This window comes from Microbacterium sp. AG1240 (assembly GCF_003635115.1).
Classification (GTDB): domain Bacteria; phylum Actinomycetota; class Actinomycetes; order Actinomycetales; family Microbacteriaceae; genus Microbacterium.
Genome location: NZ_RBXJ01000002.1, coordinates 227378 through 285048, shown reverse-complemented (window position 1 = coordinate 285048; position 57671 = coordinate 227378). Strand labels below are relative to the sequence as shown.

The window sequence follows — 57671 nt, the reverse complement described above, 5'->3', positions numbered from 1 at the left end:
GATGACCGCGGTGCTCCCGATCATCGACGACGCGCTCGGAGTGCGCATCCTCGATCTCGCGATCCGCATCGGCGAGTCGATGCTGGTGTCCGGGGCCACGGCGAGCGACACCACCCTCACGATCGTGCGGGTCAGTGCCGTCTACGGTCTCGACCCGGTGCACGTCGACGTCACGTACAACTCGATCACCGTCGCCCACCACCGCAGTGACGCCGCGCAGCCGCTCACCCTGATGAGGGTGGTGCGCGGATCGGCGCCCGACCACGAGCGACTCCTGCGCCTGCAGGCGCTCGTGGCCGAGATCGACGGGGGTCTCGACCTCGACGGGGCGGTCTCGCGGTATCGCGAGATCCGCCGCACGCCGTTCCGCTACCGCCCGCCCGTGGTGATTCTCGCGCAGGCCCTGCTCGCCGTCGGCGTCGCCGTGATGTTCGGGGCGAACTGGCTGCTCATCCTGCTCGCCTTCATCGCCGCCGGCCTGGCCGCCCTCACGCAGTTCGGCCTCGCGCGGGCGAAGGTGCCGTTCTTCTTCAGCCAGATCGCCGGGGCGTTCGTGCTGACGCTGTTCGCCGCGCTGTCGCCGCTGCTCGCCGAGACCGGGTGGGAGATGGCGCAATCGATCCGCCCCTCGGTCATCGTGGCCTCGGGGATCGTGCTGATGCTCGCGGGCCTCACCGTCGTCGGGGCCGCCCAGGATGCCATCGACGGCTTCGCCCTCACGGCGACCGGCCGCATCCTCGAACTCATCACGCAGACCCTGGGCGTCGTCATCGGCATCCTCGCCGGTCTCGAGACCGCCCGCGTCATCGGCTTCGGCATGGCACCGCCGAGCATGGCACTCCCCCTCGGGCCGGTGGGCCTGCAGTTCGCCGGAGCTGCCCTCATCGCGATCGCCGTGGCCGTGTTCAACGGAGCCCGCAGCCGCATCATCATCGTCAGCGCTCTACTGAGCCTGCTGGCGTGGTTCGGTTACGTCGCCGCATCCGCCATCGGATTCGACACGGCCGCCGCCAGCGGCGTCGGCGCGTTCGTCGGGAGCTTCGTGGGGGTGGTCGTCGCCTATCGCCTGCACGTGCCGTCGGTCGCCATCACGACCGCCGCGATCCTGCCGATGGTGCCCGGAGCCGCGGTCTTCCGCGGGCTCCTGGGCGTCGTGGAGTCGGGCGATAACACGGCGGAGCTCTTCACGGGCCTCACCACCCTCGTGGGCGCGGGCATCATCGGCGTGAGCCTCGCCGTGGGCGCTTCGCTCGGCCTCTACATCGGCGCGCCGGTGCGCGCGACGCTGCGCAGCGTCACCCGCACGCGCGCCCGCATCCGGCCGTAGGGACCGGATGCGGCGCTGTCGCACCCGCGTGCACGTCTACCCGAAGCGGCCGTTGACGTAGTCGTAGGTGCGCGGGTCGATCGGGGCGCCGAACATCGCCTCGGTGTCACCGTGCTCGACGATGTGACCCGGTTGCCCCTGCGACGCCAGGAAGAACGCGCACTGCTGCGACACGCGCTGCGCCTGCTGCATGTTGTGCGTGACGATCACGATCGTCACCTCCTTCTGCAGCTCGCCCATCGTCTCTTCGATGACGCGCGTCGAGGTGGGATCGAGAGCGGAGCACGGCTCGTCCATCAGCAGCACCTTTGGTTTGATGGCGAGCGACCGAGCGATGCACAGACGCTGCTGCTGGCCGCCCGAGAGGCCGCCGCCCGGCGCGCGCAGGCGGTCTTTGACCTCTTTCCACAGTCCCGCGCTGGTGAGGGACCGTTCGACGAGGTAGTCCTTCTCGTCGCGAGAGGCCCGCACACCGGTGAGTTTCAGGCCCGCGATGACGTTGTCGTAGATCGACATCGCCGGGAACGGGTTCGGCTTCTGGAACACCATCCCGATGTCGCGCCGCGCCTCGGTGAGCTTGCGGCTCGCGTCGTAGATGTCGACGCCGTCGAGCAGCACCTCCCCCGCGAGCGAGGCCGAGGGCACGAGCTCGTGCATGCGGTTCAGGATGCGCAAGAAGGTCGACTTGCCGCATCCGGACGGCCCGATGAGGGCCGTGACCTGCCCGGCGGGCATCGTCAGCGAGACGCGGTCGAGAACCTGGTGATCGCCGAACCACGCCGTGATCGCGTTCGCCTGGAGGGAGGCGAGGGGCTCGGCCGGCAAGGCGGGCACCGCCGGCAGGGACGCCGCGGGATAGTCCGACGTCGAGGGGGCGGGGACGTAGCCCGCCTGGTCGCGGCGGAGCCGCGTGGAGTCGCTCCGGCGCGACTCGGGCACCGGATCGATCACGGTCGTGATGTCGTCGGACATGGTGACGGCTTCCTTCGGGGTGGTCAGAGGAGATTGGGCAGCAGGCGCATCACCTGGTCGGCGATGAGGAATCCAGACAGCGCGAGCACGGGAACGAAGACGATCCACGTCTTCTGGGAACCGAACCGCCGGAACGACCACACCGCGGCGATCTCGACGGCGATGAGGAACTGCAGGGCGAACACGAGCGCCCACACCGTCGTCGTGTCGGTGGCCATCGCCCTGTCTTCGGGTGGGAGCAGTCCCGGCGTCGTCATGCGTGCACCGGCCGGCTGCGCGTCCGAGACGAGGCGGGCATCGACGTAGACGATCCCCGACGGGACGTAGGGGGCTCCCCGCGAGGTCTGCAGGATGAGCCTGCTCTCGCCCGGGACGAGGTTGGGCGGCGTCGGGTCGCCGGCGTACCTCACTCCGATCACCTCGAACGTCTGCAGCCCCTGCCCGGTACGGACGAGGATCGTCTCGCCGGGATCGAGCGACGGGATCACCGAGAACGGACCCCCGAACGCTGCCGCGCGTGCCATGAGGTAGCTCACTCCCGCCTGACCCGGCAGCACCGTGTCGCGGCGATGGGCGACACCCAGGGCCGTCTCGGCGGAGGACGAGCCCTCCACGACGACGTCGTAGAACCCGATGCTGGGGATCTCCATGATCGCGACCGGCGCGCCGTCCGCCAGCATCATGTCGTCGAAGGTGCCCTCGCTGACCGGGGCGGTGCCCGCCTGCAGCTGCAGACGGAACTCGTCGGACAACCGCTGCTGGGAGACGTGGTGCTGGAGGTGGCTGAACACCGTGAGATTCAGCACGAACATGAGGAGCATCAGCGCGACCGTGGCCGCGATGCTCCGCGCGAGAGCCTCGCCGCGGGTGAGGGGCGGGCGCACCCGCGGTGGGACGGGCGGCCTGCGGGGCGGCCGCGGGGTGCGCGGCGGCTTCGGCGGAGCGGGGGGCCGGACCCGACCCTTCTTCGCGGGGGGCGCGGCGTCCGGCTCGGCGACCTCCGGCTCGACCGGCGACTCGGCGATCGTCATGCCCACGCCCCGACCGGCTCGGTGCCCTCGCGACGGCGCAGCACCGCGGCGACGACCCACGCAGCGAGCCCGAGCGCCACGAGAAGGACGACGAACCACGGGAGGGCGAAGACGGTGGCGTCCCGCGTGAGCGGAGTCAGTTGCGCGTCGTCGACCGTCTCGGGCGGCGTGAAGGTCGTGTGGGCGGTCAGGACCGTCCACTGGCCGACGCCCGGGAGCGAGGCGCTCACGGTGCGGGTCTCCCCCGGCTTGAGGGCAGCGACGGCGACACCGTCGGCCGACGAGATGCGGAGCCCGAACGGGCCCTCCATCCAGAAGTCCGCCGTCGCGTCGACCGTCGACTGCGAGGTGTTGCGCACCGTGAACGACAGCTCGAGATCTCCGCCGAAGGGGTTGAACGACGGACGGTACGACGTCGAGAGCCCGCCGATGCTCAGCATCCCGCCCAGGTCGACCTCGTCGAGCGAGAGGGTCGGCAGTTCACTGTCGGTGACGACGCCCGCCGGATCGATGCCCGCCCCGGTGCCGGGGCTGTACTGGCGCGTCGATGTGCCGCGGGGGGCGGTTCCGGAACCGCCCGACACGGTGCCGCTCGGCTTCGCGTCGCACGGTGACGTGGCAGGACCGACGATCGTGGCCGACATGTCGACCCCGCCCTCGCTCGGTGCCGGGCTGGACGTTGTCGAGCACGTGACCGCGCTCGGCGACGCGACGGCCGAGCCCACGGGAAGAGCCAGCAGGGCGATGGCGGATGCTGCGAGGACCGCGACGATGCGGCCCAGGCGCACCGCGCGAGCCTCGTGGCGCCTCACGGGGATTCCGATCGCGTCGGGCCGGCAGCGGCGACCACGGCGGGCTCGCGCTCGGATTCCGCCTTGCGGCGAGCTTCGGCCTCGGTGTACTCGATCCACGCCTGCGCCCGACGGGCGTCGCGGCGGCGGCTGAAGACGACCCAGCCCCAGATTCCGAGGCCGAGCACGATCAGCCCGAGCAGCACCCAGGGCACCGCGAACAGGATCGTGTCGCGGGTGACGCTGGTCAACGGGCCGGGGTTGAGCGCTTCGGCGTCGACCGACGGGTAGAGGGTGACGACGGGGTTGAGGAAGACCCACTGCCCGACACCCGACACGGTCGTCGTGACCGTCCGCGTGCTCCCCGGCAGCATCTCGTCCACCTCGGTCTCGAGCGCAGAGGTCAGGCCGATACCGAACAGACCCTTGATCTCGGTCTTGAGGCCTCCGGAGAGCGCGACGTTCCCGGCATTGCGGACGGTGAACGTGACGGTCGCCTCGCCGGCGAGAGGATTGATGCTGGGGGTGTACGACGCACTCACGCCGTCGACGGTGAGGTTCGGCTGGAGATCTCCCGGAACGCGGACGTAGAGCCGGGTGCCCACGCGACGGTCGACGAGCACCTGCCCGTCGTCGGCCAGCGCCGAGACGACCATGCCGGCAGCGTGGTCTCCCGGTGAGGCGTCGGCGGGGACGACCAGCGAGAACGGGACCTCACGCGACTCGCCGGGCTGCAGGGCGGCCGTCACGGAGGTCTCGCCGCCGAACCGCACCCAGGCGCCGGCATCGGCGGGCTGAACGCCCGTATCGAGGAGTCCGTAGCCGCCCTCGGCGGTGTTGAAGGCGTCGGTGGCGAAGACGGTGAAGGTCTGTGCGGTCGTGCCGGAGTTGGTGACGACATAGACGTCGTCGAGGGTCTGGCCGGGGCTCATCTGATAGCTGAAGCGCGTGCGACCCACCGAGTCGTCACCGGCAGCCTGCGGCTTCGCCGAGATGCCGATCGTGTCTTCGGGGGCAGCCGCATCGGCGGCGGGGGCGAGAGCGGCGAACGACAGTGCGATCCCGGCGATCAGAGCGATCGCTAGGGAGCGGGGGCCCCGCGCGTTCGGGCGCGCGGAGAAGGTGATCTTGAGCACGTTCTATCTCCACAGAAGTTGCTTGCCGCGATCGGTCCCACGAATGAACGAGGGTTGAACTCGGAACGGACGAGAAACGCACGACGGGGGCGGCGCCGAAGCGCCGCCCCCGCGTGGGGAGGCCTACTTCGAGACGAGCGTGAGCGTCATCTTCGAGGTGTAGGTGCCCGCCGGAGCGTCCGACGGCGCGACCAGCGTGAGGTCGGCGCCGAGCTTCGTGACGCCGACGCCCGCACCCGCGGCCGCCTGAGCGAACGGGGCGGGGTAGGTCGCCGCGCCGGCGGCCTGCGCCGCAGCGGGCGAGACACCGGTCGAGGTGGTGCCGGTGGCGTTCACCTTGGGGGCGACACCGAGGTTGGTCGCACCGATGGTCGCGGTGCCGTTGGTGAAGTCGGCGACGGACTGCGTCAGGGTCCAGCCCTTGCGCGAGACGACGCGCTCGTCGTTCACCGTGACCTCGGGGAGCGACGCCATCGAGGTCGACTTGCCGTTGACGAGGGTGGCCTCGCCGAACGTCGCCTTCGCGCCGGCGGGGACGACGAGCGACAGGCTGCCGTCGGTCGGGGCGATGGTTGTCGCCTCGAGATCGATCTCGCCCGTCGTGCTGGGATCGGTCGGGTCGACGGGGCCGGTCGCGTCGTCCTCGGTAGCGACGTAGCTCCAGCTGCCGCCGGGCTGCACTGTGATGTGCACGAACGAGACGTCCTCGACGGTCACACCGTAGCTCGACGTGAAGGCGATACCCGCCGAGAAGGTGCCGCCGTTCGCCTTGACCGACGCGTAGTTCGAGCCCGCCAGGTTGTTGAGCAGCATCGCCGGCGTGAGGACCGTCTTGGCGGAGGGGTCGTTGAAGCCGTTCATCTGGCGACCGAGCCACTTGGAGGTGTCGCGCTCGTCGCCGCGCGGCGAGACGAAGACGTACACCTCGCTGGCCGCAGCCGGGCCGGTGAACATCTGGTCGTAGTTCGAGAAGCCGGAGTCGCTGGGGTACCCCGCGACGAGCTGGTCGAACGCGATCGGCGCGCCGTCGGCGACGAGCGCCTCGGTGGCCGCGTCGAAGACGTAGTAGGCGGAGGTGGAGCCGGAAGGCGTGATCGCGGCGGACGCGGAGGAGACTCCGCCTCCGATCAGCGCGACCGCGACGGCGCCGACGACGGCGGCCTTGACGGTGGTGAGCTTGAACATGAGTGTGTGTGTCCTAGTCGTTTCAGTGCCGATCAGCCCTGCGCGTACGCGGCGACAGGGGTGGTCGAGCTGGGGGCGAGGAAGCCGAACTTGCGCTTGACCGAACCTGCCGCCAGCGGCGACAGGCTGAAGGAGGTCAGGCTCGTGATGGAGGCCGAGTTGACGAGGTTCGCGAGAACCGGGTCGTAGGAGGGGGCGCCGCTGTAGGTGAAGCTCGACTGCACGCGGGCGCGCTGGACGATCAGGTAGGTGTCGCGACCGAAGGTCGTGTTGGAGTAGAAGGCGGCGTTCGGCACGAGCGACGGGGCCGTCCCGGTGAAGGGAGTCGCGCCGCTGACGGGCGAGCCCAGCGAGACGCCCGTCGAGGCGGCGATGGTGTTGACGCTCGCGACGTTGTTGGCCTGCGCGACCCAGTTGGCGGCCGAGAACGGGATGATCTCGCCGTCGCCGAGGATGGTCGCGTCGTTCTCGGGGACCGTCGTGTTCGAGGCGTCGGCCACACCGGACGGGTTGGTGACGCCGATCGCGCCGAGGAAGAACGAGCGGGTGCCCGACGACGTCTGGGGCAGGCGCGGCTTGATGGTCGCGCCGCCGACCGACGTGATCGTGCCCTCGTAGATGCCCTTGAGCTGGGCAGCGGTGAGGTTGGCCCACTCGGCGTTGCCGCCCTTGTAGGCGTAGGCCACCGCGTCGCGGCCGAACGGCACGTAGAGGAGGCGACCCTCGGCGTTCGCGTTCGTGCCCGCACCGCTGGAGGAACGCGCGATGTCGACCTGGCCCGTGATCGAACGAGCGGGCGTGGTGTTGCCCGACGCCGACCAGTTGGCGCCGTCGATCGAACGACGCAGAGCGTCGCGACCGGCGCTCGAGCCGTTCGGGCGTGCGAAGAACGGGCCGCCCGACTTCGTCTGGATGGCGGGCGAGCCGAACGCGTCGAAGTTTCCGATGGTCTGTCCGTCCGCGAGGATGCGGACGTAGGAGCCGGAGGCGTTGGTGCCGTTGGTCAGCGCGTTCATCGCGTCCTGCAGAGTGTCGGAGCCGACAGCCACATAGCTGTTCGACACCGGCTCGGCCGAGGCGGTGGAGGCAAGGCCGATGCCCGAAAGGACGAGGCCGACAGCCGCGCCGAGCGCGGCGATCTTCTTGAGCTTCACTGGATACCTAACTGTGTGTGATGAGTAATGCATACGGGTAATGCGGAGAGGAGAGTCGGGTGTCCACGTCAGGTGCGACGCGGGAGTCGGGGGATGATCAGAACGGCGGCCGCGCTCATGAGCCCGGCGAGGAGGCTCACAGGAAGCACGGTTCCGAGACCGCCGCTGCTCGGGTCGGCGGGGGTCTGCGCCCCCGCGAGCGCCCCCGCCACGGCCCCCGACGCGGTCGGCCCGGTGTCGGTGGTCGCGGAGGCCGACGACGCCGCGGCGCCCGAGACGGAGGGCGCGGCATTGGTGGCCGCACTCGGCATACTTCCGCTCGCGGGACCGGCACCCCCGCTGCCGTTGCTGCCGTTCGGCCGCGGGGCGGTGGACCGCGTCAGTCCGCCCTGGATGACGTTCGCCGCGATGATCGACTGGGACCGCCATGATTCGGGGATGGGCGCGTACCCGACCGGAAGCTGCCCCACCTGCACTCCGGGCACTTGGCCGTACCCGACGGCGTAGCGGATGAAGTCGGCATAGCTCGACCGGGCGTCGGCGTCGCTCATGTAGGGGTTCACCGCCGCGTAGACGGGCATCGTCAGCGGGTAGGCGCCCGTCGCGGCGCGTGCCGCGTCGGAGGACACATCGAACCCGCGCACCTGGGTCTGGGCGGTCGAGGAGGTCATGGCCCCCGCGGCGGCCGTCATGGCCCCCGTGGAGGCGGTGACGAACTCGCCGGCCGGATTCTCGAGCGCGGCCGTGACGATCTGATACTTCTCCGAGGCTGCGCTGTCGGTCAGGGCGATGACGGATTGGCTCCCCTGGAGGCTGCGCGGAACCCGCAGGTACCTCGGCGGCGCGGCGAGCGCATCCCACCGGTCCACGAGCTGGGCGTCGCCGCGCAGGGCCAGATACCCGGACGTGTCGAGATCGTTCGTGTAGGGCCGCCAGGTGATGAGGTTGAGCTCGCCCGCACCGCCGGCGATCGCCTCGCGCTTGGTCGGATCGGCCTTCGGGAAGTTGTCCGCCGGCAGCATGAGCGCGCCGCTCGGGTTCACCTCGGCGTTCGTGGAGCTGTACTTGTTGACCTTCGTCCCCCACGCATCGGGCTCGCCGTTCACGAAGGCGCGGGCATCAGCATCCGCGAGCACGTAGTTCCACAGAGCGAGGGCGACGTCTGAGCGCCCCTGCGGGAGGAGCATGTCGGACACCCCGATCCCCGCGATGGCCTGGCTCCTCCACTCGGGGTCGTTGATCTCGAGGAATTCCTCGTCGAACAACAGATTGCGGGGGTTGCCCGCGAGGTGATCCTTGGCCGTCTCGGACGGAAGCGAATCGACGTACGAGTACGTCAGCAGCTTCGCGATGAGACGCGGGGTCAGCTTCATCGAGGTGAACGGCAGACCCGCGCGCGCCTGCTCCTCGTCCGACGCCTTCGACCCGTCGGGGAATCGATCGATCGAGAAGGCGACCGTCACGGCGGACAGCGCGACCGGTGCGTAGATCAAGTCATCGGCGTCCTCGCCGGAGTACGGACGGGAGGTGAGCGCGAGCGGTGCCGAGCCGGTCGCGGCGTTCGCCGCCGTCACGGCGTCGGACTCGGTGCCGGTGATCATGTTGTAGATGTCGCCCCCGCCCGTGCACAGGCTGGGCTGCCAGGAGGAGACCGCGCTGGCGAGCAGCTCGCTTCCGACGACCTGGCGCTCGGGAGCCCCGATCTCGCAGCTGCTCCCGATCGGCCGGAAATCCATCTTGACCGCGATGTGATGCCGCCAGCTGTCCCAGAAGACTCCTGGCTGGGTGATGGCGTTCTCACCATTGTCGGCCGCACCGCGAGGGATGATCACGAGCCAGCACGACTGCGCCGCCGCTGTTCCGTCGGACGCCTGCGTGCTGCGTCCGCAGCCGAGCCCGCGAGACTGCACGGCCGTCTGCACCTCGAACTTCGCGCTGCCTTCTCCATTGGCGCCGGAGCCCGCCCACGAGACCTCGTTGGAGGTGTACTGGGAGATGAACTGGTTCTGATTCAGGTCGGCGCGCTTCGACCGATCCGGTTCGACGTACGCGCCATTGGCGATGCGCTCGACTCTGTCGTTCACGCCGTCGCGCGAGGTGGAGGAGACGAAGGGGATCGCGGTCTCGGCCGGATTGTTCGGGTCGGTTCCGGCGACGGTGTAGTAGCGATCCTGCGCGGGGATCTCCTGGTCGAACGGGCGGCTTCCGACGCGCCCGGTCCCGGGTGTTCCCGTGCCGCCGTACTGGCACGTCGTGCGATCGGGCGTACCCGGGTTCAGGGGGTCGTCGCCCCAGCACTGCGCGAACTGGAGGAAGTTCTCTCCGCCGACCTGAGTGCTCGGCTGGCTGGACTGCTTGCCGCCCTTCCACGCGATCTCGATGCCTTGTGCGGTCAGACCGGCCGTCTGCGACACCGTGATCTCGAGATCGGGGAGGGGGGCGCCTTCGGCGGCAGAGCCGCCGTATGGACTCTTCGCGTAGTACTCGGCCGCGGAGACCGTGACCGGGCGCAGATCCACCTCGGCGTCGGCCGCGGCGGTCGCCGGCGATGTCGCCAGACCGCCGGCGGTCATCGCCGTGAAGACGAGACCGCCGATGAGCACGCCGGTGAGGCCGGAGACGAGGCCTCGCCGCGCGCGACGTTCGGGTGCAGCCGTACGCAAGGGTTCTCCTACGAATTCGCGGCAGCGGGTGACTGCCGACAGCGATGAAATTATGGGCGGGTCATGACGTTCAGATGAACGATCCGTCAACGACGTACCGCGTGATCATGGCGTGCTGACGCGGCGCGTCGAGCGACTTATTTCTGGCCTGCGACCGGGCTTTTTACACGCCGATCGACGGTGACGTCGTCACCGTGTGCGGCAGGGGGTCAGCCCGTCTTGCGCCCGCCCCCGCGGAGCCGTCGAGAGAGCACCGGGGGCAGGATGATCGACCCGAGCAGAAGCATCGCGGCCGCGAGCATCAGCAGCTGTGGGCCGCCCCAGACGGGATCGGGGATCGTGAACGGTGACGACACCGCCGTGCGACCGCCCGCGACCGAGCCGGAGACGAGCGCCCCGTTGGCGTCGTACACGGCGTCTCCGCCGACCGCGGCGGCGTCCACCGCAGCCGGATCGGCGGCGGCCGCACCTCCCGACGCTGCCGCGGCCGTTCCGGCTGCGGCCGCCCCGGCCGCGGAGCCGCCGCTGCCGGACCCGGTGACGTCGGTGTCGGTATCGGAGGCTCCGGCCGTGCCGGTGGTGCACTGGTTCGGTCCCTGCCGATCGCACTCGGCGGGTTGCTTCGCCGTCTGTGCGAGTCGGTTGTTGTCGAGGGAGTCGCCCGGTTGGAACGTCGGGTTGTTGCACTTGTTGATGTCCACGACCGAGCCCTGCGCACCCGGGATGCGCTTGATCTGCTCCGCTCCGGCCTGCACGAGGTTCATCGGCAGCGGCGAGTAGCCGAGCTGCTCCGCCTGCTGCTGCCCCTCGCACAACACGTACCGGGCGAACTCTCCGAGGGTGCGTCCCTTGTCGGCGGTGAACGTGCCACCTTCGACGGTCGGCACGATCATGTAGGAGTAGCTCGACAGCGGGTAGGTGCGCGGGTCGGTGTTGCCGTAGACGCCGTCGAGGATCTGCGTCAGGTAGTCCGGCGAGCTGCTGTTGGTGTTGATCTGCGCCTTCAACATCGCAACCGCGACCGACGACGCGGTCGGTTCGATGTAGTAGCCGGCCGCGTTGAGCACTTTCGCGACGGGGAAGCCCGACTTCACCGCGTACGAGTACTCGACATAGGTGATCGCTCCCTCTCCGTAGCCCTGGCTGACGTAGCCCGACACACCCAGCGATCCAGACTGCAGCGTCGCCCCCACGTTGCCGGGGAACTGCGACGTCATGCCGGTCGTCCAGATGTCTCCGTGCTGCTTGGACATCCACATGGTGAACTGCGCCGTGGAACCGGAGCCGTCGGAGCGCGCGACGCGTTGGATCGCCCGGTCGGGCATCGCGAGGCCGGGATTGTCGGCCTGGATCTCGGGGTTGTTCCAGTTCGTGATCTGACCGGCGAAGATCTTCGAGACGGTCGCGCCCGACAGGCGGAGGTTGGTGACGCGCTTGCCACCGATCTTGAGGTTGTACATGAATGCGGTACCACCGGCCACGATCGGCATGTAGGCGTAGCTACCGGCGGTCGGCTTCTCGGGCTGCGCCCCGGACTCGGTGGGCTGCAGCTGGAAGGGGATCTCGCTGATCGCGAAATCGACCGTGCGGTTGATGAAGTCACCGCGACCCGCGGTGGAGCCGAGCCCGCGATAGTCGACGGTCATGCCGTAGTTCGACTGCACGTTGCGCCGCCATTGGTCCAGCGCGTTCTGCGACCAGGTCGATCCCGAACCCGAGATGTTGGCGTACGGGTCTGCGGCCTGCGCCGATGCCGTGGCGCCGGTGACGGCGGCGGTCGAGACGAGCAGCGCGACGAGCGCCGTCGCGAGAGGACGGAAACGTCGGCGGATCACGAGCGCTCCTTCGGGGTGTCGGGGGTGTCGGTGGATTCAGGTCGGATCACGTCGGTGATGTCGTGCGAGGTCACCGTCGGATCGGAGGGCGTATCGGGCACGTCGTGCTCGTCGGACGCCTCCAGCGGCTGCGGTTCGGACGAGACCGGTGCGCCTGTGGCGACAGGGGCGAACACGGCGGTCTCGATGGGCGACCTCACAGCAGCCCCGCTCTCGATCCGCTCGAGGTCGGCGAGCGACGCGGCCGCGCGCGCCCGGCGTCGACGCGGGCTCAGTTGGCCCGGCCCCTTCCCGCCGACGATGCGAGCGATCACGAAGAGCACGAGGACGAGGGCGATGAGGGTCGCGGCAGCGCCGAACCCCCGCGCGATCATCGTCGGCTCGGGCGACTTCACCATGTCGAAGACCTGGAGCGGAAGCGAGATCATCGCCCCCGAGAACGGGTTCACGTTCATCACCGCGGTCACGCCCGACGTGAGGAGCACGGGTGAGGTCTCCCCCACCCCACGCGCCGTCCCGAGGATCACCGCGGTCGCGAGGCCGGAACGGGACGTGGGGAGCACGACGGTCCAGACTGTGCGCCACCGCGAGGCGCCGAGCGCGTACGACGCCTCGCGCAGGTTGCCGGGGACGAGCCGGAGGACGACGTCGGAGGCGCGGATGATGATCGGGAGCATCATGACCGTGATCGCGAGGGATGCGGCGAAGCCGGAGCGCTCCTGGGTGATGAGCGTGATGATGGCGGCGTAGATGAACAGGCCGGCCACGATCGAGGGCAGCGCCGTCATCGCGTCCGAGATCGTCCGGACGAAACGGGCGAAGCGGCCGCCGATCTCGTTCATGAACACGGCGGTGGCGATGCCGAGGGGCACGGAGATGAGCAGCGCGATCGAGATCTGGATCAGGGTTCCGACGATCGCGTGCGCGATCCCGCCGACCTCGAGCGGGTCCAGCGGACCCGCATACTGCATCGTCTCGAAGAAGAAGGTGAAACGGATGAACGGCCACGACGTCGAGAACAGGGCCGGCATGCCCCGGACGACCGTGAAGACGACGACGAACACGAGCGCGGCGAGGAGGATCGCCCCGGCGCTGTACAGCAGGGCGGTCATCACCCGGTCGGCCACCTCGAGCCGATCGGCCCGCAGGATGATCAGGAGCGCGTAGATCGCGATGAAGGACAGGTAGGCGACCACAGCCCAACCGACCGCGCCCGTCATCGGTGTGAGCCAGCCGAACAGCAGGGTCGCCACCGCCAGTGCTGCGGCGAGCGCCCCCAAAAGGTTGAAACGCTCCTCGGCGGGGGTCCCGCGCATCTGGCGGCGGGGGCCGATCGGAGCGTCCCCCGGATCGGGGCGGAAGGTTCCGCCCGGTGACGACAGCGGCGCCGAAGCGATCCGGTCGGTCGCGACACCGTCGTCACGCGTGCTCCATCGGGCTTCGAGCGGATCGATGACGGTGGTGGTGGTGGTGTCGATGGTCACGGTCATCCGTCGCTCTCCGCACCGGAACGCGATCGGGCGACGATCGACGAAGCGGTGAAGTTGATGATGAGGGTGATGACGAAGAGGGTGAGACCGGCGGCCATCAGCGCCGAGAGCCCGAACTGACTCGCCTCGCCGTAACGGAGGGCGATCAGCGCGGAGATCGAGTTGGTGCCTTTGCTGAGCAGCTCCCAGTTGATCGTGAAGATCGGGGAGATGATCATGTAGACGGCGATCGTCTCGCCGAGAGCTCGTCCGAGGCCCAGCATGGTGCCGCCGATGACGCCGCCTCGCCCGAAGGGGAGCACGACCGTGCGGATCATCCCCCATCGCGTCGAGCCGAGAGCGAGGGCCCCCTCGCGCTCTCCCACCGGGGCCTGCGAGAAGGCCTCGCGCATGACCGAGGTCTGCGTCGGAGACACCATGAGTGCGACGACGATTCCCGCGATGAACGCCGAGGAGGTGAAGGCGCCCGCTTCGGTGAGCCGCGCGCCGTCCGGATCGGTGACCGCGAAGACCGGGATCCAGCCGAAGTAGGTGGAGATCCACTGGGCGACCGGGATGACCGCCTCCTGCAGGAAGAAGACCCCCCAGAGGCCGTACACGACGCTGGGCACGGCGGCCATCAGGTCGACCAGGGTGATGAGCATCGATTTCAGGCGAGGCGGGGCGATCTCCGAGATCAACAGCGCCGTTCCGAGGGCGAGCGGAACGGAGAACGCCATCGCGACCAGCGCGATCGAGACGGTGCCGAACAGTACGGCGACGATGCCGAACTGGCCGGTCTCAGGCGACCACTCCTGCGTCCAGAAGAACGACAGCCCCGCGACTCCCAGCGCCTCACCGCTGCGGAGGGTCAGGAACAATCCGACCGCGAGCATGATCGCCACCGTGATCCCGCCGGCGAGGAACGACCCCGAGCGGAAGATGGAGTCCGAGACCGAGGGCGCGGCCTTCAGCGAGCGCGCCGCGATCTTGGGCTTCTGATCCGCAGCATCCGCGTCGGACGATCGTTCGGGCTCGGTCGGCGTCAGCAGCCGCGTGAGGTCGTCGGAGCCGACATTCGTCATGCGCATACCTCGGACGTGCGCGAGGGCAGGGGGAAAGCGCGTCTCATGGGGCTTCCTGAGCAGAACGACCGGCGGCGGGTTCCGGCCGGATCCTCGCCATCGTGGGCATCGAAGGTGAACAACCCCCGACGAGTCGGAGAAGGACGGCTGTCGCGGTCGTGAGCGCGGGGCGTCATGGCGTGGCCCCCGGTGTCGGCGTGCGGGTCGGGGTCGGCGTCGGCGTGACCGGAGGGGCGGTCGGCGACGGTGCGGGGAGGGGCGCGGCCACCACGAGCGATACGGTCGCCCCGAGAGGAAGACTCGTGGAACCGGCCGGCTGAACCGCGGTCACCGTGCCGGTGGGTGCGCCGCTGCCCTGCCGGGTGACGACGGGCACGAAGCCCGCGGCGACGACGGCGTCGATCGCCGACTGCTCGGGAGCACCGACCACGTCGGGAACGGCGTTCGCCCCGCTCGCCACGGTCAGCGCCACGAAACCGCCGGCCGCCAGGGTCGTACCGACGGCGGGCCGGCTCGCCAGAACCGTGCCGATCGGTCTCACCGAGTCGACGCTCGCGATCTCGCCCACCGCGAGGCCGGCCGCCGCGAGCGCGCGGCCCGCCGCATCCGCGTCCATCCCCTCGAGCGAGGGGACCACTGCCATCACGGGCGGAGGCGGCGTCTCGACGATCGGCGTCGGAGCAGCGGGCGATGGGGTCAAGACCGGACTCGATACGACGGCGGCCGGCGTCTCCCGCGCCGTGGTCGGCTGGGTCCCCGACGACAGCGCGACGACGACGGCGACCACGAGTCCGACCGCGACGAGCCCGAGGCCCCACAACCACGGCGATCCTCCCCGGCCCTCGGGGTCGCCGGACGCGTACTGGGCGGCATCGACGGCCGGGCTCACGGCGGGAGAGAACACCCGCGTGCGCGTCGTACGCTCCATCGGCACCGCGACCGCGTTGCTGCGCGAGGCCACGGCCGACGAAAGCGCGTCGCGCATCTCGTGGGCCGAACCGAATCGCGCAGCGGGGTCTTTCAGCATGGCCCGGACGATCAGGCGATCGAACGCGACCGGCACCCCGGCGACCCGCACCGATACGGTCGGCGGGGCCGCGCTCTGGTGCGCGCGGATGGTCGCCTCCGCCGACTCCCGCGCGAAGGGCGGCGAACCGACGAGGGCGAAGTAGAGCACCCCGGCGAGCTGGTACAGATCGGCGGATGGCCCCACGCCCTCGCCGCGCAGGAGTTCGGGAGCCGCGTAGTGCAGGTTGCCGACGACGCCGTCGCCGTCCTCGCTGCGCAGCACGTCGCCTCCGCGCGTGGTCGTGCCCGCTTCGTCCACCAGCCCGAAATCGATGATGCGCGCATCGCGGAGATGCCCCGCCGCGTCCACATCGACCACGATGTTCGACGGCGAGATGTCGCGGTGGACGAGCCCCGCGGCGTGCAGCACCGCCAGCCCGTCGAGCACCCTCGCGCCGACGTCCGCGGCGGTGCGCGCCGCGAGCGTCCCCCGCTCGCGCACCTGCTCGCCGAGGGTGAGCCCGGGTGCGAGCTGCCACGCCGTCCAGGTCTCGCCCTCAGCGCCGATGTCGTCCGACCCCGACCCGACGACGCCGCACAGAGCCGGATGCGACAGCGCCGCCACACGCTCGGCCTCCCGCAGGAACGCCGACCGCATCTCCGGCCGCGCGGCGAGGTGCGGATGCAGCACCTTCACCGCGACGCGCCCGCCGTCGCGGGTGTCGAGCGCGTCGTACACCGATGCCGTCGCCCCCGACCCGAGGAGCCCGAGCACTCGGAAGCGCCCGGCGACGAGCCCGTCGGTCATCGCGCCGTCGCCCGCGTCAGACAATCTGGTTCACGGGAGCGATGGCACGCCGCAGGCGCCGCCCGGACTGCGTGCCGATGTTGACGCCCGTCGCGATCGACGCCGTCGCCAGCACCGCGCGCGCGGCCCGCGCTGCCGCGGCAGCCTCGGACGCCGACTCGTACCACCGCGACGACGTCATGACGGCCTCGCCCCCGCGGCGCAGCACCCACCCGTGCGTCATGGGCGTCGAGCCGCGCACGACGGAGGCCACGAGCGACACGGCCTCGCGCTGGAGCACCTCGACGGTGGCGAGTGCCTCGGACGGCGTCGGGAACAGCCCCGAGCCTCGGCCGAGTTCGCGGTTGTTGGTGGCGAGGATGCGCCACACGCCGAAGCGGCCCGCCCGAGCGCGTTCGCGCCCGTCGGTGTCGGCCGCCGTCACATCGGCCGGCACGGTCAACACCTCCCGAAGGATCTGCGCGCGGAAGACGAGCCAGGAGTTGAGCATCGGGTCGTACGCCGACCGGAACGTGTCGAAGACGATGCGGCCGGCATGGGCCGTTCGTCGTGGGAGCGCGTCGCTCACTGTGGTCCTATCGCGCGGCCTTCTGAGAACTCCCCTTGAGATCCTCGAGAACCGTCGATGCTCGAAGCTGGCCGCACGTCATGTACGGCGACACATCGAAAGATGGCCGACCGGTATACGAAGGGTGATCGTCTCGTGCGTCGCGGTCGATCGGGGGTCGGCGCTAGCATCCGAGCATGGACGCGCTCGAGGGGTGGACCGATTTCCACGTCGCCATGGTCGGGGCCACCGCCGCGCTCGCGGGTCTCGTGATCGTCGCCTCGAGTGTGAACATCGCTCAGATCGTGAAGGCCGCCACGATCACGTCCCGTCTCGCCGCCGCGATCGCCGGACTCGTCCTCGCGATCGTCGTCGCGGGCGCGGCGCTGATCCCCGGCATCCCCGCCGGTGCGTACGGGGCCGTCGTGCTCGTCTCCACCTTCGGCGCGGGCGCCTTCCAGGCACACGCGGCGGCGGTCATCGCGCGTGATCCGGATCCGGACGACCATGCCCGGGTGCTGAAGTCGGCTCTGGGTTTCGTGCCGATCGCGGCGTACGCGGCCTCCGGCGTGACGGTCTTCTTCGACCCGTCGACCGCACTGGTCATCGCGGCCGTCGGTTGCATCGTCGCGATCGTCTCGGCGATCGTCGTGTCGTGGGTGGCACTGGTCGAGGTGCTCCGCTGACGAGCGGATGCTGCGCGCTCAGCCGGGTGCGACGGGCGGGATCTCGCCGCTGCGACGCCGCACGCGGCGCGACCCTCCGGTCGCGGCGAGCCAGCATCCGACGATGATCAACGGGAGGCCCGCGAGCAGCCCGACGCTGAGCGCCTCGCCGAGGACGACCACCCCCAGCAGGATGGCCACGATCGGGTTGACGTAGGTGAAGAGCGGGGCACGAGCGGGCCCGACCTCTCGGATGAGCGCGAAGAAGGCCAGGAAGGCGACCGCCGTGCACAGCACCGTGAGAGCGGCGACCGCCGCGACGCTCCGCGTCGTCGGCATGCTGTGGGTGGTGAGGAGCGCGATCGGGAGGTAGCCGACGCCGACCATGAGAAGCGAGAGCGTGATCGACCCGAGCGCGGGCACGTCGCGGAGATGCTTCGCGACGACGAAGGGCGCGATGGCGTAGCAGACGGCGACCAGGAGCACCTCGCCGATCGCGACGATGCCGAGCGGGCCGTCGCCGAGAGTCAGTCCCGGGCCGGCGACGACCACCGCGACGCCCGCGAAGCCGAGGCCGAGTCCGATCAGCCGCGCTGGGCGTACGGCGGTGCGATCGCCTCGCGTGAAGGCGACGAGAGCCCCGAACAGCGGCACGGTCGCCACGAGCAGCCCGGTGATCCCCGAGGGGAGCGTCTGTTCGGCATGCGCGAGCAGCATGAACGGGCCCGCCATCTCGAGGAGGGCGAACACCAGCACCCACCTCCACGCGCGCAGGGCGGCCCCCAGCACGCCGCCGCGCAGTGCGAACGGCAGGAGCAGCAGCGCCGCCCCGAGCGTGCGGATGCACACCACCGCCGGCGGCGACAGCGAGTCGACGGCCTCTTTGATGAAGAGGTAGGGCATGCCCCACAGCACCGCCATGGCGGTGAACAGCAACCAGGCACGCGCGGTGAATCGGGTCGGGAACCCGGCCACCGGCGCCGGGGTCACAGCGTGCGTCGTCCTTCGAACGCCCGACCGAGGGTGACCTCGTCGGCGTACTCGAGGTCTCCGCCGACCGGGAGTCCCGACGCCAGACGCGTCACCTGGATCTCGAGCGTGTGCAGCAGACGGCTGAGGTAGGTGGCCGTCGCCTCGCCCTCGAGGTTGGGGTTCGTCGCGAGGATCACCTCTTGCACGGTTCCGTCGGCGAGGCGCTGCATCAGGGAGGTGATGCGCAGGTCGTCGGGTCCGATGCCGGCGATCGGGCTGATCGCCCCGCCGAGCACGTGGTACAGACCGCGGAACTCTCGGGTGCGCTCGATGGCCGCGACGTCTTTCGCGTCTTCGACGACGCAGATGAGCGTCGGATTGCGGCGAGGGTCGCGGCAGATCCCGCAGCGATCCTGTTCCGAGACGTTGCCGCAGATCTCGCAGAAGCGCACTTTGTCGCGCACCTCTCCGAGCAGGATCGACAGGCGCGAGACGTCGAAGGACGGCGACTGCAGGATGTGGAACGTGATCCGCTGCGCCGACTTGGGCCCGATGCCGGGCAGGCGCCCGAATTCGTCGATGAGGTCTTGAACGATTCCGTCGTACATGATCAGACGAACCTCGTGGGCGACTCGAACGGCTCTTCACGCACGAACGTCGCGCCCAGCACCTGGCGCACGACGGCCTCCCCCACTCGCTGCACGCCGCCGCGCGAGGTCACGACCGGGGCCATACGCGGCGCGACGACCGGCGGCACCGGAGCGTCGACCGCGTCGTCGGGCGGCGGGAACTCGTCTTCGGGGTCGTCGTCGATGACGGCGGATGCCTCGACGTCGCGATCGGGGAGCACCGACCCGTCGCGCACCGGCTCGAGCGTGGCCACCCGCACCGACGATGCCTCTTCGGGCTCGTCGTCGACCGGGAACTGACCGACCGCACGTACGCCGGGTGCGGCGGACGTGCGCGGGCCCGATGACGCGGACGGCGACGACGTGCGGGGATCGGCCTCGGGCGTGGTGGGGATCGGCGCGACCGCCCAGTCGGTCACGGGCGCGGCCGCCGACGGCGCGGACGCCGGGCTCGATCGCGGAGCGGGGGGCGCTGCAGGCGATTCGCGCACCTGACGGTCGGGCGCGGGCGGCGGCGAGGCGGGAGGACCGGCGTCGCCGGGGCCGCCGGCATCGCCCTCGTGCTTCGCGATGTACTTCACGCGGATGCCGAGCACCCCCATGATCGCCTGACGGAGGTCTTCACTCGGACCGGCTCCGGCGGTGCGCTTCTTGAACGCGGCGATGTCGTTCGCGCTGGCGAATGCGAGGGTGAGCACGTCATCGTCGAGAGCCGCGACCCGCGCACCGGACGCGATCAACCACGAGGTGCGGCTGATCGATTCGAGTCGGGCGAGCACCTCGGGCCAGGCGTCACGTAGGCGCTGCACCGTGAGCGGCCCCGCCGCGGCGGGAGGGGCGAACTCGCCCTCGGGCTCGGGCGGCGCGTCGGAATCGGTCGGGGGCTCCTGATCGGCGGGCGGCTCGGCTTCGCTGAACGACTCGGGCGGCGCCACCGGTTCGGGTGCGGTGGCGGCGGGACGACCGACGTCGGCCGGCGCGGGTGCCGGCGCGTGCGCCCTGGGGGCCTGCGGCGCCGATGCGGGAGCAGCCGGTGCGGCCACCGCCGGTGCCGCGACGGGAGAGGGGGCAGACGCGGGCGCGGCACCCGCGTCGGCGAGCACGCGGGCGACGAGCAGTTCGAGGTGCAGACGCGGCGATGTCGCGCCGGTCATCTCGTCGAGCGCCGTGACCACGAGATCGGCCGTGCGCGAGAGACGCTGCGTGCCGAAAAGACCCGACTGACGGGTCATGCGCTCGAGCTCTTCGGTCGAGATGCCGCGCAGCACCGACCCGGCGCCCTGCCCCGTGGCCGCGACGACGATGAGGTCGCGAAGACGCTCGAGCAGATCGTCGACGAAGCGTCGCGGGTCTTGTCCGGTCTGGATGACGCGATCGACGGCGGCGAACGCGGCGGCTGCGTCGCGAACGCCGAACGCGTCGACGACCTCGTCGAGGAGTTCGGCGTGGGTGTAGCCCAGCAGTGCCACGGCGCGCTCGTAGGCGACCTCGACCGCGCCGTCGGCGCCGACATCGGAACCGGCCATGAGCTGGTCGAGCAGCGAGAGGGTGTCGCGGGGTGAACCTCCACCGGCGCGCACGACGAGCGGGAGGACACCGGCCTGCACGGAGACGCCCTCGGTCTCGCACAGCTCCTGGACGTACTCGAGCATCGCCGCCGGCGGTACGAGCCGGAACGGGTAGTGGTGCGTGCGGGAGCGGATGGTGCCGAGCACCTTCTCGGGCTCGGTGGTCGCGAAGATGAACTTCACGTGGTCGGGCGGCTCTTCGACCAGCTTCAGCAGGGCGTTGAAACCCTGCTGCGTGACCATGTGGGCCTCGTCGAGGATGAAGATCTTGAACCGGTCGCGCGCCGGGGCGAAGATGGCCCGCTCGCGCAGGTCTCGCGCGTCATCGACGCCGTTGTGGCTGGCCGCGTCGATCTCGACCACGTCGAGAGAACCGCCACCGCCCCGCCCGAGCTCGACGCAGCTGTCGCAGGTACCGCACGGAGTGTCGGTGGGGCCTGCTGCGCAGTTGAGGCACCGGGCGAGGATGCGGGCGGACGTCGTCTTGCCGCACCCGCGCGGGCCGGAGAACAGGTAGGCGTGGCCGACCCTGTCACCCCGCAGCGCCGTCATGAGCGGATCGGTGACCTGCGACTGCCCGATCATCTCGCCGAACGCCTCCGGGCGGTAGCGGCGGTAGAGGGCTGTGGTCACGTACCCAGCCTACGACCTGCCGCCGACATACCGTCCGGAGGGGGTTGCCTCAGCCTCGGCGGGAGGTGGAGCGACGCGACGTGAAGAGGATCGAACCGCCGAGCAGGAACGCGGCCGCGGCGCCCATCAGCATCCACGCTCTACTGCCGTCGCTACCGGTGGCGGGGAGCATGCCGCCGCCGTCGACCACCGGACCGGTGGGTGCACCGGTGGTCGGGCCGGACGTGGGCAGCAGCGGTATCCCTGCAGTGGGCGTGGCGTTCGACGTGGCCGTCGGAGTCGCGGTCGGCGTCACCGTCGGGGTCACCGTCGCAGTCGCGGTCGGCGTCACCGTGGGCGTGACCGTCGGAGTCGCGGTCGGGGTCACGGTCGGCGTCACCGTCGGAGTGGCCGTCGGGGTCACCGTCGGGGTCACTGTCGGGGTGGCCGTCGGGGTCACTGTCGGGGTGGCCGTCGGCGTGACCGTCGGGGTGGCGGTCGGCGTGACCGTCGGGGTCACGGTCGGCGTGACCGTGGGCGTCACGGTCGGGGTCACCGTGGGCGTGACCGTCGGCGTCACCGTGGGCGTAACCGTCGGGGTCACCGTGGGCGTGACCGTCGGGGTCACCGTCGGGGTCACCGTGGGCGTGACCGTCGGGGTCACGGTCGGCGTCACCGTGGGCGTGACCGTGGGCGTAACCGTCGGGGTCACGGTCGGCGTAACCGTCGGCGTCACCGTGGGCGACGGGCTCGCGCCGGCGTCGCAGCCCGGATCGACGAACGTGTTGTCGTCGAGTGCCACGGTGCCGTTGCGGGCGAGCGCCCTGCCATCGACGGTGGTGCCGGTGTTCAGCGTGATGGACGTCAGCGCGAGGATGGTGCCCACGAACGTCGAGTCGGTGCCGAGGGTGGCCGAGGAGCCCACCTGCCAGAACACGTTGCACGCCTGGGCTCCGTTGATGAGCTCCACCACGCTGCTCGTGGCCGTGGTCAGGGCGGAACCGACCTGGAACACCCACACCGATCCGGAGTCGCCCTGTCCGTCCAGGCGCAGCGTGCCGGTGAGTCCGACCGTCGAGGCCGAGAAGTAGACGCCGTCGACCAGGGTCTGGCCGCCGAGGTCGGCCGTGATGGTGGCGTCGGGGGCTTGGGATGCTGCGGCGTTGTACGCCGTGACGAGGTCGATCTGGGCCTGCTCGGCGTTCTCGTCGGTCTGGTGGATCGTGCCACCGCCGGTGACCTGCCCGGGCGGGAAGCCGGTGATCGACGTGCCGGGGTAGACGCCGAGGTCTCCGTCGAGGGTGCTGTTGCCGGTGTTCGTCACCGACTGACCGCCGAGGACGACGTAAGGCTCGGCCGTGCCGAGTCCGACGCTCGTCGCGGCCGCGGCGCTCGATCCGCCGACCGTGAGACCCACGAGCACCAGGCCGCTCACGATGAGCGCGACGGCTGCCGATTGCGCGACGCGCAGGGAACCCACGGATTGACGGCGTGCGAATGTATGGGTCCCCATGGGAACCGCCTTATCAGCCCCCGTGAAATGCGAGGGAACAATGACCCGAGCTGGGTCATCTATCACGTTAGCGGGGGCCTCGTCAAATACTCAGGGAATTCATAGATCGCAGGCGATCTCACAGGCTGGCGTGATCCCGCGGCGACGATGCCGACCCGATCAGGCGTCGACGCCCATCGACGGCTCCCCCACGGTCTCGGCATCGTCGGTGACGATCGGGATGGACGCGGTGACGGTGGGCACGGACGCCGACAGGAGCGAGCCGTCCTCGCGCCGTGCGTCCGCGAACTGCCGGATCGAGGGCTTCCCGGGGATGATCGGCCCCTGCCCGTCGAGCGGCGCCACGACGGTCGAGCCGCCGTGCACCGAATACCCGACACCGCGCACCGAGAAGTCCACCGGATCTCCCTCGCCCGCCTCCACCGTCATCGCGTCGGCCGTCAACGTGATGTTCAGGCGGGTGCCGTGCCAGTGCAGCACGTACGACAGCGACGGCCACGCGGCCGGCAGACGAGGGTCGAAGGTGAGGTCGCCGAAGTGATCGCGCATACCGCCGAAGCCCGAGACCAGTGCGGTCCACACCCCTCCGGCCGACGCCACGTGCACGCCGTCCGCCGCATTGTTGTGAAGGTCTGCCAGGTCGACGAAGATCGACTCCCGGAAGTACTCCAGCGCGAGGTCCTGGTAACCGACCTCGGCCGCCAGAATCGCCTGCACGACCGCGGACAGCGTCGAGTCGCCGGTCGTCAGCGGGTCGTAGTACTCGAAATCGGCGAGCTTCTCCCCCGCCGTGAAGTGGTTGCCCTGCAGGAACAGCGCCAGCACCACGTCGGCCTGCTTGAGCACCTGGTAGCGGTAGATCACGAGCGGGTGGAAGTGGAGGAGCAGAGGCCGCTGGTCGGCGGGGGTGTGCTCCAGGTCCCAGATCTCGCGCTCGAGGAACACCGAGTCCTGGGGGTGGATGCCGAGGGCATCGCTGTGCGGGATGTGCATCGCGTCCGCGGCGCGGTCCCACAGCTCGGGCTCGGACGGATCGAGGTTGAGGCGCTCGACCATCCGCGTGTACGCGTCGAAGTCGGCCTCCTCCATCTCGCGGACGGTGCGGGCGGCGAAGCGCAGGTTGAAGCGCGCCATGACGTTCGTGAAGAGGTTGTCGTTGACGACCGTCGTGTACTCGTCGGGGCCGGTGACCCCGTGGATGTGGAACGAGTCGCCGTCGCCGTCGTGGACGCCGTCGCTCGACCGCCAGAAGCCCAGGGTCGCCCACAGTCGAGCGGTGTCGACCGCGATGTCCACGCCCTCGGAATCGAGGAAGTCGACGTCGCCCGTCGCGCGCACGTACTTCGCCAGCGCGAAGGCCACGTCGGCGTTGATGTGGTACTGAGCGGTGCCGGCGGCGTAGTACGCGGAGGCCTCTTCGCCGTTGATCGTGCGCCAGGGGAAGAGCGCGCCCGCCTCGTTCAGCTGGTGGGCGCGCTTCCTGGCCGCCGGCAGCATCAGATAGCGCATCCGCAGCGCGTTGCGCGCCCAGAGCGGGGTCGTGTACGCGAGGAAGGGGAGCACGTAGATCTCGGTGTCCCAGAAGTAGTGACCGCTGTACCCCGACCCCGTGACGCCCTTCGCGGGCACACCCTGACCGTCGGCCCGGGCGGCGGCCTGCGCGAGCTGGAACAGGCACCAACGGGTGGCCTGCTGCAGATCGGGGTGGCCGCCGATGACGACGTCGGAGCGCTCCCAGAACGCGTCGAGCCACGAGCGCTGGCGCGCGAACACCGCACCCACGCCCTGCGACTGGGCACGGTCGAGGGTGCGGCGGCAGCGGTCGATGATCTCGCCCGCGGGAACGCCCCGCGACGTGTGATAGCTCACGAGCTTGGTGACCGTCGTGGGCACGCCCGCCTTGGCCTGCACGCGGAAGACGTTCTTGGCGATGTCGGGTTCGATCAGCCGGCGCGCGGTGTAGTCGTTCTCGGTGTCGATGAGGTGGTCGGCGACGACCGCGAGGGTCATGCCCGACTCGGCGACGCGATAGCTCAGGGCCGTGCGGTCGCCGTCCTGCCAGTACTCCAGGGGCTGCAGCACTCGGTCTTCGAGCTTGTCCTGCTTGCGGGGATCGAAGCCGGCCTTGGCCTTGCCGGGCGGTCGCCCGCCGTAGATGCCCTCGCCGTCCTGACGGTTGATGAGCTGGCAGCTGATCGTGACGGGGGCGTCGGAGTTGAGCACCGTCACCGTCATGCGCAGCACGGCGAGGTGCTTCTCGTCGAACGACACCAGGCGCTCGTCCTCAAGCTCGACGAGCTTGCCCGACGGCGTGCACCACTGCAGGCGCCGACGGAGCACACCCTCGCGCATATCGAGCACCCGCTCGTACTCGCGGACGTCGGCCACGTCGAACGACAACGGCTCGTCGTCGACGTACACCCGCATCACCTTCGCGTCCGGCGCGTTGACGATCGTCTGGCCGACCTCGGCGAAGCCGTAGGCCTGCTCGGCGTGGCGGATGGGGAAGGTCTCGTGGAACCCGTTGATGAAGGTTCCCGACTCGTGCGCGAACCGCCCCTCGGGATGATTCCCGCGCAACCCGAGGTAACCGTTGCCGACCGAGAACAGGGTCTCGGTGACCCCGGCGTCGTCGAGCGACCCCTCGGTCTCGACGAGACGCCACTCGTCGACGGGGAAGCGACCGCGATCGATCATGGAATGCCTTCCGGTGAGGGAGATTCGGGTTTCCTCGGTGGGTCAGTCTACGAAGGCGGCGAGGTCGTCGACGACGACGGTCGCCCCGGCCTCGCGCAGCGCCTCGGCGCCGGTGCCGCGGTCGACGCCGACCACGAGGGCGAAGCCCCCGGATGCTGCGGACTGCACGCCGCTGATGGCATCCTCGACGGCGGCGGAGCGGGCGGGGTCGACCCCCAGCATCCGTGCCGCCTCGAGGAAGACGTCGGGCGCGGGCTTGGAGGCGAGGTCGTCACGCTCGGCGATCAGACCGTCCATCACGACGGGGAAGAGGTCGCGGATGCCGGCGGCGGTCAGCACGTCTTCGGCGTTCTTCGAACTCGACACCACCGCGACGGGGACTCCGGCGGCGCGCAACTGCTCGACGAGAGCGAGCGAGCCCGGATAGGGGGCGATGCCGTCGTTCTCGAGCACCTCGCGGAAGACGTCGTTCTTGCGATTGCCGATGCCGCTCACGGTGTCGGCCGAGGACGGGTCGCTCGGCTCGCCCCACGGCACCTCGACGTCACGACTGCGCAGCAGACTCGCGACGCCGTCGTAGCGGCGCTTGCCGTCGAGGTGCTCGAAGTAGTCGGCGTCGGTGTAGGGCCGTGAGATGTTCCAGTCGGCGAAGAGCTTCTCAAACATCACCCGCCACGCGTGCATGTGCACCTCGGCGGTCGGCGTCAGCACGCCGTCGAGGTCGAACAGCACCGCCTCGTAGGCGGCGAGGTCGGGCAGCGCGGAACGGTCGTCGGGCACGGGACCTCCTGGGGAACGGATGCGGCGGCTCTCCGTCGTGCCGTGCGTACAGCGTAGCGGCCCGCGGCGACCGCTTAGGCGCGGGCCACGTCCAGGGTCTGACGGGCGATCTCGAGCTCCTCGTTGGTGGGGACGACCAGCACGGTCACGCGCGACGCATCGGTGGAGATGACGCGGATGCCGCGGCCGCGGGCCGCGTTGCGTTCGTGGTCGATCTCGATTCCGGCGAACCCCAGGGTCGCCAGGGCCCCGGCGCGCACGTCGGGCGCGTTCTCGCCGACCCCGGCGGTGAAGGAGATGACGTCGACACCCCCGAGCTGGGCGAGGTAGGCACCGGCGTAGGCGCGGATGCGGTGGATGTACACGTTCCAGGCCAGGGTGGCGGCGCCCTCGCCCCGCGCGACCCCCGCCTGGATGTCGCGCATGTCGCTGACCCCGGCGAGGCCCAGCAAGCCTGACCTCTTGTTCAGGAGGTCGTCGAGGTCGCCGGTAGACATATCGGCGCGGCGGGCGAGGTGGAAGAGAACGGCGGGATCGAGGTCGCCCGACCGCGTGCCCATCACGAGACCCTCGAGCGGGGTGAGGCCCATCGACGTGTCGACCGAGCGGCCCCCGTCGATCGCGGTCGCGGAGGCGCCGTTGCCGAGGTGGAACACGATCTGCCTCAGCTCGTCGAGCGGGCGATCGAGGTAGGCGGCGGCGGCTTCGCTGACGAACTTGTGCGAGGTGCCGTGGAAGCCGTAGCGCCGGATGCGGTGCGCCTCGGCCAGCGCGGCGTCGATGGCGTAGGTAAAGGCGGCCGGGGCGAGGGTCTGGTGGAAGGCGGTGTCGAAGACGGCGACGTGCGGCACGTCGGGGAAGGCCTTGCGCGCGGCACGGATTCCCGCGAGATTCGCGGGGTTGTGCAGCGGTGCGAGCACGGAGAGCTCGTCGATGTTGATCTCGACGAGGGGTGTGATGAGGGTGGGCTCGAAGAAGCGTGCTCCGCCGTGCACGACCCGGTGCCCCACCGCGACCGGCGGGTGCTCGTCGAGGGTGGGCCCGTACTCGGCGAAGGCGTCGAGCATGACCTCGAACGCGGCCGAGTGGTCGGGGATCGCGCGTTCGATCGTCGACGTGGCGTCGAGCACCGTCGGCGCCGCAGCCGGGCCGTCGGCGAGCGCCGACTCGGCACGCCGGAACGCGGCGGAGGTCACCGTATGCGTGGCGATGCCCTGATCGCCGCCGGCGCCCGTCGACGAGCCGATGCGTTCGATCAGACCGGAGGCGAGCACCTCCTCGGTGTCGGCATCGAGCAGCTGGTACTTCAGCGAGGAGGAACCGCTGTTGACGACGAGGACCGCGCTCACGCAGCATCCCCCTTCTCGCTCTGGGCCTGGATGGCGGTGATCGCGATCGTGTTGACGATGTCGTCGACGAGGGCGCCGCGCGAGAGGTCGTTGATCGGCTTGTTCAGCCCCTGGAGGATCGGGCCGATCGCGACGGCACCGGCCGAGCGCTGGACCGCCTTGTAGGTGTTGTTGCCGGTGTTGAGGTCGGGGAAGACGAACACCGTCGCGCGTCCTGCGACGTCGGAATCGGGCATCTTGGCCTTCGCCACGGCGGCGTCGGCGGCCGCGTCGTACTGGATCGGGCCCTCCACGAGCAGCTCGGGGGCGCGGTCGCGGACGAGGGAGGTCGCCGCGCGCACCTTCTCGACGTCGGCGCCGGTGCCCGACTCCCCCGTAGAGTACGACAGCATGGCCACGCGAGGCTCGATGCCGAACTGCTCGGCGGTCGCGGCCGACGAGATCGCGATGTCGGCGAGCTGCTCGCTCGTCGGATCGGGGATCACCGCGCAGTCGCCGTACACCAGCACGCGGTCGGCGAGCGCCATGAGGAACACGCTCGAGACGACCGAGACGCCGGGTCGGGTCTTGATGATCTCGAACGCGGGCCGGATGGTGTGCGCCGTGGTGTGCGCCGCGCCCGAGACCATTCCGTCGGCCATGCCCAGATGCACCATCAATGTGCCGAAGTACGACGCATCGGTGACGGTGTCGGCCGCCTGCGAGTACGTCACGCCCTTGTGGGCGCGCAGGCGCTCGTACTCGGTGGCGAACTTCGCGACGTGCACCGCGTCGAAGGGGCTCAGCACCTCCGCGTCGCGGATGTCGATCCCGAGCTCGATCGCGCGGTTTCGCACCTCGATCTCCTCGCCCAGGATCGTGAGATCGGCGATGCCGCGCGCGAGCACCGTCGCCGCCGCGCGCAGCACCCGGTCGTCGTCGCCCTCCGGCAGCACGATGCGCCGTCTGTCGGAACGCGCGCGCTCGACCAGGGCGTACTCGAACATCAGCGGGGTGACCACCGACGGCCGCGCGACCCCGAGCGTGCGGGTCAGCTCCGAGATGTCGACGTGCTTCTCGAAGATCGCGAGCGCGGTGTCGTAGCGGCGCTGCGAGTCGGCCGCCAGCCGGCCCCGCGTGTTCATGATGCGCACCGCGGTCTCGTACGTGCCGAGGTCGGTGGCGATGATCGGCAGAGACGAGCCCAGCCCGTCGATCAGCGTGTCGATCGTCTCGGGGAGCGCGAATCCGCCGTTCAACACGATCCCGGCGAGCGAGGGGAACGTGCCCGACGCGTTCGCGAGCAGGGTGGCGAGCACGACCTCGGTGCGATCGGCGGGGATGACCACGATCGCCGACTCGGTCAGGCGCGGCAGTACGTTCACCATCGACATCCCGGCGACGACGACGCCGAGCACCTCGCGGGTGAGCAGTTCGGGGTCGCCCTTGAGCAGCTCGCCGTCGACGGAGCGCAGCACGCCGCGCACCGAGGGGGCGATCAGGAAGCGGTCTTCGGGGAGCGCCCACACGGGGATCCCGGTCGCGGGAGCGGCGGTGCGCAACGGCTGAGCGTCGGCCACGGCCTTCACGGCGGCCACGGTCTCATCCAGCGCCTCCGGGTCGACGCGGTTGGCGATCACCGCGAAGATCTCGGCCCGCTCGTGCACCACCTCGACGAGCGCGAGCGAGGCGATCTGCCCCATCTCGTCGGGCGTGCGGGGGAGGCTCGCACCGAGGTGCTCGCTGAGCCCCTGCTGCGCGCGCCCGCCGACGACCAGCAGCACGGGCGCCCCGAGGTTCGCGGCGATCCGGGCGTTGTACGCGAGCTCGGCCGGGCTGCCGACATCGGTGAAGTCCGAGCCGATGATCACGACCGCGTCGCACTGCGCCTCGACGGCCTTGTAGCGCTCGACGATGCGGGCGAGAGCGGCATCGGCGTCCGCGCGCACGTCGTCGTAGGTGACCCCGACGCACTCGTCGTAATCGAGATCGACGCCGTCGTGGGCCAGAAGCATCTCGAGCACGTAGTCGCGCTCCACGGTCGATCTCGCGATCGGCCGGAACACCCCCACCCGCGGGGTCGCGCGGCTGAGCGCGTCGAGCACGCCCAGCGCGACGCTGGATTTGCCGGAGTGTCCTTCGGCCGAGGTGATGTAGATGCTCTGCGCCACGACTCCAGCGTAGGCGGCGACAGGCCGCGCGAACCTGGGGATCTCTCGACCTCGTGAGAACACTCGGTAGCGTGAGACGGCGCACGCACGATCGCAACGGCGGGCCGGACGGGAGCACCTCGTGAGCACGGATTCCTCAGCACGCCCCGGTGCCGACGTTCCCGACGCGCGCGGACGCACGGGCCTGCACCGCACGGGGCTCGACCTCGACCGCAACCCCCGGGTGCGCGTGCGCGACGTGGAGCTGCTGGCGTCGGGCTGGCACGTGCTGCGCAAGACGACGCTGGACTACCAGGACTCCGACGGCGAATGGATGACCCAGCAGCGCGAGACCTACGACCGCGGCAACGGCGCGACCGTGCTGCTGTACGACGCCGGGCGGCGCACGGTTCTGCTGACCCGGCAGTTCCGCTATCCCGTCTACGTCAACGACCACCCCGACGGGATGCTGGTGGAGACCGCCGCCGGGCTCCTCGACGACGACGATCCTGAGACCGCGATCCGGCGCGAGGCGGAGGAGGAGACGGGGGTCGCGATCGGCGAGATCGCGCACGTCTTCGACGTGTACATGAGCCCGGGCTCGGTGACCGAGCGGCTGCACTTCTACGCGGCGGCCTACGACGGCGGATCGCGCGACGGCGACCGCGGGGGCCTCGCCGAGGAGGGCGAGGACATCGAGCTGATCGAGCTCGACATCGACGACGCACTCGCCCGCATCCGCGACGGCCGCATCCAGGACGCGAAGACGATCATGCTGCTGCAGTGGGCGGTACTCGACGGACCGTTCCGGACGCACGCAGCGACCGACTCGACGACCGGCTGACGGGCAAAGAAAAGACTCTCCGCGCACCCGGTAGAGCCTGGTTACCCTTGCTACGTTTCCGTCCTGGGGGAGTTGGCCTGGATGCCGCCACGCGGAGAGCCGAGGACGAGTCTAACCGACATCGCACTCAGGCACCTCCCGGCCCCCGCCCGCGGCCAGAGGTTACGCTTGCGTAACGGTGGGAACGGCCCCGCCGTCCGCACCCGGGGGAAGACGCATGGACCAGACCGTCTCGGCCACTCGACGCCGAACCACGCGTGAGGAATCGGACGGCCAGCCCATCTCGGCCGACTCGTTCGAAGCCCTCACCCGCGGGATCACGCGGTCCGTCGAGCGGGTGATCGACGGCAAGCCCGACGCCGTCCGCACCGCGCTGATCACCCTGCTCGCCGAGGGGCACCTTCTCATCGAAGACGTTCCCGGCGTCGGCAAGACCGTGCTCGCCCGCGCCCTCGCGGCCTCCGTCGACGCGAGTGTGCACCGCATCCAGTTCACCCCCGACCTCCTCCCGGGCGACATCACCGGGGTCTCGGTGTTCAATCCCGTCGCACGCGAGTTCGAGTTCAAGCGCGGCGCCGTGTTCGCCAACATCGTCATCGCCGACGAGATCAACCGCTCCTCGCCCAAGACGCAGTCGGCCCTCCTCGAGGCGATGGAAGAGCACCAGGTCACCGTCGACGGCAGCACCCACGTGCTGCCCGATCCGTTCCTCGTCGTCGCGACGCAGAACCCGCTCGAGATGGAGGGCACGTACGCCCTTCCCGAGGCGCAGCGGGACCGCTTCATGATGCGCATCTCGATGGGGTATCCGGATGCGGCGGCCGAAGCGCTCATGCTGCGTCAGCGCGACACGATCAACCCCCTCGAGAGCGTCGAGCCGGTGGTCACCGCGTCGCGCGTGCGCGACCTCATCGCCTGGGCGCGCGCCGTGCACGTCGCCCCCTCGCTCGAGGAGTACACGGTGGCCCTCGCCCATGCCACCCGCACCCACCCCGACCTGCGCCTGGGCGCGAGCCCCCGGGCCACGCTGCAGCTGATCCGCGCCGCCAAGGTGCGAGCCGCCCTCGACGGGCGCGGGTTCGTCATCCCCGACGACCTCACCGCGCTCCTGGCCCCCGTCTTCGCCCACCGTCTCATCCCCACCCGCGCGGCGGCCGGCGGACGATCCGGCGCGGAAGCGGTCGCCGCCGCCCTCGCCCAGATCGCCGCGAGCGTCCGGGTGCCCCTCGCCGTCCGGACATGAGGGGCTTCGTGCGGCGCGTCTGGCCGCTCACTCTGCGAGGGACCGGCGCGCTCGCGCTCGCCGTCGCGGGTTTCGTCGTCGCGCACGAGGCCGGGCTCATCGAACTCGTCTACTTCTCCGCTCTCCTGGTCGCTGTGCTGCTTCTCAGCGTGATCTCGCTCTGGTTCGCACGCCGCATCGATGCGGTCTCGCGTTCGCTCTCCCCCGAGGTCGCCACCGTCGGGCGCGAGAGCACGGTGACCGTGCGCATCGGCGTGCGCAACGCCCTGCCGACCTCACCCGGCACCTGGGACGACACGGTGCCTGCGGGCCTCGTCGCCCGCGCGCGCGGCGTCTTCCCCGCGGTCGGGTCGGCGATGCGCGGCGGCGAGCGCGCCGTGGAGCTGCGCTACACCGTCGAGGGGCGTGTGCGCGGCATCCATCCCCTCGGCCCGTTCGGACTCACCGTCACCGACCCGTTCGGTCTCGCGCGCCGACGCATGCGGCTGGGCGGGAAGACGCAGGTCACCGTCGCCCCGCGCGTCATCGATCTGCCGGCGTTCCGGGGGTCGCCGGGCGAGACGGGCGGCACCCGTGAGACCGCCAGCACCCAGCTGGGGCAGGGCGCCGACAACCTCGTCGCCCGGCCGTACGCACCCGGCGACTCGATGCGACGCATCCACTGGCGTGCCACCGCTCACCGCGACACCCTCATGGTGCGTCAGGAGGAGGAGGAGACGAGCCCCGAGGCCACCGTGATCCTCGACCGCGGCGCCGCCCAGTGGAGCCCCGAGGCCCTCCGGGCCCCGGGCGCCGACGACGCGTTCGAGACCGCGGTGTGCGCCGCCGTCTCGATCATCGCCCGGCTGGTGCGCGACGGGTACACGGTCGAGGTGCTCGACACAGACGGAACCGCCCTCGCCGAACCCGTGCCCGGCGGGGATCTGCACGAGATCGACGCTCTGGCGACCCAGTTCGCCACCCTCACCGCCCGGCGCGGCGACGGCATCGCCCGCACCGCGGGCATGTTCGCGGGCCATCAGACGGGCCCGGTCATCATCGTCACCGGTCGCCTCCGCGTCGAGGACGCCCTCGCCCTCGCGCCTCTCGCGCACCACTCGTCCATGCCCGTGGCGATCGCCGCCTCCCCGTCGTCGGATGCGCTGGCGCGCCTGCACGACCGCGGCTGGCACACGGGGGCGGCGTTCTCGGAGGCCGAGCTCGGCGACGCCTGGGAGACGGCGATGGAGCGGGGGGCGGCGCATGTCGGCGCCTGAGCGACGCCGGCCCGCCGCACCGCGGCCGGCGTCGGTCGACCTCGCCCTCGCGCTCGGGCTGTGGCTCGCGCTCGCGGCCGCCATGATGCCGCTCCTGCGCGTCGTCGACCCGGGGGCGTGGGTCGCCGGGGGCGTCGGCCTCATCGGCGTCGTCCTGGGCGTCGGCTTCGCGCTGCGACGCCTGCGCCTGCCTGCGGTCGTGGTCAGCATCGTCGAGCTCGTGGTGTGGGTCGCCGTCGTCACGGCGGTCTTCGGCCGGGGCACGGGCTTCCTCGGCGTGGTGCCGACACCCGAGACGTTCTCGCTCGTGAACGTGCTGGTGCGCACCGCCGTCGACGATGTGACCCTCGGAGCCGCTCCCCTCGAGGCAGGAGCTGGGCTGTCATTCCTCATCGTCGCCTCGATCGGCCTGCTCGCGATCGCCCTCGATCACGTCGTGGTGACCGCCCGCATGCCGCTCCTGGCCGCCGTGGGCGTCATCGCCGTCTCGATCATCCCGTCGATCGCCGTGCCCGGCGACGTCGACATCATCGCGTTCGTGTTCCTCGCCGGCAGCATCCTCTTCCTCCTCGCCGTCGACACCCGCGCGCGCCAACGCGCAGCCGCGGCGGCCGCCTCGCCCGCACCCGCCGGCGCGACCCGCCGATCGCCGGTTGCGCCGGGCGCTGCCCTCGGCATCGGCGCGGTCGCCGTGATCGTCGCGATGGTCGCGGCGCCCCTCCTCCCCTCGCCCGTCGCCCGCGCGGGCGGGTCGGGCGGCACCATCGGCGGCGCCACGATCGACCCCACGCTCGAGCTCGGCGACGACCTGCGTCAGCCGGGTGCGGTCGAGGTGCTGCGGTTGCGGACGACCGAGGCGCGAGCGCCCTACCTCAGGGTGGCGACGCTGTCGGAGTTCGACGGCGCCGTGTGGCAGCCCGACGGGGGCGACGCCGTGGGGCTCGACGACGCCGCATCCGATCTCGCGCCCGTCACCGTCGACGAGGGCATCGAGATGGTCGATTCGTCGACGTCGGTCGACATCGTGAACCTCAACAGCCGGTGGGCGCCGGTGTCGTATCCGGCGACGGACGTCTCAGGGCTCGACGGCGAATGGTCGATCCAGACCGACAACCGCACGGTGGACACGCCGTCGGGGTCGGTGCAGGAACAGTCCTACGACGTCTCGGCCTCGCTCCCACGGCCGACCCTCGAGCAGATCCGCGCGCGGTCGGCCGGCGGCACCGACGACCTCGCGCTCTACGACCTCCCCGACGAGATCCCCTCGGTGATCGCCGAGACCGCCCAGGAGGTCACCGCCGACACCCGCAGCGACTACGACGCCCTCGTCGCCCTGCAGTCGTGGTTCCGCGGTCCGCTGTTCGGGTACTCGCTCGACGCCCCCGTCTCCGACGGCTTCGACGGCACCGGGGTCGACGCCATCGCCGACTTCCTCGATGCCCGCAGGGGCTACTGCGTGCACTTCGCCTCGGCGTTCGCCGTGATGGCGCGCACCCTGGGCATGCCCTCGCGCATCGTCGTCGGCTACCTCCCGGGCACGAGTGCGGGAACCCAGGACGACGGCGAGACCGTCTACTCGGTCGAGAGCACCCAGCTGCACGCCTGGCCGGAGGTGCACTTCGAGGGGGTCGGCTGGATCGCGTTCGAGCCGACCAACAGCCTCGGAAGCCCGACGAACTTCGCCTCAGGCACGACCGGGGCACCCGGTTCGGTCCCGACGACGGCGCCGAGCGCTCCGGTGCCGACGGCTACTCCGACGCCGACCTCCTCCGCCGGTCTCGACCCCCTCGACGACCAGGACGGCACGTCGGCGGGGCGGGGCGGCTCCGCCGCATCCGTCGCCCTCTGGCCTCTCGCGGCGTCGCTCGCCCTGCTGCTCGTGCTCGCGGCGCCCGGCGTGACGCGCGAGGTGCGACGCCGGCGGCTGCTGTCGGCCGCGGGCCGCGGTGAGGCGACGGCTGCGTGGGTATCGGTGCAGGAGCTGGCGATCGATCTGGGCATCCCGGCGCCCGCGTCGGAGTCGCCGCGCGTGTTCGGCGCCCGCCTCGTCGACGACGGCGCGGATGCGGCGGCGGTGGCGACGCTGGTCGGCGCCATCGAACGCGTGAGCTACGCCGACGACCACCGCACGGCTGACGGTGCGCGATGGGCGGATGCCGTCGAGTCGACCCGCGCGAGCCTGCTCGGCGCCGCCTCCCCCCTCCGCCGTTTCTTCGCGCGAGTGCTGCCGCGCTCGCTCGTGATCCGGCCCGGCAGCGCGTTCGCGAGCGGGAGGACGCGGCCTCCACGGGAGACGACGGCCTGACCATCCGCCGGGCCGGGCACGGGTCGGTGCCGCACCCGGGGTAGGATGTTCGTCGGCCCTTCCGGGCCATGGAGGATTCGCCTAGTGGCCTATGGCGCACGCTTGGAAAGCGTGTTGAGTGAAAGCTCTCAGGGGTTCGAATCCCCTATCCTCCGCCGCAGTGAAGAAGACGTCGTCCCGAAGGGGCCGGCGTCTTCTTCTTTCCCGCTGAGACACCACTTCCGGCCGGAACATCACGCCAGGCGCGGTGTCTCGGCCGATCCGCGTGTGTCAGCGATCGGCGGGGAGCGCGGGCGCAGCCGGGCGACGGTACTGTCGCTGGAGACATGAGCGACGTCGTCAGCATCGAGCTTCTCCTCGACCCCGATACCGAGGCGCGGGTGCGCGCCGACTGGCAGAGCCTCGCTGCGGCGGGCATGTCGAGCCTCGGGGCGTACCACTCCCCCACGAACCGCCCGCACGTCACGCTGCTCGTGCGGCCCGAGCTCGCGACCTCCGCCTTCCGCGACGCCATCTCCCGGCTGCCCGTCCCCGTGATCCTCGCCGAACCGGTCGTGTTCGGCCACGGCGACCGCGGAGTCCTCGCCTGGCGGGTCGAGCCGGGCGACGAACTCGTCGCCCTCCATGCCGCCGTCCACGCCGAAGCCGGACCGGGAGCGGATGCGGCGCACACCGCGCCCGGCGACTGGACCCCGCACGTCACCCTCGCGCGCCGACTGCGGCTCGAGACCCTCCCCGACGCGCTCGCCCTGCTCGGCGGCCCCCACAACGGATCCGGGCTGTCGCTCCGGCGGTGGGACGCCGCATCCGCCACCGTCACCGACCTGGAGTGAGGCGGCCACGGCACTTCGCGCGGCGTCTTCCGTCCAGAATCCAGGAGGAAGGCCGCGAGGGAGCCGGCCGCGGCCAGACCGACGACGTTTCTCCTGTGTTCTGAACCGACAGAGCCCACGCCCGGGCGGACAGCCGCTCAGGCGCGATGCTCGTGGCGACGGGGCTTGAGCCGTTCGGGCGCGTCGGAGGCGGCCACCCACTCGCAGGTGAAGGAACCGCGGTATCCGAAGAGGAACCCGAGGCGGTCGTTGTGCACCTCGAGGTCGACGCGGAACACCCCGGCGGCCTCGTCGTAGGTCTCGCGCAGGCGCGCGCGTCCGCTGAACAGCATCGGGAAGCGGAAGGCGATCGGACCCTCGTAGAACCTCTGGGCCTCGGAGCGGAGCACGAGCGAGCCGTCGTCGTCGACCGACAGGTCGAGGTCGACCGCGAGGTGCTGGTGGGTGCCCAGATAGTCGACGATGCGACCGTCGTCGAGGATCATGGTCGCGTCGAAGCGGCTCGCGCGCTCACCGACCGCGTACTCGCGCACGAAGGTGACCGTCTCGCGGCCGAAGGGGTCGAGGTAGGGGTAGTTCTCGATGACGAACGGCACCGCGGCACCGGTATCGGGGATGAGGATGTTGCGCAGCCGCCCGATCTGCAAGAAGGGCACGGTCCACCACGGGCCGCGTCGGATGTGATCCATCACCCCTCGCCCGATGCACGCCTCACCGCTCTCGAGGCCGACGCGGAACCGTCGCTGCAGCATGGGGTGAAGCCGCTGGAAGTCGGCGCCCAGGGCGGTCTCGAAGATCGAGGTCATCGTCGCCTCCTCGGCGCGGGCAGGTCGGCGAGCGTGGCGGGCGCGTCGGTCAGCTGGTCACCGCAACGGCGTCCGCCCGCCGGCGCGCGGCGGCAGCGGGCCGCCCGCGGACGGTCGGGGCGCCAGAACCACAGGATGCTGCGCAGCGGCCACCGCTCGGGCGGCTCGTCGCGTTCTGCCCAGATGCGGAGGCGGTCGAAGCTCCACGCCGTGGCCCAGCCGAGTGCCGGGCGCACGAGGGCGTCCAGCACCCGCCCCCACCCCGGGTCGTAGTCGTATCCGGTCACGAAGCGCACCCCGTCGGCGGTGGGGACGTACCGCCAGTACCCGCGCCCCTCACGGATGGGCGAGAGCCGATCCTCGGTCGAGAACCGCAGGGCCGAGGTGCGCGAACCGTCGGGGCGCTCGGTCTCGCCGATGCTCACGCCGGTCCCGCGCACGGTGTGCACCACCGCGCCCCGTTCGTAGGTGAAGTGGGTCGGTCCGTCGCCACCGGGGACGGGCACGATCCGCGAGAACCGTACGTCCCAGCGGGGGTGCGCCGCGGCGTCCTGCGACAGCGACCACACGGTCTCCATCGGCGCCCGGATGGTCGTCTCGACGTAGATCCCGGAGCGCCCCACGTCTCGAGCGTAGACCGCGACCGCGCGTCAGACGCGGCGCCAGCCCTCCCCGTCGCGGGTGATCGCGCCGGCCCGCTCGAACTTCTCCAGCCAGCCGCTCATCGGCCAGCGGCCCCACCGGTGGGCGAAGGCGGCGCCGTTGCGGAGGATGTCGTCGAGGTGCTGCCAGGGCGGATCGGAGGTGGGATGCCACTGGTGGTAGGCGTGCGCGCCACCCACCCAGAACAACGGCACGGCCATCTCTCGCGCGCGCCAGGCGAAATCGGTGTCTTCGGCGCCGTAGCCCTGGAACGCCTCGGAGAAGCCGCCCAGCTCGTGCCAGGTCGACGCCGACACGGCGAACGAGAGCGACCAGAACAGGTCGTAGGCCGCCGGGTCGGCGCCCAGTACCTCACCGTCGGCCGGCCACGGTCGCGCCGCGTGCGGTCGCGTCAGTCCCTCCAGCGCACGGAGGTTTTCGGGCACGCTGCCCTCGGGGAGGTACGTCACGGGCCCGGCATAGAGGCCGGGCTCGTGCGCCACCGCCTCGTAGCGCTCGATCAGGGCGGGGCCCGGCAGGCAGTCGGCGTCGAGGAAGATGAGGAGGTCGGCACCGGCGGCGATCGCCGCGGCGGCAGCGGCGTTCCGCCCCTCGCCCACGCGCAACCCGAACTCGCCCGGCGGCACGTGCACGACGATGCCGTCGCCGGTGGGCGGTTCGGGGTCGAGCCAGGCCTCCACTCGCAGCACGTCGGGATGCCCGAGCTGCGCGAGGAACGCGCGCTGACGCTCGACGTGCGCCGCCCTGGCCCGCGAGGCGACGGTCAGCACCGCCGTCGTCATCGCAGCACCGACCCGATCACGGCCGCGGCGCGCTCGGGCGCACCGGCGGTCTGCCACTGCTCCCACCTCGGGTCGAGCGCGCGGGCCCGGTCGAGCAGGCCGACGAACGCGCCGGGCTCCGGCGGGTGCGACACCACGGCGAGCCCCGCCCGGTCGAGCTCCGCGGCGGTCGCCGCCTGCTCGTCGAACGGACGCTCCTGCGCGATCACGACGGCGCGGGCTCCGGCTGCGGCCAGATCGGCGACGCTGTTCTGGCCGGCCGCACTGACGACGACCTCGGCCGCGCACAGGGCGTCCCACGGGTCGGCGCTCCAGTGCGCCGCATCCGCTCCGACCGTGCGGAACGCCCACCCGGCACTCGCGGCCTCGGCGCGGGCGCGCTCGAGCGCGCCGCCCGCGAGCGCGGCGCCGAGCACCAGCACCGATCGCGGCTCGCGCGCGGCGGTGCGCGGGCGCCCGGCGAACCGAGAGATGCCGCCCACCCACACGACGCGGTCGCGCGCCTCGTCGAGCGCCGCCGATGGCGCCGCCCCCTCCGGCCACGGCGCGAGGATGCGGTCGGCTGCACGATAGGCGAGGGAGTGCACGCCGTCGGTGCGGTCTCCGGGCTGCGTCACGACGACGGTCGGAAGACCCAGCAGCCGCACCCACAGCGCCACCTCGACCGAGACGTCGACGACGAACGCGTCGAGATCGGCGGATGCTGCGGCGATCGCCGCGAGGCGTCGACGATGCCCCGGGTGACCGAGCGGCGCCCAGTGCAGCAGGCCCCCCGCCGTCGGGTCGGCCGAGCGCGGATCGACGCTCTCGCCATGGCGGACGTAGGGAGCGTCGTCGCGCGGCAGCTCGACCCATCGCGTGCCGGGCGGGAGATCGGACGGCGCCTCGAGCGACGAGAACGCGACGACCGTGCCGGGCAGGTGCGGACGCACGGCCTCGAACCTCGTGAGGTGACCGCGCCCGTGATGGTGCACGTACCAGCCGACCCCGCTCACGCGACCTCGAGACGCTGGGCGCCGACGGCCACCGAGGCGAGCAGACCCTCGAGCTGCGTGTGGCGCCGTTCGAGAGAGAACTGAGCGACGGCAGCCGCCCTGATCTGCACCCGCAGGCCGGGTTCGAGGGCCGAGCGCTCGGCGAGCTCGGCGGCGGCCAGCGCGAGCGAGTCGATGTCTCCGCGCGAGACGACCATCGCCCCGGGCGCCGCGGCGACCACCTCGCGCACGCCACCGGCGTCGAACGCGGCCAGCGGCGTGCCGGTGGCGAGGGTCTCGGCGAGCACCAGCCCGAACGGTTCGTCCCACATCGGGGTGACGAGGGCCACGGCGCTGCGGCCGACGAGTCGGGCCAGGGCGCTCTGCCGGAGGGGACCGACGTAGCGGGCCTGCGAGCCCAGACGCGGCCGCACCTCGGTCTCGAAGTACTCCGCGTCGCCGACGCGGCCGGCCAGCACGATGCGTTTTCCGGCGAGGAGGGCGGCGTCGATCGCGAGGTGCGGCGCCTTCTCGGGCACGATGCGTCCGAACCACACCCAGCGGTCGCCGCCGGGTCCTGCCGTCCACCGGTCGGTGTCGACGCCGTTGGGGAACACCGTGGATTCGACCCCGGCGGCGTCCCACTCCCGGGCGGTGTGCCGGCTGACGGAGAGGAACCGGTGCTCGGTGCCCGCCGTCGACCGCGCTGCGGCGATCATGTCCGGAAGCGGCGGGGTGTGGAGGGTCGTGAGCATGGGGATGCCGACCCGGTCGCGCCACGCGATGGGCGTGCCGTGGAGACTGTGATTGTCGATCACGTCGAACCGGTCGCGGTGGCGCGAGAGATGGCCCATGGCCCGTTCCATCGCGTCGTCGATCCGCTCGAGGTAGCCGCGGGGGTAGGCCGTGTCCGACGGTTCCTCGTCGCTCGCCCAGTGCGGACGCGGCAGCACGAACTCGGGCGGTCCGTCGAGGAAGTCCGATCCGTCGGGCCCGCAGAGCGTGACCTCGTGACCCCGCGCGCGCAGACCCCGCACGCGCTCCCACACGCACGCCTCGAGGCCCCCGGGGTGCGGTTGGCGGATGGGGTGCCGCGACGGCGCGATGACCGCGACGCGGAGTGCCCGCCCCGTCACGCGGCAGACCTGTGCGTCGTGAGGTCGCGATACAGATCGGTGTGCGCCGCTCGCACCTCGACGCGTTGCGCCGCCCGCTCGACGGCGCGCGCCGCGACCTCGGCCGCGCGGGCCCCGGAGCCGGGGGCCGACCACGCCGGAAGCGTGGCGTGCTCGATCGCGGCGGCGAGTGAGAGCGGGTCGCCGATGTCGTAGCGGGTGTAATCGGAAGGATGCTGACCGCGGAAATGCCCGCCGCGCGGCCCGATCACGGGTACGGCGAGGTCGTAGCAGAGCTCGAGCCACCCCGAGTGTGTGCCGTGGGCGTAGGGAAGCACGCACGCGTCGAGATCGGCGAGAGCCTCGGCGAGGTCGTCGTCGGAGAGCCGCGCGGTGCGGATGATCTCCACGCCGTCCCCGGCCAGATGCTCGAGCATGCGGGCCGTCTCCTCGTCGCGCACCCGCTCGTTCAGCCGCACGATGCCCACGACGTCGCCCTCGGCGGCGCGCAGCTCGGCCACCGCACGGACCAGGGTCGTGACCACCCCGACGGCATCGATGTTCGGGCGCAGGTCTCGCAGGTGCACGCCGATCCGGCGACCGTGGTGCGGGTGCCCCGTCGTGGCACGCGTCTCGAGCAGCGTGGGGTGGGCGATGACCACGGCCTCGCGCCCCCATCGCTCGGCGATCTCGTCGCGCGCCGAGGTCGTGAGGGTCACCAGCACGTCGACGGCCGGAATGATCGCGTCGAGCATGCGCACGTGCGCCGTCTGGTCGGTCAGCTGCGGGTTCTCCAGGTCGTGCACCGTGTAGACCACGGGCTTGCCGGCCTGCTGGGATGCCCGCACGGCGGCGAGCACGTGCTCGGTCGTGTACGACTCCGCGCCGAAGTGCAGGTGCAGCACGTCGAAGTCGTCGCTGTGCCGGCGGATCCACTCGGCGTCGAGGATCTGCGGGGGCCACCACTGCCCGGGAGCCGCGCCCGGCGGGGGCGGGTCGGTGAGCACGACGACACGGTCGGTATCGATGATCGCCCGGGAGTAGGGATGCTGCGCGGGAACCGCGGCGACGCGGACGAACGGCTGAGCCTGGGAACCGATGGTCGTCCTCCTCGCTGTGAAGCTTTCGCGTGCGGCTTACCGCACGGGCGGAGTCCTCGCAACGCGATCCCTCGGCGAGGGAGGCGACGACTCCGACGATATACGTTTCTCACTATGAGTCCGGTGTCACTTCCCCATCCGGCGGTTGCGGTATCGGCGACCCCGGTGGTACAAGCCTCCGACGACGAGGGGCGACGACTCCACTACGGCGAGTTCTACGGTCTGCGCGACGCCCCCGCCGGCGCGGGGGTCGTGGTCGGCAACTGCCAGGCGGAGTCGCTGCGGATCGTGATCGACGCGCCCGGCACCCCCACGGTGCGGGTGCCCCCCGTGCACGAGATCGCCCCGAGCGAGGTGCCGCTCCTGCACCGACTGATCTCGCGGGCGTCCTTCCTCGTCGCTCAGCCGGTGCGCGACGATTACCACGACCTGCCCCTCGGCACCCGGCAGCTCCGCGCACTCCTGCCGGCCGGCGCACGCGCGGTGACGGTGCCCATCGTCCGTTACACCGGACTACAGCCCTTCCAGTGGGTGCTCCGCGTGCCGGAGGTGCCCGAGCTCCCGCCCTACGTCGACTACCTCGACGTGCGTGAACTGGCGCTCGCCGCCGGTCTTCCGTTGGCGCAGCGGCTCGATCGCGTTACAGTGCGCGCGGTCGCCGACGACGCGCTGGCCGAACTGCGCCGTCGCGAGAGCGACCTCGACGTCGTCGCCTCCGACCTGTTCGCACGACCGACCTTCGATCACATGCGTACGGTCAACCACCCCGGCAACCCGATCTGGCTCGGACTCGGGGCACGCGTGCTCGAGGCTCTCGGTTCCCGCGATTCGCCGACCGACCCCGGTCGGCCGCTGCTGGCCGGCGTGCAGGCGCCGACGGAGCCGTGGGTCGCCGACGCCTGGGACCTCGCCGACGAGGCCACCGACTTCTGGCTGATCGCGGGAGAGCGGGTCGCGGCCGCGAAGGTGCGCGAGGCGCAGGGTGCCTGGTATCGCGACAACCCGATCTACGTCGAGCGCGCCGTCGGACGCCTGGCCCCGTTGCTGCGGAGGTGGCGAGGATGACGGCACCGCTCCCCCGCGTGGTCGTGCACGACGTCGATCAGCACGGCGTTGCGACCTACGCGCGCGACGTGGCCGACGCGATCGCCGACGCCGGGTTCGCCGACCTGTCGGTGCTCCGCGGCGAACTGGCGTCCCTCGCCGCCGGCACTCCGCTCCACCTGCAGTTCACCGATCGGCTGTGGGCCGGCTCCCCCGAAGACGCGGCGACGATCGTGACGAACCTTTCCGCGCGGCATCCGCTCTCCGTCACGTTCCACGACGTGCCGCAGCCGTCCGACGGCGAGCGGAACCTGCCGCGCCGGCTCGCGTGCTACCGCGCCGTCGCGCAGAGCGCCGCGGGGGTCGTGGTCAACAGCCGGCACGAGGCCGAGCTGCTCCGCGAGCACGACGTGCGCGCGGCGCGCGTGGGCGTGATCCCGCTGCCGGTCGATCTGGCTGCCGGCGGAGTGACCCACGCGACCGACGCGAGCGTCGGAGTGCTCGGGTTCTTCTACCCCGGCAAGGGGCACGACGAGGCGCTGCGAGCGGCCGCGGGTGCCGGGATCGGATCGCTGTCGATCCTCGGCCGCGCCTCCGACGGCCACGCCGCCGATCTCGAGGCCTTCGTGCGGGAAGCAGCGTCGCAGGGCGTCGCGGTCGAGGTCACGGGGTACCTCGACGACGGCGAGATGCTGCGGCGCTGCCGCACGACCGGGGTGCCCGTCGTCGCCCACCGTCACGTCTCGGCCTCGGGCTCGCTCGGCTCGTGGATCGCGGCCGGGCGCCGGCCCGTGGCGAGCGCGAACCGCTACATCGCGGAGATGGCCGCGCTCCGACCCGGCACGGTGACCGTCGCCGACCCCGAAGCGCTGACCTCCGCGGTGGGCCGGGCGGCGCAGCATCCGGAATCCACCTGGTTGTCGACCGCGACGGTGCCGCACGGGCGCCGCGATGTCGCGGTGGCCTATCTCGACTGGTGGGCGGGGCTCGCGTGGTGAGGCCTCCGTTCGGCACGACGGTGCCCGGCAATCGGTGGGATCTGGTGGCGGATGCGGCGCCCGACCCCTGGCCGTCGGTGACCGTCGTCGTCACGCACTTCGAGCAGCCCGGGGAGCTCGCCCGCACGCTCGCCGCCCTCGCTCGCCAGGACTATCCGGCCGACCTCATGCAGGTGGTCGTCGCCGATGACGGCTCCGCCGTGGCGCCCGACGTGCCCACCGGAGTGGTGCTCGTCCGCCAGGAGGACCGCGGGTTCCGCGCCGCGGCCGTCCGCAACCTCGGAGTGACCCGGGCCACCGGCGACGTGCTCTGCTTCCTCGACGCCGACACGTCGCCGGAGCCGGGCTACGTGCGGCGGATGACGCGCCTCCCGGCGCTGCTGCCCGAGACCGTCACGGTGGGACGCCGCCGCCACGCCGAGCTCGCCCCGCAACCCGTCGACGCGCCGATCGAGACGGCCGGGCCGCGCAACCTCCTTCCCGAACCCGCGTGGCTCTCCGATGCGTACGAGCGCTCACGCGATCTGCTGGATGCCGACGACCGCTCGTACCGGTACATCATCGGGGCCGCCTTCGCCTGCACCCGCTGGTTCTTCGACGAGATCGGCGGCATGGACGAGAGCTTCGACGAGTACGGCGGCGAGGACTGGGAGTGGGCGCACCGGGCGTGGCAGATCGGGGCGATCTTCGCCCACGTGCCCGACGCGGTCGCGTGGCACGACGGTCCGGAGTGGGCGGGCCGGATGGCCGACCCCGAGGAACGGGTGCGCCGGGGCAACGTGCAGACGCTTCTGCTGACCGGACGCATCCCCGTCGACGGCTCGCGGGGGACGGGAGTGCTCTCCCCCGTCGCCGACATCGCGTTCCGCCTCCGCGGGAGATTCGACGACGCAGCCACGTTCGTCTGCGTAGATGCGCTGCTCGCGGCGTTCCCGCGCGCCCGGGTCGAGCTGGAACACGGGGCAGAGGCTCCGGTCTTCTCCGCCGACCCCCGCGTCGTGGCGATCGGCCCCGCCTCCCCCGCCGCTCGCGTCGAGGTCGACCTGGCGGGCCCGGTCGTGCTCCCGGCCGACGGAGCCCTTGTCGAGCGTCTGCGCGCGCTCGGCGCCGGCGACGAGGACGAGCTGGAGATCCGCTCGAGCGAGGGCGTCGTGCTCGCGCGCGCATCCAGTCGTCGGTCGCGCGAGCGGCGCGCCCGGTGGGGCGACGAGGCGGCGGTTCGCGTCGGCTCGATCGCGGTCGACGAGGCCTTCGCACTACGGCCGCACCCGCGCGTCGAGCCCCACGTCGGGGGCTGGGCGGGGCCCGACCACCTGCGCTAGCGCGGTGGGGCCCGATCGGCTCAGCCCTGGTCGGGGTTCCACTCCGAGAGGCGGGTGAGCTCGCTGATCTCGTCTGCGGTGAGATCCACGCGCGCGCTGTCGAGCAGGCCGCCGACCTGGTCGACGCGGCTGGCGCTCGCGATCGGCGCCACGACGGTCGGCTGGGCGCGCAGCCACGCGAGCGCGGTCGATGCGATCGAGACGCCGTGGGCCTTGCCGATGCCCTCGAGGGCATCGATGATGGCGAGTCCCTGCGCGGTGGCGTACTTCGCCGCCCCCTGCGCGCGCGGCGACGACTGGCCCGTCGGGTCGGTCGAGCGGTACTTGCCGGTGAGGAAACCGCTCGCCAGCGCCGAATACGGTACGAGCCCCAGGCCGAACTCCTCGGCGACGGGCACCACGCCCTCCTCGACCTCGTTGCGGTGCACGAGGTTGTAGTGCGGCTGCACCGCGACAGGGAGGGCGATGCCCGCGGCCTGCGCGTAGCCGATCCACTCGCGGATACGGGGGCCGGTGTAGTTCGACACGGCCGTGTAGCGAACGAGCCCGTCCTTCACGAGGTCGCCGAACGCGGCGACGGTCTCTTCCAGCGGCACGCTCTCGTCGTCGAAGTGGGCGTAGTAGAGATCGATCGTGTCGACGCCCAGGCGCTTCAGCGAGGCTTCGGCTGCGGCACGGACGTTCACGGCGGAAAGACCCTGGAACTGCGGGTGCTGACTCACCTTGGTCGCCACGACGACGTTCTCGGGGCTGCGCGAGGCCAGCCATTCTCCGATGAGGGTCTCGCTCTCGCCGCCCGAGTTGCCGGGCGCCCACGCGCTGTACGCATCGGCGGTGTCGATGAAGTCGCCCCCGCCGGAGTGGAACGCATCGAGCACGGCGAACGAGGTGTCGCGGTCGGCGGTCCAGCCGAACACGTTGCCGCCGAGGGAGAGGGGAAGGACGTCGAGGTCGCTGTTACCGATTCGTGACATGTTCGCGTCAACGCGCGGGACGCGCGGCTATTCCCGCATCCATTCATCGGAATACGACGACGGCTGCGACCGTTGTCGTAGGCATGGAACGTTTCGGCACACTCTCGTTCGGTCACTACGGCCCGCTCGGCGGGGGCCATCAGCTCACCGCCCGCGACTCGATGCACCAGGCGATCGACCTCGCCCAGGGCATGGACGAGCTCGGCGCCGACGGCATCTACTTCCGCGTGCACCACTTCGCGCGCCAGCAGGCATCGCCCATGCCGCTGCTCGCGGCGATCGCCGCCAAGACGCAGCGCATCGAGCTCGGCACCGGCGTGATCGACATGCGCTACGAGAACCCGCTCTACCTCGCCGAAGAGGCAGCGGCGGTCGATCTCATCAGCGACGGGAGGCTCGCGCTCGGCGTGAGCCGTGGGTCACCCGAGTCGGTCGTGCGCGGCTACGAGGCATTCGGCTACACCGGATCGACCGATCCGCGCGGTGCCGACATCGCCCGCGAGCACTTCGACACGTTCCTCCGCGCGATCGACGGCGAGGGCTTGGCCGACCGCGACCCGCACAGCCCGTTCGGGGGCGGCATGGGCCGTCAGGCCATCGAGCCGCAGTCCCCGGGCCTGAGGTCGCGCGTCTGGTGGGGTGCGGGCAACCGCGACAGCGCCGAATGGGCAGGCCGCATGGGTGTGAATCTCATGTCGTCGACCCTGCTGACCGAAGACCGCGGTCTGCCGTTCGACGAGCTGCAGGCGCAGCAGATCGACGCCTTCCGCGCCGCCTGGCGCGAGGCCGGCCACGCGGGCACTCCCCGCACGTCGGTGAGCCGCAGCATCTTTCCTCTGACGACGGCGGAAGACCACATGTACTTCGGCGGCCGCCAGGACGGCGACCAGGTGGGCATCATCGACGGCACCCGCTCGACGTTCGGCAAGACCTACGCGGCCGAGCCCGACGTGCTCGTCGAGCAGCTGCTCGACGACGCCGCGATCCGCACCGCCGACACGCTCATGCTCACGATCCCTTCGCAGCTGGGCGTGGAGTTCAACCTGCGCATCGTCGAGTCGTTCGCGAAGTACGTCGCACCCGCCCTCGGATGGACGTCGAAGACGGCGACACTCAGCGCATAAGCCGCGCCGACCCCTCGGTAGGGTCGGGCTCATGACGAACGACGCAGGCACGTCCGACGACGCCTGGGTCTACGCGCCCTCGTCGGCGCTGCCCGACCCCGAGACCTACACCGATCTCGGTGCGGTCGTCGTGGGCGGTGAGACGTTCGACGTGCGCCGACGCGACAGCGACGGATCGCACCATTACGACTGGACATCGGGGCCGAATCCCGGTTACGGCTTCAGCGTGTCGGGCGGTGGCGCACCGGTCGGCGAGGAATGGCACGCGCGCGCCATACGCGACTTCCTGGCCGGAATAGACCCCGCCACCGGATACCTCGCCGACTCCTGAGGCGGCACGCCGCATCGGCGGGCCGCCTGGCCGCGCCTGCCCGGCTCCCACGGCGCCGTCCCCCGTCGGGAGTTGACATCCCCTCCTCAGCCTCGTAGGTTCATTACTCAAGTAACGAACCAAAGGGGTTGCATGCTCGACGACGGTAAGCCGATCTTCCAGCAGATCGCCGAGAGCATCGCCGACGGGATCCTCGCCGGCACCTACCCCGAGGGCACGCAGGTGCCCTCGACGAACGAGCTCGCCGCGTTCCACCGCATCAATCCCGCCACGGTGGGAAAGGGGCTCGGGGTGCTCGTCGATCGCGAGGTGCTGCACAAGCGTCGCGGTCTCGGCATGTTCGTCAGCGCCGGCGCCCGCCAGCGCGTGCGCGACGAGCGCACCGCCGCGTTCCGCGCGGCGTTCGTCGCGCCGCTGCTCACCGAGGCGCGCTCACTCGGCCTCGACCTCGAAGAACTCCACCGCATCATCGATCACGAAGGGTCCGCGTCATGACACAGCCCGCCATCCGCCTATCGGGGGTCTCCCGGCACTTCGGCCGCGTCCGTGCCCTCGACTCCGTCACCGTCGACATCCCTCGGAACGCCATCACGGGGCTGCTCGGTCGCAACGGCGCCGGCAAGACCACGCTCATGTCGATCATCGCGGGGCACGACCGCGCCGACTCGGGCTCGGTGAGGGTGCTCGGCGCCGACCCCTTCGAGCGCGCCGCCGTCATGTCGTCGATCAGCTTCGTGCGCGACAACCAGCGCTACCCGGAGGACTTCACGCTCCGTCACCTGCTCGAGGTCGCGCCCCTCTTCCACGCGGGCTGGGATGCCGATGTCGCCGAGAAGCTGGTGTCGGGGTTCCGGCTGCCTCGCAAGACCACGGTCAAGAAGATGTCGCGGGGTCAGGCGTCGTCGCTCGGCATCGTGCTCGGGCTCGCGTCCCGCGCCCCGGTGACGATCTTCGACGAACCGTACCTGGGGTTGGATGCTACGGCCCGCCGGTTCTTCTACGACGCCCTCATGCAGGACTACATCGACCACCCCCGCACGATCATCGTGTCGACGCACCTCATCGACGAGATGGAGCCGCTGCTCGAGCACGTCGTCATCGTCGACGGCGGCCGACTGGTGCGCGAGGCAGCCGCCGACGAGCTCCGCGGCAGCGCGATCACCCTGAGCGGACTCACCGCCACCGTCGACGACCTCGCCTCCGGACACCGCGTGTTGCAGCGGCGCACCGTCGGCGGACTCAGCTCGGTGGTCGTCGAGGCGACCGACACCGAGGGCCTCACCCAACGCGCGGCCCGCGCCGGCGCGCAGGTGTCCCCCGCAACCCTGCAAGACCTCGTCGCGGCCTACGGCGTCGAAGCCGAATCCCTGGAAGGAACGCACGCATGACCGCCACCGACCTCGCCCCCGCCCGCGCCTCCGGCCCCGTCGAGGTGCTGCGGCTGCATTTCGCCCAGCGGGCCATGCTGCTGTTCACCCCGCCGGGCATCATGCTCGTCGTCTTCGTGATCACCGCGATCATCACGGTCGTCTTCTGGCGTCTGGGCTCCGAGCCCGGCAGCGCCGAGTGGGTCGCGAACAGCCGCAACAACCCCGCCGCCATCTGGGCGCTCCCGGGATTCTTCGGCTGGCTCGGCGTGCAGACCGTCTCGCTGACCTTCCCGCTCGCGCTCTCTCTCGGCAGCACGCGGCGCACCTTCGTCGCGGGGACGGTGCTGACGCACGTCGCTCTCTCGCTCTACGTCACGGCACTGCTGCTCGTGCTGCTGGGCCTCGAACTGGTGACGGGCCACTGGTTCTTCCACATCTACGTGACCGATGTGGTGCTGCTCGGCTCGGGCGACCCGTTCCAACTGGCCGTCACCGCGTTCCTCGGCACGATGGTGGTGCTCTCCGTCGGCGGCGCCATGGCGGCCGCCTGGGTGCGCTTCGGCGCTCTCGGACCCACCGCACTCGCCGCAGCCGCCGTGATCGCCCTCGGCATCGTCGCCATCGCACTCGTACCCGTCTTCGACGTGTTCCAGCCGTGGTGGCTCGCAGTGGCCGCCGTCGTGGTCATCGCGCTGTCGGTCGCCGGTCAGTACGTCTTCCTGCGTCGCGCCTCGGTGCGGTGAGACCCGAGGCGGAGTTCGTCGCACCTCTCCGGGCCGACCCGCCACGAGACGAGCACCGCGTCAGTCGGTGAAGTCCTCGGGGTCGATGCCCTCGAGGAACCGGCGGAACTCATCGACCTCGTGCTCATCGGCGGCCGGCTCCGAGACCGTGTCTTCGACGCCGGCGACGTCGAGCACCTCGTCGGCCACCCAGATGGAGGTGTGCGTGCGCGACGCGAGCGCGATCGCATCGGACGGCCTTGCGTCGATCACGCGGAGCCCGTGGGGGGTGAACAGCGTGATCTCGGCGAAGTACGTGCCGTCTTCGATGCGGGTGACCTCCACGCGCTCGACCTCGGCCTCGAGCTCGTGCAGCATGCTCGCCATGAGGTCGTGTGCGAGCGGCCGGGGCGTGATCGAACCCTGCACGGCCACGAGGATCGCGGTGGCCTCCTGCTCGCCGATCCACACCGGCAGCATCCGCCCCTCGGCGGCGGGTTCGTCGACGGGCTTGAGCAGGATGACGTGCTGCTGCTCGGTGTCGCGCGCGACGCCGATCACCCTGACCTGGACCATGGTGCCTCCCGTCGCGCTCGAACTGCGATTGTCAGCCATCGTACGACCGTTCGCGGTGGGTGGGGCGCTCGGGAACGGGGCGCCTCGGTCAGCGGGCGAGCACCGCGGCGACGTCGTCCCACCAGGCGGTGTACGCGGCGCGGTGGGCGGGTCGACGCGCGTCGGCCTCGTCGCGGACGCGCGACCGCGCAGCATCCAGCCGCTCGACCAGGGTGCGGGCGCGGGCGTCGAGTTCGTCGAGCGTGGCCGTGGCGGGCTCGCCCCAGTGGCCCAGCACACCGCTGAGCTTGATCTGCGTATAGGCGTCGGCGACGAGCCCGAGCGTGGGCACACCGGCCGGCGCGGCGAAGACGGCCGGGTGGTACCGGCTCGTGATCAAGAGGGCGGCGCTGCGGGCGAGCGCGGCGGAATGCCGCGAGTCTCCGGTGGGCACCACCTCGCTCGGCGACGTGAGGTGCGCGCGGATGCGCTCGTGCAGCGCCGCGTCGCCGCGCGGCTCGGCGTCGGCATCGAGCGGTCCGAAGTGGGCGTGGAAGCGCACGGGACCCCCGACGACGCTCGCCGCGTGGTCGATGAGGCGGGCGATGGATGCTTCGACCTCGGCCGGCGGGCGATGGTCGAACCAGCCCGAGACGCTCACCACGATGCCCGACCGGTCGCGCGCTCCATCGCCGCCGAGGAACGACGCGTCGTCGACACCCAGTCGCACCGGCACGTCCCACGACGCGGCGAGCGCGGCCGAGGTCGGCTCGCGCACGGCGGCGAGCGCCGCGGTGCCGAGGAGTTCGCGCACCGCCGCGGCGTCGGTCTCGGTGAGGTCGGGGCCGAGCGTCTGTCCGCTCACGACCACCGGCAGGCCGAGGCTCCGCGCCATCGCGGCGAGGGTGCCGCGCTCGTGGATGTGTACCGGCCACCGCGAGGCGAGGTTGCCGCCGCCGGCCACGAGCACGCCGCTCGACGCCCGCACGGCCTCGACGACGGCGGTCGCGGGGTCTCCTGCCGGCAGCGCGACACGACCGGATGCGGCGGCCACCAGCAGCTCCGACCGTGCGGCTGCCGCGGGGCGATCGAGACCGGCGAAGCCCAGGCGGGGGACGGCGCCGACGCCGTAACGCGCGGCCGATTCGTCGGGGGCGGACGACACCCCCACGACGTCGACCCCGCGGGTGGAGAGCTCGGCCGCGGCGGCTTCGAACATCGCCTCGTCGCCGATGTGCATCATCCCATCGACCACGCCGATGTCTCCGATGACGATGACGGACATGCAACAACCTCCGAGTAGACGTGAAGAACCTCTCCACGCTACTTGCGCGTCAGGTTCGCCGGATACCATTCGAAACGACCGCGACCGCGGCACGCTCTACAGAAGAAGCCGCACATGGGCATTCAGACCACGCTCGACGCCGTCGCCGGCGCTCCCCGCATCATCGACGCGATACGCCTCGCCGACGATCTCGCCTTCGAGGCGCGACGCGATCCGGGCGTGCGCACGCTCCGCATCCTGCTGGGGGCCGTGGCGGGAGCCGATCAGGTCGTCGCGATCGCTGCCGTCCACGCTCTGGCCGCGGTCTTCGACGAGCAGGCGTCGAAGAGCCTGAGCAACCTGCTCTCCGACGAACGCCCGTTCATCCGCGAGCACGCCGCGTGGGCCCTGGCAGAGACGCTTCCGCGCTACGACGCGGTGGGTCGGCTTCTCGGTCTCGTCGCCGATGGCGGATTCACCGGGATGCTGGCGCAGACCACGCTCGAGAACTGGTCGGGCGCCATCGGCGAGACCCTCGCCGTCGCCATCGAGAGCGCCCTGCTCGGTGTCACCGACGTACCCGCCCGCACGCGTCTGGTCGAAACCCTCGGGCTCGTGCGCCAGTCGATCGCCGAGCGCCAGCTGCTCGAGATCGCGCTCGACGAAGCCGAGCACGAAGACGTGCGCGTCGCGGCGGTGGCTGCCCTCGGTCAGCGCTCGGGGGCCCGCTACCTCGCCGACCGCCTGGAGCACCTCATCGAGCGCGAGGGGCGCCTCGCCGAGGTGGCGCGGCTGTCGGTGATCGACCTGCAGGTGGTGCCTCAGCGCAATATCGAGACGGAGGGCGCGCTCACCGTCGCCCAGCTCTTCCTCCACGCCGACATCGACCCCACCCTGTCGTCGGCCGGCGCGGGAGACAACGGCGGCATCGCCACCCTGCTCGTCCGCCTCGGCGACGCGCTCGTGGCCGATCCCGCCGCGCACGTCGATCGCGTGCTCACCCTCTCCCGCGGCGCCGTGCCGCGCGCCGCCGCCGACCTGCTCTCCGTCGGAGGCGACACCGGCCACGTCTACGGGCACGTGCCGCTGGCTCCGTCCGCCGTACCGTCCGCCGCCGCCTGGCCGCTGCGGGTCACCGCGCGTCGCGGCATCCGGCGCCTCCTCCGTGCCGCCGGTCGCGTCGACGTGCTGCACCTGCGCATGGCCGATGTGGGCAGCCTCGCCGCGGTCGACGTCGCCCGGGAGCTCGGCATCCCCGTGGTGTTCACCGTCGCGCCCGACCCGCACTCGATCATCCAGGCGCTCGACCGCTCGGGCGACCTCACCCGCACGACGTTCGGTCGGACCGATCTGCGCGAGCACTTCTGGTTCCGCACGCGGCTGGTGCAGAACCTGGCGGCGAACGCCGCGCACACGGTGCTCTTCCCCCGGCCCGAGCTCGCCCGCGACATGCGCGAGCTCGTCGGGATCGATATCGCCTCCTACCCCGAGCGGCACACGATCGTCGCCGAGGGCGTCGACCTGGAGGTCGTCGACCGCGCGGTGGTCGACGCATCCGCTCACGCGGTCGCCCCGGCGGGCGACGATCGATTCGCCCACCTGCAGGCCCTGATCGAGGCCCTCCCCGCGCACCGCCGTGGGCTGCCTGTCATCGCCACCGTGGGGCGCCTGCATCGCGTGAAGGGCATGGCGACGCTCGTCGAGGCGTGGGCGACGAGCGCCCTGGCCGGGCGCGTGAACCTCCTCGTGATCGGCGGCGATCTCGAGCACCCCTCGCTCGACGAGCGCGAGCAGCTCGAGCGCATCGACGCCGTCGTCTCCCCCGACCGTCGCGCCGAGGCCGGGCTGCTGCTCGCCGGGCATCAGCCCAACGATGTCGCCGCCCGGTGGCTCGCGGCGGTGCGGTTCGGCATCCCCGGGATCATCGCTCCGCGCGGCGTGTACGTGTGCGCGAGTCTCAAGGAGGAGTTCGGCATCGCCCTGCTGGAGGCCATGGCCACCGGGCTCACGGTCGTGGCGCCCGACGCCGGCGGCCCCGCGACCTATGTCGAGGACGGACTCACCGGGGTGCTGACGGCGACGTGGGATCCCGCGATGCTGACGTCGGCGATCTCCGCCGCCCTCGACCTCGCCGCTCGCGGCGACGACGACCTCGCCCGGCGCGCCCACGACATGGTCGCCGCGCGCTTCACGATCCAGGGCATGGCCGCCGCCCTCGGCCCCGTCTACCGCGGCGTCGCCGCCTCCGAGGCGGAGCTGCTGCGCACCGTGGGTCCGGTCGCATGACACTGCTCGTCATCACACCCGACTACGCCTCGCACCTGCTGCCGCTCGCGACGATCGCGACGGCCTGGCGCGACGCCGGTGACGACGTCGTCGTGGCGACCGGCCCGGCGACCGAACCGATCGTGCACGAGTTCGGATTGCGCCGCGTCGACCTGCCGCTCGGGCGGGGCTCCAACGCGGGTGTGATGCGCCCCGGCGAGCAGCCCCGAGACGAAGCGGCCTCGCTCCAGGGATTCTTCGACGCGACGCGACGCGGCATGGTGCCCACGCTCGCCTACCAGGCCCGCGAGCGGCTGACCGACCTGATGTGGGATCCGGTCGGGCGCGCCCGGCGCACGCTCGAGGTCGTCGACGAGGTCGCCCCCGACGCGATCGTCGTCGACCATCTGGCCTTCAGCGCGCGACTGGCGTTGCAGACGGCGGGCATCCCCTACGCCGACGTGGTGCTGGGGCACCCGAGCGCCCTCCCGGTCGCGGGCGAGGTCTACGGCTTCCCGCCCGCCTGGCCGGCCGCGTTCGCGCCGGACGCATCGGCGCTCGACGACCTGCGGATGCTGTGCGGCGAGGTCTCGCGGCGCTTCACCGACCAGTGGAACGCCGCGGCGAAAGAGCTCGACCCCTCAGCATCCGACATCCCCGACGCCTTCGCCTCGCACGGCGACCTCGTTCTCTACAACTACCCCGCCGAGCTCGCGGACGGCGACGGACGCGCGCTGCCGGCCCACGCCTTCCTCGGCTCGACGCGACGCGACGAGGCCGCCGACGCCGAGGTCGAGCGGTGGCTCGCCGACGACGAGCCGTTCGTCTACGTGAGTTTCGGCAGCTTCCTCTCGGTGCGCGACGACGTGCTCGCGCGGGTGGCCGAGGCGCTCCGCGGCCTCGGGCTGCGTGCGGCGATAGCGACGGGCGCCACCGAGACGTCGGCGCTGGGCCCGATCCCCTCGAACTGGCTCGTGCGCGGGTTCCTCCCGCAGGTGCGCCTGCTCGGGCGCGCGGCGGCGGGAGTCACGCACGGTGGCAACAACTCCGTGACCGAGGCGGTCGGTCAGGGCGTGCCGCTCGTGGTGCTGCCCTTCTCGACCGACCAGTTCGCCGGCGCGGCGGCGATCGAGCGCACCGGACTCGGGCGTGCGCTCGACCCGAACCGGGCGGATGCCGCCGACCTCGCGGCGGCGATCGACGCCGTGCTCCGGTCGGGGTCTTCGACCCTCGCCGACATCGCCCGCGCGCAGCAGGAGCGGCCGGGTCCTGCGATCGCCTACGCGGCGCTGACCGGCACCTCGGCGACCAGCTGAGCCATCGCCATCGGGTCGCCCGCGGCCCGGCGGTATCGCTCCATGCGGGCGGCGTTCAGATCGTACTGCGACCCGGCGCGCACCTCGCCGGTGTGGTGGAGCGCGTAGACGCGGCCCGCGTGCCGCACGGGAGGACCGCCGAGGAGGGTCTCGTGCGCGAGGAACCAGGCGGCGTCTTCGAACCCCCACCCGCGGAAGTTCTCGTCCTGCCCGCCGTGCGCGGCCCACGTGCGAGGGGTCGCGACGTAGACGCCCGAGCAGGCGCCGAGCACGAGCTCGTACTCGCAGTCGACGAGGGGCACACCGGCGTCGAACTGCGCCGACCCGGGGCGGCCCAGCCAGCGGTACTCGTCGTAGGGCAGGTGTACGCGGTCGCTGTGCCGTGCGGCCGCGATCGCGGCCCGCAGCGGAGCGGGTTCGGGCAGGGTGTCGGCGTCGCCGATGACGACGACGGTGTCAGCGGGCGCGTCGCGCATCGCCTTGTTGCGGCAGGCGGCGAGCACGAACGGCTGATCGTCGGTGTCGATCGTGGTGACCTCGAGCTCCGGCAGCTGCATCGCGTACCAGTCGCGCACGCGCTCGTACGCGGGGATGCGGGAGGGCGCGGGGCGCCACGGGAGCACGACGATCGCTCGGGTCACTGCACCAGCGTAGTCGCGCCCCATCGCCCCGGCACACGGCTTGTGCCCGACCACACGGCCGCGGCCCGTGCGCAGGCCGTGCGCCGGCACCGAACCCGTGTGTTCGCGAGAGCGGATGCTGCGTGAGACTGGTCGCATGACGCCTGACGACGAACTCCGACGGCTGCGGGAACGCGTCTACGGCACCGGCGGCCACCCGAGCGACGCCGACATCGCACGCCTGCACGAGCTCGAAGCGGCACTCCGGGACCATCCGGGGGCGCGGAGCGACGGCGCATCCGTTGCCGCCGCCCCGGAGCCCGGCCAGACGACTCGGGCCGTGCACGACGAACACGTCTCCGACACGTCCGGCTCCGAGCCGACGCCCCCCGCGCCGGCCGAGCACGCGCCGCGCCGCTCGCGCTGGCGCGCCGCGGTCTCGGCCACGGTCGTGGCGGCGGTGGTGGGCGGCGCCGCCTTCGCCGCCGGTCTCGTCGTCGCCACTCCCGCCGCCCCCGACGACTTCTCCGAGCTCCTGCTGCCGCAGACCGAGGAGGATGTGATCGCCGCGGCGCCCGGAGATCGCGTCGCAGAATCGATCGACCTGTCGTCGACCCGCTTCATCGCCCGGCTGAACGGTTACGACGTCTTCCTCGCGCGACCCGCCGAGGTGGCGGGCGTCTGCGTCTTCCTGCGGGTCGCGGGCTCCGACGTGCTCTCGGGCGCGGGCTGCTCGGAGAACCCCACGGGTCGCGGGAGCGTCGGCTTCAGCGGTGTGGGCGGCGTGACGGTCTACGTGGGCGACGTGCAGGGATCCACCTCCGGCGATCCCGTACGTCTCTCCGAGAACGTCGTCGCCTACGTGGTCTGAACCGTTCAGCCCGCGTCGGCGGCCTCGTCGAGCACCGCGGGCGCCGGTGGAGAGCTCAAGACGGCCAGCTCGTCGCCGCGCAGGATGAACTGCAGCGAGGTGCCGGCGGGGAAGCGCTCCTGCAGTTCGTCGGGAGCGGTGCTGTTGACCAGCATCGAGACCGTGGCCGGGAACTCGCCCGCCCCGCACGCGCCGATGTAGAAGTTGCTGTACGAGCTCCTCCCCGTCACCACCGACCCCTCGATGAGCGACATGCACACCTCGACGGCCGAGAAGCTCGGCGCCTGGGTCTGGATCAACGCGCGCAGTCCGTAGAACTCCTCGAAGATCTCGCCCCCGTCGCGACGGTCGCCCATCATCTGCGGCCACTCGGCGCCCGGATCGATCTGCAGCACCGCGATCTCTCGAGGGTCGGCCTGCAGCCGGTACGTGAAGGCGGCCGTGATCGCCGCGACCGCAACGATCACCGCGACCAGTCCCAGGGCGCCCACCGCGGCGATCCGCCGCCGCGTCCACCAGATGAGCGGCGGTCGCGGCTCCGCCGCCTCCTCCTCCGCATCGCCGCCGACCAGGACGCCGTCGATCGACACCTCCGGATCGGCTCCGCGCACGGGCTGCCCCGCGGCGTCGGGCGGGTGCGGCTCCTCGCTGCGGGGCGGCGTCGGCGCACGTTCCACGAGCGAGAGCTCCTCCAGCTGGGCCAGCCGGTCGAGCGCCGCACGATCGTCGACGAGGCCGTCACCCGGGCCGTACGCCCGCGCACGCAGCGCCGTCAGCTCCGCGCTCGTCCGATCGTCCATGACCCCTCGTCCACCTCGCTCAGTCGCGCAGCGGCGATCCGACCGCGTCGAACCGGAACCCGCCGAACTCCCCCGACAGCAGCGGCCGCGCCGCGGCGATCGAGGCCTGCACGTCGGGCAGCTCCAGCGAGGCGCGGTGCGCCGCAGCATCCGTCCAGATCTCCACGACGAACACCGTGTCGGGCTCGTCGTCGATCACTCCCACCTCGTATGCGAGACATCCGGCGTCGGCGAGCGCGGGGCTTCGCC

The 57671-nt window shown here is 71.5% G+C and carries 50 protein-coding genes, 1 tRNA gene and 1 other RNA gene (2 of these 52 running past the window's edge); 19 read left to right on the top strand and 33 right to left on the bottom strand.

Features of this window, described 5'->3' with window-relative positions:
* Window positions 1-1327, top strand: the 3' portion of a protein-coding gene (locus DEU34_RS09905; RefSeq protein ID WP_259460108.1) for a threonine/serine exporter ThrE family protein. It extends 38 nt beyond the left edge of the window; the window shows 1327 of its 1365 coding nt (coding positions 39-1365); its start codon lies beyond the left edge, outside the window; the stop codon is at window positions 1325-1327.
* 36 nt (window positions 1328-1363) lie between these two features.
* Here DEU34_RS09905 and DEU34_RS09900 read toward each other — a convergent pair whose 3' ends face one another.
* The 12 genes from DEU34_RS09900 to DEU34_RS09845 form a co-directional block, all read right to left on the bottom strand.
* Complete coding sequence (locus tag DEU34_RS09900; RefSeq protein ID WP_121150018.1) at window positions 1364-2299, bottom strand: phosphate ABC transporter ATP-binding protein; 936 nt, start codon at window positions 2297-2299, stop codon at window positions 1364-1366.
* Window positions 2300-2322: 23 nt separating this feature from the next.
* Window positions 2323-3183 carry a sortase domain-bontaining protein gene (locus DEU34_RS09895; protein ID WP_259460107.1) on the bottom strand — a complete coding sequence of 287 codons (861 nt, stop codon included), beginning with the start codon at window positions 3181-3183 and terminating at the stop codon, window positions 2323-2325.
* Between the two features lie 143 nt (window positions 3184-3326).
* Window positions 3327-4142, bottom strand: coding sequence for a hypothetical protein (locus DEU34_RS09890; RefSeq protein WP_147424038.1), 816 nt, complete (start codon window positions 4140-4142; stop codon window positions 3327-3329).
* The gene (locus DEU34_RS09885) at window positions 4139-5257 is read right to left on the bottom strand and encodes a hypothetical protein (RefSeq protein ID WP_121150016.1); all 1119 of its coding nucleotides are present in this window, start codon (window positions 5255-5257) and stop codon (window positions 4139-4141) included. Before DEU34_RS09885 ends, DEU34_RS09890 begins: the two co-directional genes overlap by 4 nt.
* Window positions 5258-5380: 123 nt before the next feature.
* A complete protein-coding gene (locus DEU34_RS09880; RefSeq protein ID WP_121150015.1) occupies window positions 5381-6442 on the bottom strand; it encodes a WxL domain-containing protein in 1062 nt (353 codons plus the stop codon).
* Window positions 6443-6474: 32 nt separating this feature from the next.
* Complete coding sequence (locus DEU34_RS09875) at window positions 6475-7596, bottom strand: substrate-binding domain-containing protein (RefSeq protein WP_183042428.1); 1122 nt, start codon at window positions 7594-7596, stop codon at window positions 6475-6477.
* Window positions 7597-7664: 68 nt separating this feature from the next.
* A complete protein-coding gene (locus DEU34_RS09870) occupies window positions 7665-10259 on the bottom strand; it encodes a hypothetical protein (protein WP_121150013.1) in 2595 nt (864 codons plus the stop codon).
* Window positions 10260-10468: 209 nt separating this feature from the next.
* Window positions 10469-12094: a phosphate ABC transporter substrate-binding protein PstS gene (gene pstS / locus DEU34_RS09865; RefSeq protein ID WP_259460106.1), complete on the bottom strand. Its 1626-nt coding sequence runs from the start codon at window positions 12092-12094 to the stop codon at window positions 10469-10471.
* Window positions 12091-13584, bottom strand: coding sequence for a phosphate ABC transporter permease PstA (gene pstA / locus DEU34_RS09860; RefSeq protein WP_220659944.1), 1494 nt, complete (start codon window positions 13582-13584; stop codon window positions 12091-12093). Before pstA ends, pstS begins: the two co-directional genes overlap by 4 nt.
* Window positions 13581-14648 carry a phosphate ABC transporter permease subunit PstC gene (gene pstC, locus DEU34_RS09855; RefSeq protein ID WP_121150584.1) on the bottom strand — a complete coding sequence of 356 codons (1068 nt, stop codon included), beginning with the start codon at window positions 14646-14648 and terminating at the stop codon, window positions 13581-13583. The genes pstA and pstC overlap by 4 nt, the downstream gene beginning before the upstream one ends.
* A gap of 172 nt (window positions 14649-14820) precedes the next feature.
* Window positions 14821-16488, bottom strand: a complete 1668-nt coding sequence (locus DEU34_RS09850) for a serine/threonine protein kinase (RefSeq protein ID WP_147424037.1) — start codon at window positions 16486-16488, stop codon at window positions 14821-14823.
* Window positions 16481-17032, bottom strand: a complete 552-nt coding sequence (locus DEU34_RS09845; RefSeq protein ID WP_121150011.1) for a hypothetical protein — start codon at window positions 17030-17032, stop codon at window positions 16481-16483. Before DEU34_RS09845 ends, DEU34_RS09850 begins: the two co-directional genes overlap by 8 nt.
* Before the next feature lie 176 nt (window positions 17033-17208).
* Between DEU34_RS09845 and DEU34_RS09840 the strand changes: the two genes are divergently transcribed.
* Window positions 17209-17697 (top strand): hypothetical protein, encoded by a 489-nt coding sequence (locus tag DEU34_RS09840; RefSeq protein ID WP_121150010.1) that lies wholly within the window; start codon window positions 17209-17211, stop codon window positions 17695-17697.
* 18 nt (window positions 17698-17715) lie between these two features.
* Here DEU34_RS09840 and DEU34_RS09835 read toward each other — a convergent pair whose 3' ends face one another.
* The 8 genes from DEU34_RS09835 to pta form a co-directional block, all read right to left on the bottom strand.
* Window positions 17716-18666 carry a DMT family transporter gene (locus DEU34_RS09835; RefSeq protein WP_259460105.1) on the bottom strand — a complete coding sequence of 317 codons (951 nt, stop codon included), beginning with the start codon at window positions 18664-18666 and terminating at the stop codon, window positions 17716-17718.
* Window positions 18663-19256, bottom strand: coding sequence for a recombination mediator RecR (gene recR / locus DEU34_RS09830; RefSeq protein WP_116647877.1), 594 nt, complete (start codon window positions 19254-19256; stop codon window positions 18663-18665). Before recR ends, DEU34_RS09835 begins: the two co-directional genes overlap by 4 nt.
* A 2-nt stretch (window positions 19257-19258) precedes the next feature.
* Entirely contained in the window at window positions 19259-21478 is a 2220-nt protein-coding gene (locus DEU34_RS09825; protein WP_121150009.1) for a DNA polymerase III subunit gamma and tau, read from the bottom strand.
* Window positions 21479-21527: 49 nt separating this feature from the next.
* A complete protein-coding gene (locus DEU34_RS09820) occupies window positions 21528-22970 on the bottom strand; it encodes an ice-binding family protein (RefSeq protein WP_121150008.1) in 1443 nt (480 codons plus the stop codon).
* A 159-nt stretch (window positions 22971-23129) separates the two neighbouring features.
* Complete coding sequence (locus tag DEU34_RS09815) at window positions 23130-25667, bottom strand: glycoside hydrolase family 65 protein (protein WP_121150007.1); 2538 nt, start codon at window positions 25665-25667, stop codon at window positions 23130-23132.
* Between the two features lie 42 nt (window positions 25668-25709).
* Window positions 25710-26447: an HAD family phosphatase gene (locus DEU34_RS16380; RefSeq protein WP_220659943.1), complete on the bottom strand. Its 738-nt coding sequence runs from the start codon at window positions 26445-26447 to the stop codon at window positions 25710-25712.
* Window positions 26448-26521: 74 nt separating this feature from the next.
* Entirely contained in the window at window positions 26522-27796 is a 1275-nt protein-coding gene (locus tag DEU34_RS16375; protein ID WP_220659942.1) for an acetate/propionate family kinase, read from the bottom strand.
* The gene (gene pta / locus DEU34_RS09805; protein ID WP_121150006.1) at window positions 27793-29946 is read right to left on the bottom strand and encodes a phosphate acetyltransferase; all 2154 of its coding nucleotides are present in this window, start codon (window positions 29944-29946) and stop codon (window positions 27793-27795) included. Before pta ends, DEU34_RS16375 begins: the two co-directional genes overlap by 4 nt.
* Before the next feature lie 121 nt (window positions 29947-30067).
* Here pta and DEU34_RS09800 point away from each other — a divergent pair, with 121 nt between their 5' ends.
* Window positions 30068-30769: an NUDIX domain-containing protein gene (locus DEU34_RS09800; protein ID WP_121150005.1), complete on the top strand. Its 702-nt coding sequence runs from the start codon at window positions 30068-30070 to the stop codon at window positions 30767-30769.
* A 7-nt stretch (window positions 30770-30776) separates the two neighbouring features.
* Here DEU34_RS09800 and ffs read toward each other — a convergent pair.
* An RNA gene (gene ffs, locus DEU34_RS09795) (signal recognition particle sRNA small type) lies at window positions 30777-30873 on the bottom strand.
* A 113-nt stretch (window positions 30874-30986) separates the two neighbouring features.
* Between ffs and DEU34_RS09790 the strand changes: the two genes are divergently transcribed.
* The 5 genes from DEU34_RS09790 (at window position 30987) to DEU34_RS09770 (ending at window position 36406) form a co-directional block, all read left to right on the top strand.
* Window positions 30987-32012 carry a MoxR family ATPase gene (locus DEU34_RS09790; protein ID WP_121150004.1) on the top strand — a complete coding sequence of 342 codons (1026 nt, stop codon included), beginning with the start codon at window positions 30987-30989 and terminating at the stop codon, window positions 32010-32012.
* Complete coding sequence (locus DEU34_RS09785; RefSeq protein WP_259460104.1) at window positions 32009-33268, top strand: DUF58 domain-containing protein; 1260 nt, start codon at window positions 32009-32011, stop codon at window positions 33266-33268. The genes DEU34_RS09790 and DEU34_RS09785 overlap by 4 nt, the downstream gene beginning before the upstream one ends.
* Window positions 33255-35573 (top strand): DUF3488 and transglutaminase-like domain-containing protein, encoded by a 2319-nt coding sequence (locus DEU34_RS09780; RefSeq protein ID WP_121150002.1) that lies wholly within the window; start codon window positions 33255-33257, stop codon window positions 35571-35573. The genes DEU34_RS09785 and DEU34_RS09780 overlap by 14 nt, the downstream gene beginning before the upstream one ends.
* A 70-nt stretch (window positions 35574-35643) precedes the next feature.
* Window positions 35644-35728: transfer RNA gene (locus tag DEU34_RS09775), tRNA-Ser, on the top strand.
* Between the two features lie 171 nt (window positions 35729-35899).
* Window positions 35900-36406, top strand: coding sequence for a 2'-5' RNA ligase family protein (locus DEU34_RS09770; protein WP_121150001.1), 507 nt, complete (start codon window positions 35900-35902; stop codon window positions 36404-36406).
* A 137-nt stretch (window positions 36407-36543) separates the two neighbouring features.
* On the opposite strand, the gene DEU34_RS09765 is transcribed toward DEU34_RS09770, so the two are convergent.
* From DEU34_RS09765 to DEU34_RS09740, 6 genes are read right to left on the bottom strand one after another with little or no spacing between them, the layout of a single operon-like run.
* Window positions 36544-37212, bottom strand: coding sequence for a DUF4166 domain-containing protein (locus tag DEU34_RS09765; protein ID WP_121150000.1), 669 nt, complete (start codon window positions 37210-37212; stop codon window positions 36544-36546).
* Window positions 37209-37835 (bottom strand): SRPBCC family protein, encoded by a 627-nt coding sequence (locus DEU34_RS09760; RefSeq protein WP_121149999.1) that lies wholly within the window; start codon window positions 37833-37835, stop codon window positions 37209-37211. The genes DEU34_RS09765 and DEU34_RS09760 overlap by 4 nt, the downstream gene beginning before the upstream one ends.
* 27 nt (window positions 37836-37862) lie before the next feature.
* Window positions 37863-38657, bottom strand: a complete 795-nt coding sequence (locus DEU34_RS09755) for a galactosyltransferase-related protein (RefSeq protein ID WP_121149998.1) — start codon at window positions 38655-38657, stop codon at window positions 37863-37865.
* Window positions 38654-39652, bottom strand: a complete 999-nt coding sequence (locus DEU34_RS09750) for a glycosyltransferase (RefSeq protein WP_121149997.1) — start codon at window positions 39650-39652, stop codon at window positions 38654-38656. The genes DEU34_RS09755 and DEU34_RS09750 overlap by 4 nt, the downstream gene beginning before the upstream one ends.
* The gene (locus tag DEU34_RS09745) at window positions 39649-40767 is read right to left on the bottom strand and encodes a glycosyltransferase (protein WP_183042427.1); all 1119 of its coding nucleotides are present in this window, start codon (window positions 40765-40767) and stop codon (window positions 39649-39651) included. Before DEU34_RS09745 ends, DEU34_RS09750 begins: the two co-directional genes overlap by 4 nt.
* Window positions 40764-41774 carry a glycosyltransferase gene (locus DEU34_RS09740; protein ID WP_259460140.1) on the bottom strand — a complete coding sequence of 337 codons (1011 nt, stop codon included), beginning with the start codon at window positions 41772-41774 and terminating at the stop codon, window positions 40764-40766. Before DEU34_RS09740 ends, DEU34_RS09745 begins: the two co-directional genes overlap by 4 nt.
* Before the next feature lie 237 nt (window positions 41775-42011).
* Here DEU34_RS09740 and DEU34_RS09735 point away from each other — a divergent pair, with 237 nt between their 5' ends.
* The 3 genes from DEU34_RS09735 to DEU34_RS09725 are packed head-to-tail and all read left to right on the top strand — an operon-like array spanning window position 42012 to window position 45210.
* Entirely contained in the window at window positions 42012-42911 is a 900-nt protein-coding gene (locus tag DEU34_RS09735; RefSeq protein WP_147424036.1) for a WcbI family polysaccharide biosynthesis putative acetyltransferase, read from the top strand.
* Window positions 42908-43888 carry a glycosyltransferase gene (locus DEU34_RS09730; RefSeq protein ID WP_121149993.1) on the top strand — a complete coding sequence of 327 codons (981 nt, stop codon included), beginning with the start codon at window positions 42908-42910 and terminating at the stop codon, window positions 43886-43888. The genes DEU34_RS09735 and DEU34_RS09730 overlap by 4 nt, the downstream gene beginning before the upstream one ends.
* Window positions 43882-45210, top strand: coding sequence for a glycosyltransferase family 2 protein (locus DEU34_RS09725; RefSeq protein ID WP_220659941.1), 1329 nt, complete (start codon window positions 43882-43884; stop codon window positions 45208-45210). Before DEU34_RS09730 ends, DEU34_RS09725 begins: the two co-directional genes overlap by 7 nt.
* A gap of 20 nt (window positions 45211-45230) precedes the next feature.
* Here the strand turns inward: DEU34_RS09725 and DEU34_RS09720 are convergent, their stop codons facing one another.
* Window positions 45231-46184, bottom strand: coding sequence for an aldo/keto reductase (locus DEU34_RS09720; RefSeq protein WP_121149992.1), 954 nt, complete (start codon window positions 46182-46184; stop codon window positions 45231-45233).
* Window positions 46185-46267: 83 nt separating this feature from the next.
* On the opposite strand from DEU34_RS09720, the gene DEU34_RS09715 reads away from it, so the two are divergent.
* The 5 genes from DEU34_RS09715 to DEU34_RS09695 all read left to right on the top strand — a co-directional run bounded on the left by DEU34_RS09715 (window position 46268) and on the right by DEU34_RS09695 (window position 49752).
* Window positions 46268-47308 (top strand): LLM class flavin-dependent oxidoreductase, encoded by a 1041-nt coding sequence (locus DEU34_RS09715; protein ID WP_121149991.1) that lies wholly within the window; start codon window positions 46268-46270, stop codon window positions 47306-47308.
* Between the two features lie 31 nt (window positions 47309-47339).
* Complete coding sequence (locus tag DEU34_RS09710; RefSeq protein ID WP_121149990.1) at window positions 47340-47639, top strand: hypothetical protein; 300 nt, start codon at window positions 47340-47342, stop codon at window positions 47637-47639.
* 132 nt (window positions 47640-47771) lie between these two features.
* Window positions 47772-48134, top strand: a complete 363-nt coding sequence (locus tag DEU34_RS09705) for a GntR family transcriptional regulator (protein ID WP_121149989.1) — start codon at window positions 47772-47774, stop codon at window positions 48132-48134.
* On the top strand, window positions 48131-49027 hold the full coding sequence (locus DEU34_RS09700; protein ID WP_121149988.1) for an ABC transporter ATP-binding protein: 897 nt from the start codon (window positions 48131-48133) through the stop codon (window positions 49025-49027). The genes DEU34_RS09705 and DEU34_RS09700 overlap by 4 nt, the downstream gene beginning before the upstream one ends.
* The gene (locus tag DEU34_RS09695; RefSeq protein ID WP_121149987.1) at window positions 49024-49752 is read left to right on the top strand and encodes a hypothetical protein; all 729 of its coding nucleotides are present in this window, start codon (window positions 49024-49026) and stop codon (window positions 49750-49752) included. Before DEU34_RS09700 ends, DEU34_RS09695 begins: the two co-directional genes overlap by 4 nt.
* A gap of 60 nt (window positions 49753-49812) precedes the next feature.
* On the opposite strand, the gene DEU34_RS09690 is transcribed toward DEU34_RS09695, so the two are convergent.
* Together DEU34_RS09690 and DEU34_RS09685 are read right to left on the bottom strand one after the other, a co-directional pair.
* Entirely contained in the window at window positions 49813-50346 is a 534-nt protein-coding gene (locus DEU34_RS09690; protein WP_259460103.1) for a bifunctional nuclease family protein, read from the bottom strand.
* A gap of 49 nt (window positions 50347-50395) precedes the next feature.
* The gene (locus DEU34_RS09685) at window positions 50396-51571 is read right to left on the bottom strand and encodes a polysaccharide pyruvyl transferase family protein (protein WP_183042426.1); all 1176 of its coding nucleotides are present in this window, start codon (window positions 51569-51571) and stop codon (window positions 50396-50398) included.
* Window positions 51572-51685: 114 nt separating this feature from the next.
* On the opposite strand from DEU34_RS09685, the gene DEU34_RS09680 reads away from it, so the two are divergent.
* Window positions 51686-53836, top strand: a complete 2151-nt coding sequence (locus tag DEU34_RS09680; protein WP_121149984.1) for a glycosyltransferase — start codon at window positions 51686-51688, stop codon at window positions 53834-53836.
* Window positions 53833-55131, top strand: a complete 1299-nt coding sequence (locus tag DEU34_RS09675; RefSeq protein ID WP_121149983.1) for a glycosyltransferase — start codon at window positions 53833-53835, stop codon at window positions 55129-55131. Before DEU34_RS09680 ends, DEU34_RS09675 begins: the two co-directional genes overlap by 4 nt.
* On the opposite strand, the gene DEU34_RS09670 is transcribed toward DEU34_RS09675, so the two are convergent.
* Entirely contained in the window at window positions 55095-55772 is a 678-nt protein-coding gene (locus DEU34_RS09670; RefSeq protein WP_121149982.1) for a hypothetical protein, read from the bottom strand. The genes DEU34_RS09675 and DEU34_RS09670 overlap by 37 nt on opposite strands.
* 136 nt (window positions 55773-55908) lie before the next feature.
* Between DEU34_RS09670 and DEU34_RS16265 the strand changes: the two genes are divergently transcribed.
* Window positions 55909-56622, top strand: a complete 714-nt coding sequence (locus tag DEU34_RS16265; protein WP_183042425.1) for a hypothetical protein — start codon at window positions 55909-55911, stop codon at window positions 56620-56622.
* A 5-nt stretch (window positions 56623-56627) separates the two neighbouring features.
* On the opposite strand, the gene DEU34_RS09660 is transcribed toward DEU34_RS16265, so the two are convergent.
* On the bottom strand, window positions 56628-57422 hold the full coding sequence (locus tag DEU34_RS09660) for a hypothetical protein (protein ID WP_121149981.1): 795 nt from the start codon (window positions 57420-57422) through the stop codon (window positions 56628-56630).
* 19 nt (window positions 57423-57441) lie between these two features.
* Window positions 57442-57671: the 3' portion of a putative quinol monooxygenase gene (locus DEU34_RS09655; protein WP_116647847.1), read on the bottom strand. Its footprint extends 73 nt past the window's final position; only the last 230 of its 303 coding nucleotides appear in the window; its start codon lies beyond the right edge, outside the window — the gene reads right to left on this strand; its stop codon occupies window positions 57442-57444.

What these genes read in the sequence shown, in the direction of transcription:
- DEU34_RS09900 (WP_121150018.1), bottom strand. Translation starts at nt 2,299, where the DNA reads ATGTCCGACGACATCACGACCGTGATCGATCCGGTGCCCGAGTCGCGC.
- DEU34_RS09880 (WP_121150015.1), bottom strand. Translation starts at nt 6,442, where the DNA reads ATGTTCAAGCTCACCACCGTCAAGGCCGCCGTCGTCGGCGCCGTCGCG.
- pstA (WP_220659944.1), bottom strand. Translation starts at nt 13,584, where the DNA reads ATGACCGTGACCATCGACACCACCACCACCACCGTCATCGATCCGCTC.
- pstC (WP_121150584.1), bottom strand. Translation starts at nt 14,648, where the DNA reads ATGACGAATGTCGGCTCCGACGACCTCACGCGGCTGCTGACGCCGACC.
- DEU34_RS09840 (WP_121150010.1), top strand. Translation starts at nt 17,209, where the DNA reads ATGGACGCGCTCGAGGGGTGGACCGATTTCCACGTCGCCATGGTCGGG.
- recR (WP_116647877.1), bottom strand. Translation starts at nt 19,256, where the DNA reads ATGTACGACGGAATCGTTCAAGACCTCATCGACGAATTCGGGCGCCTG.
- DEU34_RS09820 (WP_121150008.1), bottom strand. Translation starts at nt 22,970, where the DNA reads ATGGGGACCCATACATTCGCACGCCGTCAATCCGTGGGTTCCCTGCGC.
- DEU34_RS09815 (WP_121150007.1), bottom strand. Translation starts at nt 25,667, where the DNA reads ATGATCGATCGCGGTCGCTTCCCCGTCGACGAGTGGCGTCTCGTCGAG.
- DEU34_RS09790 (WP_121150004.1), top strand. Translation starts at nt 30,987, where the DNA reads ATGGACCAGACCGTCTCGGCCACTCGACGCCGAACCACGCGTGAGGAA.
- DEU34_RS09785 (WP_259460104.1), top strand. Translation starts at nt 32,009, where the DNA reads ATGAGGGGCTTCGTGCGGCGCGTCTGGCCGCTCACTCTGCGAGGGACC.
- DEU34_RS09780 (WP_121150002.1), top strand. Translation starts at nt 33,255, where the DNA reads ATGTCGGCGCCTGAGCGACGCCGGCCCGCCGCACCGCGGCCGGCGTCG.
- DEU34_RS09770 (WP_121150001.1), top strand. Translation starts at nt 35,900, where the DNA reads ATGAGCGACGTCGTCAGCATCGAGCTTCTCCTCGACCCCGATACCGAG.
- DEU34_RS09765 (WP_121150000.1), bottom strand. Translation starts at nt 37,212, where the DNA reads ATGACCTCGATCTTCGAGACCGCCCTGGGCGCCGACTTCCAGCGGCTT.
- DEU34_RS09755 (WP_121149998.1), bottom strand. Translation starts at nt 38,657, where the DNA reads ATGACGACGGCGGTGCTGACCGTCGCCTCGCGGGCCAGGGCGGCGCAC.
- DEU34_RS09730 (WP_121149993.1), top strand. Translation starts at nt 42,908, where the DNA reads ATGACGGCACCGCTCCCCCGCGTGGTCGTGCACGACGTCGATCAGCAC.
- DEU34_RS09720 (WP_121149992.1), bottom strand. Translation starts at nt 46,184, where the DNA reads ATGTCACGAATCGGTAACAGCGACCTCGACGTCCTTCCCCTCTCCCTC.
- DEU34_RS09715 (WP_121149991.1), top strand. Translation starts at nt 46,268, where the DNA reads ATGGAACGTTTCGGCACACTCTCGTTCGGTCACTACGGCCCGCTCGGC.
- DEU34_RS09710 (WP_121149990.1), top strand. Translation starts at nt 47,340, where the DNA reads ATGACGAACGACGCAGGCACGTCCGACGACGCCTGGGTCTACGCGCCC.
- DEU34_RS09705 (WP_121149989.1), top strand. Translation starts at nt 47,772, where the DNA reads ATGCTCGACGACGGTAAGCCGATCTTCCAGCAGATCGCCGAGAGCATC.
- DEU34_RS09700 (WP_121149988.1), top strand. Translation starts at nt 48,131, where the DNA reads ATGACACAGCCCGCCATCCGCCTATCGGGGGTCTCCCGGCACTTCGGC.
- DEU34_RS09695 (WP_121149987.1), top strand. Translation starts at nt 49,024, where the DNA reads ATGACCGCCACCGACCTCGCCCCCGCCCGCGCCTCCGGCCCCGTCGAG.
- DEU34_RS09690 (WP_259460103.1), bottom strand. Translation starts at nt 50,346, where the DNA reads ATGGCTGACAATCGCAGTTCGAGCGCGACGGGAGGCACCATGGTCCAG.
- DEU34_RS09685 (WP_183042426.1), bottom strand. Translation starts at nt 51,571, where the DNA reads ATGTCCGTCATCGTCATCGGAGACATCGGCGTGGTCGATGGGATGATG.
- DEU34_RS09680 (WP_121149984.1), top strand. Translation starts at nt 51,686, where the DNA reads ATGGGCATTCAGACCACGCTCGACGCCGTCGCCGGCGCTCCCCGCATC.
- DEU34_RS09675 (WP_121149983.1), top strand. Translation starts at nt 53,833, where the DNA reads ATGACACTGCTCGTCATCACACCCGACTACGCCTCGCACCTGCTGCCG.
- DEU34_RS16265 (WP_183042425.1), top strand. Translation starts at nt 55,909, where the DNA reads ATGACGCCTGACGACGAACTCCGACGGCTGCGGGAACGCGTCTACGGC.
- DEU34_RS09660 (WP_121149981.1), bottom strand. Translation starts at nt 57,422, where the DNA reads ATGGACGATCGGACGAGCGCGGAGCTGACGGCGCTGCGTGCGCGGGCG.